This is a genomic window from Kitasatospora sp. NPDC096077 (assembly GCF_040303245.1).
Classification (GTDB): Bacteria; Actinomycetota; Actinomycetes; order Streptomycetales; family Streptomycetaceae; genus Kitasatospora.
Genome location: NZ_JBEOSV010000013.1, coordinates 56,339 through 113,281, shown reverse-complemented (window position 1 = coordinate 113,281; position 56,943 = coordinate 56,339). Strand labels below are relative to the sequence as shown.

Genomic DNA, 56,943 nt, shown 5'->3' with positions numbered 1-56,943 from the left:
CCTGGTGACGGGTGTCCATCGCGTGGATCAGCGCCTCGGCCATCGAGAGGGTGACGCCGTGGTCCCCCATCTCGTTGGCGGCCAGCGCGTACTCGGCCGCGGTGATCTTGCCGTCGCCGTTCCTGTCGATACGGTCGAACATCTCCTTGATGGCCTCGACGCTCTCCATCGTTCCCTCCTGGGTACTGCGGGGTCTTGCTCGGTTCGGACGGACGCACCCTACCCGGCCGTGGTGTTCGCCACGGTCGCCGGGAGTGGACGCCCGCCGGGGTGGGTGTCGTAGTCTGCGGATCTGATTGCTGACCCGGGCTCCTCCCGGGCGGTCGTTCGTCCAGGGAGGGAACCGTGCTCGACCTCGCCACCAAGCTGGTGCTGAAACCCGTGTCGCGCGGGATCTGGCGCCCGGTCATCGAGGGCATCGAGAACGTGCCGCGCAAGGGCGGGGTGATCCTGGCCAGCAACCACCTGTCGTTCATCGACAGCGTGGTGATCCCGCTCACCGCCCCGCGCCGGGTCCACTTCCTCGCCAAGGCCGAGTACTTCACCGGCACCGGGCTCAAGGGCCGGCTCTCCAAGGGCTTCTTCGAGGCGATCGGCGCGGTGCCGGTCGAGCGCGGCACCTACCGTTCCGCTCAGGCCTCGCTGGAGTCGGCGCTGGAGATCCTGGAGTCCGGCAAGGCCTTCGGCATCTACCCCGAGGGCACCCGCTCGCTGGACGGGCGGCTCTACCGGGGCAAGACGGGCGTCGCCTGGCTCGCGCTGACCGCGGGCGTCCCGGTGGTGCCGGTGGCCCTGGAGGGCCCGGAGCAGATCCTGCCGGTCGGCAAGCGCGTACCGCGGCTCAAGAAGGTGACCGTCCGCTTCGGCGAGCCGCTGCACTTCGACGAACTGCACGGGCAGGCCCGGGCGTTGAAGGCCCGCCGCCAGGTGACCGACGAGGTGATGGCGGCGATCCAGCGGCTCTCCGGCCAGGAGGTCGCGGAGAGCTACAACGAGGCACCGAAGGCGGCCTGACCGCCCGGCCGGGACGACGTCCGGTCACGCGTCGCAAGCATCACGCGTGGCCGAGGGCCGCGTTCGTCAGGGCCAGGGCCTCGGCAGCCTCCACGGCCTCCACCGCGTCCGGCGACTCCGGAGCCTCCCGGCGCAGCAGCGCCGCGTAGCGGCCGTCCAGCTCCACCAGTTCCTCGTGGGTGCCGAGTTCGACCACCCGTCCGTGGTCGAGCACGGCGATCTGGTCGGCGGACCGGACGGTGGAGAGCCGGTGCGCGATGGTGATGGTGGTCCGGCCCGCGGAAAGGGTGTCCACGGCCTGCTGGACGGCGCGTTCGGTGCGGTTGTCGAGCGCGCTGGTGGCCTCGTCCAGGATGAGCACCGGCGGGTTGCGCAGGATGGTGCGGGCGAGCGCGAGGCGCTGCTTCTCGCCGCCGGAGAAGCGGTAGCCGCGTTCGCCGACCATGGTGTCGTAGCCGTCCGGGAGGCCGGCGATGGTGTCGTGGATCTGCGCGGCCCGGGCGGCCTCGACCAGTTCGGCGTCGCTGGCGCCGGGCTTGGCGAAGCGCAGGTTCTCGGCGACCGAGGCGTGGAACAGGTAGGTCTCCTGGGAGACCACGCCGACCGCGCGGGCCAGCGTCCCGAAGGACAGCTCGCGCACGTCCACGCCGTCCAGGGCGACCCGGCCGCCGGTGACGTCGTACAGCCTCGGCACCAGGTAGCTGAGGGTGGTCTTGCCGGAGCCGGTCTCGCCGACCACCGCCAGTGAACTCCCGGCCGGGACCTTGAGTTCGACGCCGGCCAGGGTCGGGCGCTCCTGCTCGGGGTCGTAACGGAAGTCGACGGCCTCGAAGCGGACCTCGCCGCGGATGTCGTCCAGGACGACCGGGCGCGGCGGTTCGGAGATCTCCACCGGCAGGTCGAGGTACTCGAAGATGCGCTGGAACAGTGCCAGCGACGTCTGCACGTCCACGCCGGTGGAGAGCAGGCTGACGGTCGGACGGAACAGGCCCTGCTGCAGGGTGACGAAGGCGACCAGGGTGCCGACCGAGACGATCGGCGCACCGGCCGCGGAGGTCAGTCCGGCGGCCCAGTAGATCAACGCGGGCATCGCGGCCATCACGATCTGGATGGTGTTCATCCGCCAGCGCCCGGCCATGCTGGCCCGCACCTCCAGGTCGGCGAGCTGGTCGGACTGCTGGGTGAACTCCCGGGCGAGCGAGTCGGAGCGGCCCATGGTGCGGCCGAGCAGGATGCCGCTGACCGACAGCGACTCCTGGACCGCAGAACTCATCGCGGCCAGCTGCTTCTGCCGCTCGGTGGTGATCTTCTTGCGCTCCTGGCCGACCCGCCGACTGATCCAGACGAACAGCGGGAGCAGCAGCAGCGAGACGACGGTCAGGCGCCAGTCCAGGGCGATCATGGCGACGATCGAGGCGATCACCGCGGTCAGGTTGGAGACCAGGCTGGTCGCGGTGGAGGTCACCGTGGACTGCATGCCGCCGATGTCGTTGGCGATCCGGGACTGCACCTCACCGGTGCGGGTGCGGGTGAAGAAGGCCAGCGACTGCCGCTGCAGGTGGCCGTAGACGGAGGTGCGCAGGTCGTGCATGACGCGCTGGCCGACGGTGGTGGAGATCAGCGTCTGCAGCACGTTGAAGACGCTGTTCACCACGGCGGTGAGGATCATACCGAGCGCGAGCAGGCTGAGCAGCCCGGTGCGGCCCTGCGGGATGGCGGTGTCCAGCACGGCCTTGAGCAGGAACGGGGAGACCACCGACACCACGGCGGAGGCGGCGACCAGCAGGCCGACGGTGGTCAGGCGGCCCCGGTAGGGGCGGAACAGTGCGAGGATCCGGCGCCACTGGGCCGGCGGGCGCGGGTCGCCCTCGGCGCGTTCGGGCGGGGTCCAGTCGATGGCGGGCCTCAAGAACGGGCCTCCCTGGGTAGGACGGACGGGCGGATGTCATCAGCATAGCGAGGGTAGCTCATAGTTAGGCAAGCTAATAGTGAGGCTCACACTATTCCCGCTGCCGACGACGATCCGCCCGCCCGGCCCTACCGCCTCAGTTGGTCCGGTAGGTGCGCGCCGCCTTGTTGGAGAGGCCGCCGAGCTTGCCGGACGGCAGCACCCGGGCGACCGCCACCGCCAGCTTGTAGCGCTTGCCCGGCACGGACACCGTGCGACCGCGGGCGAGGTCACGCATCGCCTCGTTCACCACCCGCTCCGCCGAGAGCCAGGACCAGGACGGGATGTTGCCGGTGCCCATGCCCGCCCGCTCGTGGAACTCGGTCCGGGTGAAGCCCGGGCACAGCGCCATCATCCGCACGCCCGTCCCGCCCAGGTCACGCAGCACGCCCTGGGTGAAGCTCACCACCCACGCCTTGCTCGCCCCGTACGTCCCGCGCGGCAGGAAGGCGGCCACCGAGGCGACGTTCACGATCGCACCCCGGCCGCGCTCGCGCATCCCCGGCAGGGCGGCCGTGGTCAGCCGCAGGACGGCCTCGATGTGCACCTTCAGCATGTCCAGCTCGTCCTGGAGCGGGACCGTCCCGAAGGCGCCCTTGTTGCCGAAGCCGGCGTTGTTGATCAGGAGGTCCACCGGGCGCTCGGTGTCCGCGAGCCGGGCCTCGACGGCGGTGATGCCCTCCTCGGTGGCGAGGTCGGCGGTCAGCACCTCCGCCTCGATGCCGAACTTCGCGTGCAGGTCGGCGCTCGCGCGCTCCAGGCGCCCGGTGTCCCGGGCCACCAGCACGAGCTGGTAGCCGCTACGGGCGAGCCGGCGGGCGAACGCGGCTCCGATGCCGGCGGTCGCGCCGGTGATCAAGGCTGTGGTCATGCCCAGACCGTACCGACTCACCGCAGCCGTGCCCACACCCAGGGCGACGTCCCACGTACCCGCCGGAGGCCGGCGGCGGACTGCATCCACTCCGGCGGCACCCGGGGGTCCGCCTCCTGGTGCTGCGGGTCACCGCTCGCCGCTCCTGGGCGGCGACGGCCCTAGGCGGCGACTGCCCTAGGCGGCAACGACCTTGGCCCGGTCGGCAGCGATCCGCACGGCGAGGCCCGCCAGGACGGTGCCCATCGCGTAGCGCTGGATCCGCAGCCAGGCCGGGCGGCGGTTGAGGAACCCGGCGATGCCGCCCGCGCTCATCGCGATCAGGCCGTTCACGGCGAGCGCGACGAGGATCTGGACCAGGCCCAGCACCAGGCTCTGCAGGCCGACGTGGCCGCGCCCGGGCACCACGAACTGGGGGAGCAGCGAGATGTACATGATGGCGATCTTGGGGTTGAGCAGGCAGGTCAGGAAGCCCATCGCGAACAGTCGGCGGGGCGGGTCCGGGGGCAGTTGCCGCGGGGCGAAGACCGCCGTGCCGCCGGGCTCGACCGCCTTCCAGGCCAGCCAGAGCAGGTAGCCGGCGCCGACCAGCTTGATCGCGGTGTAGAGCGCGGGGACGACCGAGAAGACCGCCGCCACCCCGGCCGTGACCGCGACCAGGTAGACCAGGAAGCCGGCCGCCACGCCCAGCAGGGAGATCAGCCCGGCGCGGCGCCCCTGGGAGATCGAGCGTGAGACCAGGTAGATCATGTTCGGCCCCGGCGACAGCACCATGCCCAGGGCCACGGCGGCGACGCCGAGCACGGCGTGACCGTCCACCACGGACGTCACGGAAGTCACGGATGCCCCGGACACCCCGGACACCCCGGACGCCCCGGACATCATCGACGTCAACGCGTGCGAATCGCTCATGGGAGGAGGCTAGGGTCCGGCGCGAGGTCGATGCAATGATGACTTTGCGCTCGGTGCAATCATGGGGTTGCCGCAGAGGAGGGGTTGGCTCGCGATGGACGACTACCGGCTGATCGCGGACGGGATCGCCGCCGACATCGCCACCGGACGACTGCGACCCGGCGAGCAACTGCCCACCCAGCGCGCCTTCGCCCGCCGTCGGGGCATCGCCAACTCGACGGCGACCCGGGTCTACCGCGAGCTCGCCCGGCGCGGCCTGACCGTCGGGGAGGTCGGGCGGGGCACCTTCGTCCGGGCCGGACGGGACGGCGACGACGGACGGGTCGCACTCGCCGAACCGGCCGCCGCGCCGGTCGACCTGGAGCTCAACTACCCGACCGCGCCCGGGCAGGCCGACCTGCTGGCCGCCGGGCTGGCGCCGCTGCTGCGGGCCGACGCGCTGGGCGCGGCGCTGCGTCCGGTCGGCGCGGTCGGGACGGGCGCGGCGCGGCGGGCCTTCGCGGGACTGCTGTCGACGGACGCCTGGACCGTCGACCCGGAGCGGCTGCTGTTCGCGGGCAACGGACGGCAGGCCGTCGCGGGGGCACTGTCCGCGCTGGTGCCGCCGGGGCAGCGGCTGGGCGTGGAGGCGCTGACGTATCCGGTGGTCAGGGCGGTGGCGGAGCGGCTGGGCATCCGGCTGGTACCGCTACCGATGGACGGGGACGGGCTGCTCCCCGGGGCCGTGACGGCGGCGCACCGGACCGCGCCGCTGCGCGCGGTGTACCTGCAGCCGCGGCTGCAGAACCCGACCGGGGCGAGCCTGCCGCAGGAGCGGGCGGTCGCGCTGGCCGGGGAGCTGCGACGGCTGGACCTGCCGGTGGTGGAGGACGCGATCTGGTCCTTCCTGCGGCCCGCAGCGGCGCCGCTCGCCGCGCTGGCGCCGGAGCGGACGGTGCTGGTGGACAGCCTGTCCAAGCGGCTCGCGCCGGGGCTGACCACCGGGTTCGCGGTCCTCCCGGACGGGCTGCGCGACCGGGTGGCGGGTGCCCTGCGGGCGGGCGGCTGGGCGCCGGGCGGTTTCGCGCTGGAGGCGGCGGTGCGCTGGATCGGGGACGGCACCGTGGCGGCGGTCGAGGCGGCGAAGCGGACGGACGCGGCGGCCCGGCAGGCGCTGGCGCGGGAGGTGCTGGCGGGGCAACGGATGCGGGCGGACCCGTGCTCGTACTACCTGTGGTGGGAGCTGCCGGGGGCCTGGCGGGCGGAGACCTTCGTCGCGGCGGCGGCGCGGGCCGGGATCTCGGTGACGGCCGCGGCGGCGTTCGCCGTCGACCCGCGGAGCACGCCGTCGGCGGTCCGGGTCGGACTGGCCTCGCCGCCGCTGCCGGTGCTGGGGCGGGCGTTGGGGGTGTTGGCGGGGATCGCCACGGGCGGGGAAACGGGAACGGGAGTCGGCGAACAACTGACAACCGACAGATGACAGATGACGGCTGACAACCAACAGATAACAGCTGACAGATAACGAACTCTGTTATCTGTCAGCTGTTTGTTGTTCGCTGTTCGCTGTTCGCTGTTCAGCCGTCGGTCGTCAGCCGTCCGCCGTCAGTCCTCCGCCCCCGTCCGGTCCCCCCGCGCCGCCGCCGTGTCCGCGGCGCCACCGGCCCCGACCGCGCGCAGGCGGGAGGCGGCGGTGGCCGCGAGCTGCGGGGCGATCCTGGCCACGTCGCGGGAGCCGACCACCGCGATCAGGCTCGGCAGCAGCCAGCGCACCGGCTGCATCCCGCGCAGCCAGGCCTGGGCGTACACATGGGCGGACCGGCGGGCGATGCCCGCGACGATCCGGTCCACCGCCGGCTCCAACGGGTACGTCTTGTTGGCCGGCCACGGCAGCCGGCTGCGCATCTGCTTCAGCGCGGCGTCCTGGTCGGCGCCGCGCACCATGTCGGTGTCGGTCCAACTCAGGTAGCCCACACCGACCTTGACCCCCTGGTAGGCGACCTCGGCGCGGATCGAATGGGCGAAGGCCTCCACCCCGGACTTGCTGGCGCAGTACGCGCTCATCAACGGCGCGGGTGTCAGCGCGGCGAGCGAGGCGATCTGCAGCAGGTAGCCGCGGCTCTCGGTGAGCGCGGGCAGGAAGGCCCGCGCGGTGGCGACGCTGCCCAGCAGGTTGACCTCGATCACCCGGCTGAACGCCCGGTGGTCGCTGTCGGCCAGCGGTCCGCCGATCGCGATGCCGGCGTTGGCCACCACGGTGTCGATCCGCCCGTAGTGCTCCTTGATCCGTTCCGCGGTGTCGCTGAGTGCCGCCAGGTCGGTGACGTCCACCTCCCAGGCGGTGGCGGCCGCGCCGCACTGCGCCGCGACGGCCTTCAGCTCCTCCGGTTCCAGGCCGAGCAGCGCGACCTTGGCCCCGCGCCGGGCCAGCTTGCGGGCCAGCGAGGCGCCGACCCCACGGGCGGCCCCGGTGACCACCACGACCTGCGCGGACAACGGCGGGACGGCGTTCATGCGACGGTGGTCCTCTCGACAGCGACGGCGGAGCCGGGTTCGACGGCAGGAGCTACGGACGAGGCAGCACCGGAGGGAAGCGCGCCGGCCAGGTGGGCGGCGGCCATCCGGTGGATCTCGGCGGCCACCTCCTCCGGCCGCTCCAGCGGCGCCATGTGGCCGACTCCCGGCAGCAGCAACAGCCCCTGCGGGTCGGCGAGTTCGGCGACCATCCGGTGGGCGTGCACCGGCGGGGTCAGCCGGTCCGAGGTGCCCACCACCACGGCGGTGGGGGCCGTGATCCGGCCGAGTCCGGCGCGCACGTCCAGCCGTTCCAGCACCCCGGCCCAGTGGAAGCGGACGGCGGACGGGCAGGCGTGCACGATCCGGGCCGTCGCCTCGACCTGCCCGGCGGATGAACCAGGCCCCATGACCGCGTACTTGAGCGCGGCCCGGCTGACCCCGGAGACCGGCCCGAGCGGCATCCGGGAGCGCAGCAGCTGCCGGTGCAGGAAGCGCCGCAGCCCCGGGGCGCGCACGCCGTCCGGCATCACGGTGAGCTCGGCGACCAACTCGGCCGGGCCGGTGGAGATCAGGACGTTCGCGGCGGTGCGCTCGGCGACCTCGGGGCGGCCGCCGGCGGCCATGATGGTCATCCCGCCCATGCTGTGTCCGGCCAGCACGGCCCGCTCCCCCGCCGGGACGGTCCGCGCGAGCACGGCGGCCAGGTCGTCGGCGAGTGCCCGGGTGGAGTAGCGGGCCCGGCTGGGCGGGATCTCACTGTGCCCGTGGCCGCGCTGGTCGTAGGCCACCACCCGGTAGCGGTCGGCGAGTTGCCGGATCACCGGGGCCCAGAAGGCGGTTGAGCAGGTCCAGCCGTGGGAGAGCACCACGGTGGGCGCGCCGGGCTGGCCGTGCACCTCGACGTGCAGCCGGATGCCGTCCGCCGAGCGGACGCTCAACTCCTCGACGGGCGTGGGTGGTACGTAGTCGGCGGGCAGCTGGACGGCGGTCATGCGCTGGCCTCCTGGGCGGCGGTACGGGCGGCGGGGCGGGATCCGCCGGTCGGGGCGGTGCGCATGATCAGCTCGTACTCGCCGAGGTCGACCTTGCGGGTGGCACGGCGGAACGAGGTGGTGGAGCCGGGCCAGAGCACGGTGTTCCTGCCGCTCGGGTCCAGGTACCAGCTGAGGCAGCCGCCGGTGGTCCAGACGGTGCGGTCCATCCGGTGCTGCAGCTCCAGGTTCCACTGCCGCTGGGCGCGCGCGGTGGGCTGCATGGCGGTGGCGCCGACCGAGTCCAGCGTGGTCAACGCGTCGATCAGGTAGTTCAGTTGGGACTCGATCATGAGGATCATCGAGCTGTTGCCGAGGCCGGTGTTGGGGCCGATCACGAAGAAGAGGTTCGGGAAGCCGTGCACGGTCGAGCCGCGCAGCGCCTCCATACCGCCCTTCCACTCCTCGGCCAGGCTGGTCCCGTCCGCCCCGAACACCCGGGCGCCGATGGGCATGTCGGTGACGTGGAAGCCGGTGCCGAAGACGATGGCGTCCACCTCGTGCTCGCTGCCGTCGGCGGCGACCAGGGTGGAGCCGCGCAGTTCGCGCAGCCCGGAGGAGACGACCTCGGTGTTGGCGGCGGCGAGCGCCGGGTAGTAGGTGTTGCTGAGCAGGATGCGCTTGCACCCGATCCGGTAGTCCGGGGTCAGCCGGGCGCGCAGCGCCGGGTCGGAGACGCTCTGGGCGATGTGGCGTTCGGCGAGCTGCTGGACCACGCGCAGCAGTCCGGGGCGGCGCACGAAGGCGTCCACCTGGAGCTCGCGGAGGGCGAAGAGGGTGCCCCGCCGGATCTTGGCGGTGACCGGCAGGCGGCCGTGCAGCCACTTCTCCAGCTGGGTGATCTCGCGGTCGCGGCGCGGCAGGACCCAGGCGGGGGTGCGTTGGAAGACCGTCAGCTTGCCGACCCTCGGCTGGATCGACGGGATGATCTGGGCGGCGGAGGCACCGGTGCCGACCATCGCGACGCGCTTGCCGGCGAGGTCGAAGTCGTGGTCCCAGCGGGAGGAGTGGAACACCTTGCCGGGGAAGGAGCTCAGCCCGGGCAGGTCGGGGACCTGCGGGTCGGCGAGCGGTCCGGCGGCGGAGACGACGGCGTCGGCGGTCCACTGGCCGGCCGTGGTGGTGACCCGCCAGCGGGTCTGCTCGCTCTCCCAGCGCGCCTCCAGCACCTCGGCGTTGAAGCGCAGGTGGGGGCGGAGGCCGAAGACGGTGGCGACCTTCTCCAGGTAGGCGCGGATGTCCGGCTGGCCGGAGAAGCTGCGCGGCCAGTCGGGGTTGGGTGCGAAGGAGAAGGAGTAGAGGTGCGAGGGCACGTCGCAGGCGCAGCCGGGGTAGCTGTTGTCCCGCCAGGTGCCGCCGACCGAGTCCGCGCGCTCCAGGACGACGAAGTCGGTGATCCCGGCACGGCGCAGCCGGACGGCCGCGCCGAGGCCGCCGAAGCCGGAGCCGATCACCGCCACCCGCACGTGCGGTACGGGCTCCGCCGCAGCGCTGGTGTCGGTCGCGCCGGCGGTGCCGGAGCGGGGGCGCTTGCTGCTGGATGCCATGCGGCTCCTCCTGAGGGTGGGGCGGTGGTCTTCACGCTCTTCCGGGGATCGCGCTCCCCGAACCCTGCCAATTGCGCCAGTAAACACTGGCACGATTGGCAGGGTAGTCCTTGCCGACACCGGAGGGAAGGAGCACGACAGCCCGGATTCACCGGAAGTTCCCGAAGTCCCGGGAGGCTCCCGCGCCGACCCGACGGACCTATGCTGATCGCCGTGGACAAGGTCAGAGCTGCTGCGGACGACAGAAAACGCGAGTACCGGGTGGAGGAACTGGCCGAGGCGGCCGGGATCACCACCCGCACCCTGCGCTTCTACCGCGAGCGCAAACTGCTCCAGCCGCCCCGCAAGGAGGGCCGGATCGCCTGGTACGGCGAGGAGCACCTGGCCCGGCTGCGCATGATCGCCGAGCTGCTCGACCGCGGCCACACCCTGGGCGGGATCACCGAACTGATCGGCGCCGGCGAGAGCGGGCGGGACGTCGCCGAACTGATCGGGCTCGAAGCCGCGATCGTCGCCCCCTGGTCGGACGAGACCCCGGTCCGCCTCGACTGGGAGGAGCTGAAGACCGCCTTCGGGGACCAGCTCACCGAGGAGAACACCGCCGAGGCCATCGCCCAGGGCTACATCTCGATCGAGGACGACGGGATCACCCACATCAGCCGGCGGCTGATGGACGCCACCACCGAACTCGTCGCCGAGGGCGTACCGCTCGCGGCCGTGCTGGACGCCAGCCGGCGCACCCGGGAGTACGTCGACGCCATCGCCGAGATCTTCATCGAGGTGGTCAGCGACCACCTGCTCAACGCGCTCTCCGGCGAGACCCCGCTGGCGCCCGGCGAGGCGGCCCGGCTCACCGAGCGAATCCTGCGGGTGCGGCCGCTCGCCCGTACGGTGGCCGACGCCCAGTTCACCCTTGCGATGGACCGCCGGGTGCAGGCCGAGTACGCCGAACTGCTGCGCCAGCGACGGGAGTACGGCCCCGAGGCGTAGCGGGGCCACCGGGCGGGCAGGGATTCCCGGGCGCCGTCGGCCAGTTGGGGCGCCCGCCCGTTGACGGGGACGGTCCCATGGGCAGTCCCATGGGGGCGACCCGTTCGTTGGAGGAGCCGCCGATGCCCCGAACCCTCAGCCGCCGCAGCGCCCTCGGCCTCGTCGCCGGACTCGCCCCGGGCCTGGTCCTCGCCGCTTGCGGGTCCGACTCCCGTTCCGCCGACGGGAGTTCCTCCGCCTCCGGTGGCACCCGGACGGTCCAGCACGCGCGCGGGGAGAGCACCGTACCGGACCGGGCCGGCCGCGTCGTGGCACTGGACACCGACGCCCTGGACTCGGTGGTCACCTTCGGCCTGATCCCGGTCGGCGCCACCACGGTCGACGCGGGTGCGTCCTTCCCCGCCTACCTGCCCGCCGAGCGGCTGGCCGGGACGAAGCCGGTCGGCACGATCGGCCAACCCGACCTGGAGGCGATCGCGGCGCTGCGGCCGGACCTCATCCTGAGCAACCAGGTCCGCGACGACAAGCACTACGACCAGCTGTCCAGGATCGCGCCGACGGTGCTGTCGAAGACCACCGGGCCCGCCTGGAAGGAGAACGCCCGGCTGCACGCCGAGGCGATGGGCCGCCGCAGCGAGGCCGACGCGGCGGACACGGCGTACCGCGCCCGGCTGCGGGACGTGGTCACCGCGCTGGGCGGGCCCGCCAAGGCGGCGGCCACCCGGGTCGAGATGGCCCGGTTCCTGGCCGGCGCGCCCACCCGGCTCTACCTCGACGACACCTTCGTGGGCTCACTGTTCAAGGACCTCGGGCTGGGCCGCCCGGCCAATCAGGACAAGTCCGGGTTCTCCCTGGAGATCAGCCCCGAGCAGGTGGACCAGGCGGCGGCCGACGTCATCTTCTACTCGGTGTACGGGGACCCGGCGAAGTCCGACCGGAGCCGGATCACCGAGGGCGCGCTGTGGAAGAACCTGGACGCCGTCCGCAACGGCAAGGTGTTCCCGGTGGACGACAACCTGTGGATGCTCGGCATCGGCTACACCGGGGCCGGACTGATCCTGGACCAGATCCGCAAGGACCTGGGGTGACGCGGGACGGCATGCCACGCGCGGCGCACAATGGGCGACGGACAGAAGCCAGTTGACGTCGACAGCCGACGCACGCGACGGCGGGGGCGACGGTGGTCCGCACACCGTCGCCCCCGCCGTCAGGCCCGACCGTTCGGCACCCACAGTCCGGCCGGGCTCCGCTCGGACGCGCCCCGGGACGGGCCTGCCCAACTCAGGCCCGGTCCCGGTTCACGGCCGAGTCAGTTCACGTTGACCGCGGTCCAGGTGGCCGCGACCGCGTTGTACTCGGCGCTGTTCGCGCCGTACAGGTCCGTCGCCGCACTGAGGGTGGCCGCACGGGCACCCGCGTAGTCGGTCGTCGACGTGAAGTACGTGGTCAGCGCGCGGTACCAGATCTGCGCGGCCTTGTCGCGGCCGATGCCGGCCAGCGAGGAGCCGTCCGACGTCGGGCTGTTGTAGTTGAACCCGTTGATGGTCTTCGCGCCGCTGCCCTCGGACAGCAGGTAGAAGAAGTGGTTCGCCACACCGGACGAGTAGTGCACGTCCAGGTTGCCGACGTTGGCGTCCCAGTAGTCGGCCGAGGAGCCGTCCTTGCTGGGCTGGTCCATGTAGCGCAGCGGGCTGCCGTCGCCCCGCAGGTTGATCAGCTCGCCGATCCAGTAGTTCGGCGGGTTGGAGGGCAGGTTGGCGTACCACTCCACCATGGTGCCCATGATGTCCGAGGTGGCCTCGTTGAGGCCGCCGGACTCGCCCGAGTAGTTGAGCGCGGCCGTCGCGGCGGTGACGCCGTGGGTCATCTCGTGGCCGGCCACGTCGATCTCGGTGAGCGGCGCGCTGTTGTTGGCGCCGTCGCCGTACGACATGCAGAAGCAGTCGTCGCTCCAGAACGCGTTGACGTAGTTGGAGCCGTAGTGCACCCGGCTGAGCGCGCCGACGCCGTCGTTGCGGATGCCGTTGCGGTTGAAGGTGTTCTTGTAGAAGTCCCAGGTGGTCGCGGCGCCGAACTGGGCGTCCACGGCTGCGGATTCGCGGTTGTTGTTGGTGCCGTCACCGAAGCTGTTGCTGGTGTTGGCGAACAGCGACCCGCTGCCCGACTCGCTGTTGCTCATGTCCGTGGTGGACTGGCCGCCGCGGCTGGCGTCCTTGAGCTCGTACTGGGAACCGTTCTGGTTGGTGTTCAGGCCCACCTGGCCGACGAAGATGCCGGTGCCGGTGCCGGCCGCGGTCTCGATCTTCTCGTGGGTGGAGAGCACCTCGCCGCTGGCCGCGTCGGTGACCAGGATCTGGGCGCTCGGGGTGCCGTCGGCGCGCACGCCCTCGACGGTGGTCCGGTAGGCGAGCCGCGGGGTGCCGGTGGTGGCCCACACGACCAGCTGGGCCTTGCCGACCTGGTGGACGTCGGCCAGCGGGGACTCGTCCGCGTCGATGGTCTGGCCGATGGTGGCCTTGACCGTGCCGGAGGCCTGGTCGGCGGCCTTGTCGGCGGGGATCTTCGGGGTCAGGCTCGGCAGCGCGATCTGGGCGGAGACCGCCTTGTCGACCGACTTCACGGCGCCGTCGGCCTTCTGGTGGACGACCAGGTCGCCGCCGATCACCGGGAGGCCGGCGTAGGTGCGCTCGAAGCGCAGGTGACGGGTGCCGTCCTTGTCGACGATCGCGTCCTTGGCGACCAGCTTCTCCTGGCCACCGAGGCCGAGCGCCTTGGCGATCGGCGCGGACTGGCCGTTGGCCACCGCGAGCACGGCCTCGTGCTGCTGGGTGGCCTGCGCCTGCAGCGAGGGGGCCGCGGGGGTGGCCTGGGCGGTGGTGGCGACCTGGACGACACCGGTCAACAGGGCCGTGGCCGAGATGACGGCGACAGCTGCGAGCTTTCGCTTCACGTGCGAGTCCTTCCGGGAAACCGCGTGTGGGCGCGGTCGCACCACGTCCCGGGGGCCGGGGTCGACACCTGTGGGGCGGGACGGGCGCTGACGTGCTGGAACCCCGTGCGGTTCGAGCGGCTCGCCACCGAGGGGTGGGGGTGGGGGGCTACCGCTGGGGGGTGACCAGAAGCATGACAATCCAGCTGGTGAAATGACAGGTCTGCCTCAGGAATTGGCCAGGTCCCGCCAGTTGGTAAAGGGATTCAAATGGTGGTCAAATCGGGGCAATCCAGCGCGCCTTGCAGCGGGTTCCGATCCGGACCACGGCCGACCGCCTGGGGCGACAGGCGGACGGTCACCAACGGACCAACAGAGTGTCAAGAGCGATCGTCGGACGATCGACTTTTACATCCTTGTAGAACTTTCCATACATACCCTTGACAGAGGGGTGGCGAGGTCCCGCCACCGGCCGACCTTGTCCGCCGCACGACGGTCTGCTAATGGACGACCCGGACGACGGACAGCACAGAGCCGCCCGGACGCCGGTTCAACCGGTGGCACGGGCGGCTCGGGGCCACTGCGCGAGGGGTCGGCCAGGGGCCGGTCAGGGGTCGGTCAGGGGCCGATCAGGAAGCGGGCGATGCGTCGGACTGCCGTACGGCACGCAGGAGTTGACGGAGCGACGGATTCACCATCGGACGGCCGGCCACGGTGACGGTCGGTACCGTCTCGTTGCCGTCCGCGACCGAGCGGACGAAGGCCGCCGCGTCCGGGGACTTCCAGATGTTGACCCGGGTGAACCGGCGGCTGTACCGCAGGCGGGTGAAGAGCAGGCCGAACCGCAGCTGCAGGCAGAACGAGCAGAGGGGACGCCAGTAGAGCACCACGTCGCCGCCCGCGGCACGCTCCGCGCCGCTACTGCCCGCGCCGCTGCCGCCCGAACCGCTGCTGCCCGCACCGCTGTTCACGCGGTCGTGATCCATCACTGCAACCGCCATTCCTGGGCCGTGTTTCCGGGCGTGCACGTGACCATGGTGATCTCGTTGCCCGGTCCGTTGTCCGTCATGCAGGACTGGTTCTGGTAGTCGCCGAGCGTGAACGAGCCCGCGGTGCTGCCGCTGCGGACGCTCCATCTGGTGAGGAAGCTGAAACCGTTGCTCAGCACGACCTTGCCGTCCATGGTCTGGACCAGCTGCGGGCCGCCGTTGTTGCAGGCGTTGAACAGCGTCCAGGCGCCGGGGTCGGTGGAGCGCACCCAGCCGTACTGCGAGGCGCCGCCGAGGATGAGCGGGTTGTCCCCGTTCAGGTTGTCGTTGCGCATCCCGATCGGGCTGCCGTGCTTGACGCTGACGATGGTGCTCCAGCTGCTGCCCTCGCAGGAGGAGGGCCGGGCACCTCGGGACGACGTGCCACCGGCCGAGGACCCGCCCGAACTTCCGCCCTGGGAGGACGAGTTGCCGGAGCCGGCCGGCGGCTGTGCCGCACTGCCGCCCCCGCCGGCCGGCGGGTTGGCCTGGCCGCCCGAGGAGCCGCCGGGCGCCGCACCGCCACCCTGGCCGGTGCCCGCACCGGCCCCGTTGCCCCCGCCCCCGTTGCCCCCGCCCGCATTGCCCGCGCCGCCCCCGCTGCCACTGCCACCCCGCCCCGGTCCGCCGCCGTTCCCGCCCTGGGCCGGAACGGGCTGTTGCCCGCCTGGCGGCAGCTGCCCGCCGGCCGGTGGCTGGGCGGCGGCCGGAGCGGTCGACGGCGCGTCGGTCGGCTGCGGGGTGGCGGACGCGGAGCCGGTGGCCGGGGCCGTGGTGGCCTGGCCGGTGCCGGCGGCGGCCGCCGGAACGGTCACCACCACGGTCGGCTGGACGGTGGGCGTCCCGGCCGCCGCGTCGGAGCCGCCGGCACCGCGGTCGATCAGCAGCGCGGTGGCCGTGCCCATCGAGATGACGACCGGGATGACGATCGGGATCAGCAGGGTGCGGCGCGAACGGCGCTTGCCCGGCTCGGTGTCGGCCTGCGGGTCCACCTTCACGACCTGCTCCGGCGCGGCCGGGGCCGCTCCCCCGACCGCGGCGACCTCCGCGCCCGCCCCGGCTCCGGCCCGCAGGTCGATCGTCCCGGTGTTCGCCGCCCGCCGCGCCGTGCCCGGCAGGCCGATCGCCACCCGGGCCGCCGACGCCATCCCGGCGGCGCTCTCGAAACGGTCCTCGGGCCGCTTCGCCAGCGCGGTGGCGATCAGTGCCCGGACCGCCGCCGGGAAGGTCTCCGGCAGCTCCGGCACCGGCTGGTTGACGTGCTTGAGCGCGACCTGCAGCGGCCCCTCCCCCAGGTACGGCACCTGCCCGACCAGCAACTCGTAGCCGACCACGCCGATCGAGTAGAGGTCGGAGGCCGGGCCGGTGGTCTCCCCGGAGGCCTGCTCGGGGGACATGTAGGCGGCGGTGCCGATGATCGCGTACGGCGCGGTGAGCTTGGTGCTGGCCACGGCCCGGGCGATGCCGAAGTCGGTGATCACCACCCCGCCGTCCTCGCGCACCATCAGGTTGGAGGGCTTGAGGTCACGGTGCACGATCCCGCGCCGGTGGGCGGCGTGCAGCGCGTCCAGGGCGTCGGCGAGCAGGCCCAGGGCGCGCTCCGCGCTCATCGGGCCGTCCTCCTTGAGCACCTGGTTGAGCGGCCGGCCCTCGATCAGGTCCATCACGATGTAGGCGCAGTGGGTGTCGTCGCCGGAGGCGTCCGGATCGTCGGAGCCACCCGCGCCGCTCTCCCCGTAGTCGTGGACGCCCACGATGCCCGGGTGGTCGATCGCCGCGACCAACTGGGCCTCGCGGCGGAAGCGTTGGACGGAGGTGTCGTCCTCGAACAGGTCCGCCCGGAGGATCTTGACGGCGACCGGCCGGGCCAGCACCTGGTCCTCGGCGCGCCAGACCGCGCCCATCCCCCCGCCACCGACCTTCTCGACCAGCGTGTACCGCCCGCCGAGCACGGTTCCCGCGCTACTCATCTCCCCTGCCCCCCGGTGTCATGACCCTCCCCGCCGGGTCGTCGGCACACAGTGTGCCAGAGCGTGTCAGGGACTCAGCAGCCCTGGTAGGGACGGGAATCACCCCTCAGGATCCGGCCTTCCGGGCGTTTCGGGAGCGGCCGGACACCTCCCGGACGGCCGCGACGACGGCCCCCGGCACGTCCTGGTGGACGGCGTGCCCGGCGCCGGGCACCACGGCGTGGACGCCTCGGGCGGTACCGGCCGTGATCCGGGCCTGCGCGGCGGTGAAGCGGGCGCGCAGCACGCGCGGCAACCCTTCGGTCGCGCTCAGCACGGTCACCGGCACCTCGGGCAGCGGCCCGGCCGCCCGCAGCCGGCGCAACTGCGCGGTGGCGCGGTTCGACAGCCGGTTCTCGGCGAGCACGGCCCGCCGCTGGTGGGGGTGGGCGAGGACGGCCGCCTCGGCCCGGGCGAGCGCGTCACCCGGGGTCGGCCGGGCGGGTGCCAGCGCCGTCCGGAGCAGCCCGTACCGGGTCAGTGCCGTCTCGATCACACTGATCGCACGCGGCCGGAAGTCCTCGTGCGCCGGATCCACCAGGACCAGCCCGGCCACCAGCTCCGGCCGCCGCCGGAGCAGGAGTCGGGCCAGCTGACCGCCCCAGCTGTGGCCGACCAGAACGGCCGGACCGGCGTCCAGGTGCCGCACCAGCGCGGCCAGGTCCGCGACCTGCGCCGCCAGGGTCGGCGCCGGGACGCGATCCGGGTCGCTGGCCCCGAGCCCGGCCCGGTCGTACGCCACCACCCGCCCCGAACCGGCGAGTTCGGGCAGCAGCGGGGCCCAGGTGAGCGAGGAGGTGCCGCAGCCCGCGACCAGGACGATCGGCCTACCTCGGCCGGACCCGCCTCCAGCCAGCACAACACCCGTCCGCCCCGGTCGAGTTCACCGGGGCGCACCCCGCCGGGCGTGTGTTCGGCCAACACCTCGGCGATGTCCCGCTGAACGCCCTCCAGCGCCCGGCGGTCGGGTCGGGTGATCCGGCTACTCGGCCTGATCGGCATGTTCGACTCCCCCGTGGCTCGCGTCGACGGGGCCCACCGCTCCGGCGCGGCGCGACCCCGGCTCCCACGGTACGGCCGATGGATCGGGGGCCGACAGGGAGGAATCCGCCCGGAATCCGCCCGGGGTCGACCGGGCGGATTCCGAACCGGGTTGCACCGGTGGGTTTCCTCGTACGGTGCCGTGCCGTGCGTGCCGCGCCGTGCGTGCCGCGCCGTGCGTGCCGCGCCGTGCGTGCCGACGCACCGGGCGCTACGCCGGGAGGGCGCGCTTCAGCAGGTCGAGGAGCGCCGTCCAGTGCCGGGCGTCGCCGACCGCGTCGTAGCGGGAGGTGTCGGCCTGGGTGTAACCGTGGGTGGAGCCCTCGTACACCTCGGAGCGGAAGCGGACCCCGGCGGCGGTGAGGGCCTCGTCGAGCTCGGCGATCTGCTCGGACGTCATCGACGGGTCCTGGTCGGCGTGGCCGAAGTACAGCTCGGCGGTGATCCGGCCGGCCTCCAGGTGCGGGCTGTCCGGGCGGTCGCTGACGAGGCGGCCACCGTGGAAGCAGGCTGCGGCGGCGACCCGGTCCGGGTGGCCGATGGCGGTGCGCAGCGAGAGGTAGGCGCCGAGGCAGTAGCCGGTGACGCCGATCGGGCCGTCCGCGACCAGCGGGGAGTCGGCGAACCAGGCCAGGTAGGCCTCCGCGTCGCGGAGGACCACGTCCGGGACGGTGGCCGCGGCGAGCAGCGGGCCGAGCGTGGCGAAGATCTCGTCGCACTGCTCGATGTCGATCAGCTCGGGCAGTTCGATCAACGGCGCGCGGCCCGAGCGGTAGTACACGTTGGGAACCAGGACGGTGTACCCGGCCTCGGCGATCCGGTCGGCCATGGCCTTCAGGTAGGGGCGGACTCCGAAGCCGTCCTGGTAGAGCAGGACGCCGGGGTGGGGCCGGTCGTCGTCGGGGCGGGTGAGGTAGGCGTCGGCGGTGCCGTCCGCCGTCGGAAGGTCCACGAGGATTCCGTGCACGGTCATGGGTGAGAGCTCTCCTTAGGGTCCGCGGGCAGCCTAGCCGGTACATGACCGATGCCGGGAGCGCCGGTGCCTGGAACTCCGGCACGGGGAACACCGGTGCGGGGGAACCCCGTTGGACCGGGCATGGGACTTGTGGTGGGTGTGGCGTGCGCGGTCGCGGCGGTGCTCGGGCTGGTGGCCCTGGCCGGCTGGCAGGTCCGGGGCGAGTCCTCGCCGCGCCGTCGCGAGCGGGCGCCGGGCGTCGGGGTGGGCGGCGGCGGGGCGCTGGACGAACTGCAGGCGATGTTCAGCCCGGGCAAGCGGATCCAGGTCGAGCAGCAACGGGAGCAGGCCTCGCACCGGGACGACACCCAGGCCGGGGCGCCGCCGCACTTCGGGATCGACCTGGAGCGGGGCACCGCGGTACTGCGGCGGTCCGACCGTCCGGAGGGCGCCGCGGACGGTCGGTAGCGCCGGGTCGGAGTGCCGGCGGGTCGGAGCCTCGGCGCCGGGTCAGAGCGCCGGCGCCGGGTCAGAACCGGCGCAGCCGCTCCTCGTCGCAGGTGCGCGGGCAGGTCAGGCAGGCGAGGGCCTCGGGCTTGACGGCGTAGTAGAGGCAGCAGCCGAGCCGGGTGCGGGTGTGGTGCTCGCGGCCGTCCGGGGTGCGCAGCCGACGGAAGTCGGCGGCTCCGGGCAACGGAAGGGTGCCACCGGGCAGCAGGGCCCCGGCGGCCGCGACGGCGGCGTCCTCGCCGGCGGTTCCGGCGAGGTCCGTTGTTCCGGCGAGGTCCGTTGTTCCGGCGAGGTCCGCGGTTCCGGCAGCATCCGTCCCGGCGGCGTCGAGCATCCGGCCGAGGTACCAGACCGCGGAGGCGAGGTCGTCCGTCACCATGCCCCAGAGCGCGCGGTCGCGGCGTCGGGTCGGCCCGGTGAACGCGGCCAGCACCGGTTCCAGGTGGGCGACCACGGCGGCCCGCAGTTCGGCGCGCAGTTCGTCGTCGCCGGGGAGGGTGACGGACCCGCGCGGCCGCAGCGCGAGGGCGCCGGTGGGGGCGTGCAGCCAGAGGTCGACGGGGTCGATGCGGGGGACCCGCCGGGCGAGGTGCCAGGGCCCGGCGATGAGCAGGCAGACGGACCAGGCGTAGTGGTGGAGCAGCCGGGAGGCGGTGACGTGCGGGCGGGGCGCCCGGCCGTGCTCGGCTGCGATCCGGGCCTCTTCTCCGGCCAGGACCGCGGCCAGGGCCCGTTCTTCGGCGGCGAGTCGGGCGCCGGAGTACCAGCCGTCGGCGGCCGCCGGGTCGGGCTCGGCGGGGTCGAGCAGGTGCAGCCGGAGCACCGGGCAGAGCCGGCGCAGCCGTTCGTAGTCGCCGACCAGAGCAGCCGCCTGCCCCGCGATGCTGTGGGCCGACGCCACGGGCAGGGGTGCAACGGGCTCGGGCGGTGCACCGGACAGGGGTGTTCCGGAAAACATCGGCTCTCCCGTCATCGACTCCGATTGATCAATTAAGGCGAGCCTCACCTTATAACGATCAGGGGCACCCGAACCCCGGATGGCAGCCGTTCAACTGTTCGACTACTGACCATCCGCTTTCTCCAACACCCCACGGCCACAAGGCCGAAGAGGCCGCCCGGCCGCCCACCCGCGGTTGACGAGGTCAGGCAAACCTAACCTAAGATGTCCTCTCGTGCTGAGAACCGATCCGCCGGCCGCCACGGCCCCGGCGACGCCCCGTTCCTCGGCGGTCAAGCGGCCGTTGCTGCTGGCCGCCGGAGTGGGCGCGCTCGTGCTGTGCGCCGCCCTGAGCCTTGCGCTGGGCTCCCGATCCATCCCGCTGTCCACCGTCGTCGACGCCCTCACCGGCGCCGCGCACGGCGGGGACGCCGACGTGGTGACGGGCCTTCGGGTCCCGCGCACGCTCATCGGACTGGCCGTCGGGGCCGCGCTCGGCGTCGCCGGGGCGGTCGCCCAGGGCGTCACCCGCAACCCGCTGGCCTCCCCGGCCACCCTCGGCATCAACGCCGGTGCGAGCCTCGCCGTGGTCGCCGCGATCTACGCGCTGGGCCTCTCCCGCCCGTCCGAGTACGTCTGGTTCGCGTTCGCCGGGGCGGCCGTCGCGGCCGTCGCCGCGTACGCCATGTCACGGCGCGGCGGGGACCTCGACCCGGTCCGGCTCGCGCTCGGCGGCACCGTGCTCACCGTGGTGCTCACCTCCTGGACCTCCGCGCTGATGCTGGCCAGTCACCGCACCCTGGACGAGGCCCGGTTCTGGCTGGCCGGCTCGATCGCCGGACGCCACCTGGACACCCTCACCCCCGTCCTGCCGTTCCTGGTGCTCGGCCTGCTGGCCGCCCTCGCGATCTCCCCCGCGCTGAACGCCCTGGCCCTCGGTGACGAGACCGCCCAGGCGCTGGGCGTGCCGGTGGCCCGGATCCGGGTGGTCGGCGGACTGGCCGTGGTCCTGCTCGCGGGCAGCGCGGTCGCCGTCTCCGGACCGGTGGCGTTCATCGGACTGGCCGCGCCGCACCTGGTCCGCCCACTGCTCGGCAACGACCACCGCTGGCTGCTGCCCGGCTGCCTGATCGCCGGGCCCCTGCTGCTGCTCGCCGCCGACGTGCTCGGCCGGCTGGTGGTGCAGCCCTCCGAGATCGAGGTCGGCATCGTGACCGCCTTCCTCGGCGCGCCGCTGCTCGCGGTGCTGGCCCGGAGGGTGGCCAAGTGAGCGTGCCGACCGCCCCGAAGGGCGGCCACCAGCCCGCCCCGACCACCCCGACCACCCCGACCACCCCCGAGCGTGGCCGACCGAGCCCGCGCACCGCCCCGTTGAGCGCGATCGCGCGCCGCCGGGCCCGTACCGCCGCCTGGTCGCTGCTGGCCGTCGTCCTGCTGGTGGTGCTCACCGGTATCGCCCTCGGCACCGGCCAGGTGAGCATCTCCGCCTGGGACGCGCTGCGCGCCCTGTTCGGCCAGGGCTCGCCCGGCGACGTCCTGGTGGTGCAGCAGTTCCGGGCGCCGCGTGTGGTGTCCGCACTGATCGCGGGCGCCGGGCTGGCGATGGCCGGCTCGATGCTGCAGCGGCTGTTCCGCAACCCGCTGGCCGCCCCCGACACCATCGGCATCACCGGCGGCGCCTCCTTCGGCGCGGTGCTGATGCTCGCCACCGGCGCCTCGCAGCAGCTGATCCCGCTGGCCGCGGTCGGTGGCGGGTTGCTCGCCGCGCTGCTGCTCGGCGGCTTCGCGTGGCGCTCCAGGATGGCCGTCACCCGGCTGATCCTGGTCGGGCTGGCGGTCCAGCAGGGCCTGGCCGCCGCCGTGAACCTGATGATCGTACGGTTCCCGGCCGAGCTGGCCTCCTCCGCGATGCAGTGGACCACCGGCTCGCTGTACGGCCGCAACTGGACCGAGGTGTGGATCGGCGGCACCGCCATCGCGCTGACCGCCGGGGCCGTGGTGCTCTGCCAGCGGCGGGTCTCCGTGCTCGACCTCGGCGACGACTCGGCCGGCGCCCTCGGCCTGAACCCCGCCCGGGACCGGCTCTGGCTGCTGCTGCTCACCATCACCCTCGCCTCGCTGGCCGCCGCCCTGACCGGCCCGGTCGCCTTCGTCGCACTCGCCGTCCCGCACCTGGTCCGACTGCTCGCCGGACCGCCCACCCCCGGCACCCTCGGCCTCACCGCGCTCACCGGCGCCGTGCTGCTGCTCTCCGCCGACCTCCTCGTGCTGCACGTGATCCCCGTCCACGGCCTGCCGGTCGGTGCCGTCACCGCCACCCTCGGCGCGCCCTGGCTCCTGGTGCTGATGATCCGCCAGGGCCGGCTTTCCCAGAGGAGCAGCTGATGACCTCGCCCGCCACCGACCTCACCGCCGATCACGCCGCCGATCCCACCGCCGGTCGCGCCATCGATCCCACGGCCGGTCGCACCGCCGGGAACCGGCTCGCCGTCCACGGCCTCGGGCTGCGCTACGGCGACCGGACCATCGTCGAGGGGCTCGACCTCGAACTGCCCGGCGGCGCCGTCACCGCGATCGTCGGACCGAACGCCTGCGGCAAGTCGACCCTGCTGCGCGGGCTGGTCCGGCTGCTCGACCCGGCCGCCGGCACCGTCACCCTGGACGGCGCCGACATCCACCGGGTGCCCGCCCGGACGCTCGCCAAGCGGATGGGCCTGCTGCCCCAGCAACCGGTCACGCCCGAGGCGGTCACCGTCGAGGCGCTGGTCCGGCTCGGCCGCTACCCGCACCAGCGGATGCTCAGCCCGTGGTCCAAGGCCGACCAGGCGGCGGTCGAGGAGGCGCTGGAGCGCACCGGCACCGCCGAACTGCGCGACCGGCAGGTCGACCGGCTCTCCGGCGGGCAGCGCCAGCGGGTCTGGATCGCGCTCGCGCTCGCCCAGGAGACCGACCTGCTGCTGCTCGACGAGCCGACCACCTTCCTCGACCTGCGGCACCAGCTCGACGTGCTGGACCTGGTCGCCGACCTGCACGCCGAGGCCGGGCGCACCGTGGTCATGGTGCTGCACGACCTCGGACAGGCCGCCCGGTACGCCGACCACCTGGTGGTGCTCAAGGACGGACGGCTCGCCGCGGCCGGTCCGCCCGCCGAGGTGCTCACGGCCGAGCTGGTGGAGGCCGTGTTCGGCGTGCCGTGCCGAGTGGTGCCCGACCCGGAGACCGGTACGCCGCTGGTCGTGCCGCGGGCCCGGGTCCGCCGCTCCGCCCCCGCCCGGACTTCCTCCCCCTCCTGAACTTCCCCTGCCCGTCCCCCCGTCCTCCCCGTTCGACCCGATCCAAGGAACTCCGATGAACCGCCGACTCCCCGTCGCCGTCCTCGCCGTCACGCTCTCCGCCACGCTCCTCGCCGCCTGCGGCAGCAACGGGGACACCGGCAAGTCCGGCGGTGACTCCGCGTCCTCCGCCGCCTCGGCGGGCACCGCCGCCGGGTTCCCGCGCACCGTCAAGCACGCGGCCGGGACCGCCCAGATCAAGTCGCAGCCCAAGCGCGTCGTGGTGCTGGACAGCGGCGAGCTGGACGACGTCACGCTGCTCGGCATCACCCCGGTCGGCGCGGTGTCCCCGCACATGAAGACCGAGGGCGGGTTCCCGAACTACCTCAAGGACAAGATCAAGGACACCAAGGACGTCGGCCCGATGAACGAGCCGAACCTGGAGCTGATCGCCTCCCTCAAGCCCGACCTGATCCTCTCCTCCAAGGTCCGCCACGCCAAGGTGTACGACCAGCTGAACGCGATCGCGCCGACCGTGCTGGCCGAGACCACCGGCTTCCCGTGGAAGGACAACCTGGCGCTGTACGCCCAGGCGCTCGGCAAGGAGGACGAGGCGAAGAAGGCGCTGGCCGACTACGAGGAGCGGGCGCACAAGCTGGGCGAGGCGATCAAGGCGAAGTACAACGGGACGATGCCGACCGCCTCGGTGGTCCGCTTCGTCGCCGGGCCGACCCGCCTGTACGCCAAGGCCTCCTACAGCGGCGTGGTGCTCAAGGACGTCGGCCTGACCCGCCCGGCCTCGCAGGACGTGGACAAGAACATCATCGAGGTCAGCGCCGAGCAGATCAGCCAGGCCGACGCGGACCTGGTGTTCGTCACCACCGCCGACGACCCGTCCAAGACCAAGGAGAGCGAGGTCCAGCAGACCCCGGTCTGGCAGGGCCTGAACGCCGTCAAGAACAACAAGGTGTTCACCGTGCCGGACGAGACCTGGATGTCCGGCATCGGTGTCCAGGCGGCGGACGCGATGCTCGTCGACATCGCGAAGGCGGCGGGCGTGGACGCGCCGAAGTAGACCTCGCCGCACCGCGAACGGCCGACGGCAAACAGATTTCAGAGTTCAGCCGACAGACGACGGCGAACAGATAACAGATCACAGATAACGGATAACAGATTTCACCATCTGTCATCCGTTCGCCGTCGGCCGTTCGCCGCCCTTCGCCCGTCACCACGCTCCCCCGAGGACCCTCCCCATGCGGCTCTACCTGCTCGCCCTCAACCCCACCGACTCGGTCACCCGCGGCTTCCTGCCCGCCGCCGCCCGGCTCGGTCTCGACGTCACCGTCCTCACCGACCACGTCGAGGCCCACCAACGCGCCTACGCCGACGCGGACTTCGCGTGCGAGGTGGTGGAGTGCGACGTCCAGGACTTCCGCGAGGTCATCGGGCTGATATCCCAACACCACGCCCCCGACGCGGTGTTCAGCAACAGCGACCACCTGCAGACCCAGACCGCCCTGGTCGCCGACTACTTCGGCCTGGCGGGCAAGGACTGGAAGGCCGCGTACCGGGCGAAGAACAAGGGCGAACTGCGCCGCCACCTCACCGAGCAGGGGCTGGACCGGGTGTGGTCCGCCGAACTCGCGCCCGGCCAGGACCCGGCGGCCCTCACCCCGCCCTTCCCCTGCATCCTCAAGCCGCGCGAGGGCGTCGCCAGCGAGGACGTCACGCTGGTCGCCGACGCCGCCGAACTCGCCCGGCGGGTCGCGGAGATCCAGCAGCGCCGACCCGGCGCCACCCTGGTGGTCGAGGAGTTCCTGACCGGCGAGCTGTGCACCCTGGAGACCCTCGGCGACGCCCGGGCCCGGCACGTCCTGGGCGGCTTCCGCACCCGGCTCTCCCCGCCGCCGGACTTCATCGAGGAGGTGCTGACCTTCGAGCCGGCGCACCCCCGGGCCGTGGTCGACCAGGTGCTCGCCCAGCTCGACGCCCTCGGCGTCGGACTCGGCGCCTGCCACACCGAGTTCATCCTCCAGCCGGACGGCCGCGCCCGCCTGATCGAGGTCAACTACCGCGCCATCGGCGACCAGTGCGATCTGATGCTGGCCGAGATCCTCCGGGTCCCCTACTTCGAGCTGGTGCTGCGCGCCCACCTCGGCGAGGCACTGCCCGCCGACCTGGGCGCCCGCACCGACCACCGGGCCCGGCACGAGCGGGTCTGCGCGGACCGGCCCGGCACCCTGACCGTCGCGCCCGAGCCGCACTTCGAGCGGCGCACCGACGGCGTCACGCTCTCCTACCGCCCGGTGCGCGAACTCGGCGCCCGGCACGAGCTCTACGGCACCAACCGCGACTACCTGGGCATCGTCTGGGCGGTCGGCCCGGACCAGGACGCGGTGGACTCCGCCGTGGCCGGGTTCATCGCCGCCAACCGCTGGGAGATCGCCTCATGACCCCGGCCGACGCCGCGCCCTCCGGCAGCAGTACCGCCGGCAGCAGTACCGCCGGTCCGTCGGGCGCCGCCGAGCAGCTCACCCTGCGCGTGCTGTCCGCCCTGCTGCGCGAGGACGTCCTCGGCCTGCGCACCGACGGCGTCCTGGAACAGCGCCCCGACGGGCCCTGGCTCGACAACGGTACGCTCGCCCTGCCGGTCACCCCCGAGGGCTTCCAGGCCGACCACGCGGCCCGGCTGCCGGAACTGGAGCTGGACGGCGCCCGCCTCACCGACCTGGCCGCGATCCTGGCCCGGCTGGCGGAGCTCGCCGACCCGCTGGACCGCCCCGGGCACCTGGCCTTCGCCGAGGAGTGCCGGCAGACCCTGGCCACCATGGAGCTGCACGACCGGATCCGCCCCGAGGTGCTCGCCGAACTCGCCGAGCGCTACGGCAAGGACGTGGCCGACTGGACCGGCCCGTACGCCTCGCTCGGCTTCGAGGCCCTCGCCGCCTTCCTGGACCACCCGGTCTACCCGACCGCACGCGGCCGCTCCGGCCTGACCGAGCGGCAACTGCGCGAGCATGCACCGGAGTTCCACCCGACCTTCGCGCTGCGCTGGCTCGCCGTCCCGGCCGACCGGCTGACCGTGCACGGCACCGGCCCACTTCCCGCCTGGTGGCCGAGCGCCGAACAGCTGGGCGTGCCCGGCGAGTTCCGCACCGTACCGGTCCATCCGCTCACCGCCGACGAGGACTTCACCCGGATCGTGCCGGGCGCCGTGCTCGCCCCCGAGCCGTACCTCGACGTGCTGCCGACGCTGTCCATGCGCACCGTCGCCGTCGCCGCGGACCCGACCTGCCACCTCAAACTGCCGCTCGCCACCGCCACCCTGGGCCTGCGCAACCGGCGCACCATCAAGCCGGTCACGCTGGTCAACGGCGCGGTCGGACAGCGCCTGGTGGAGGCCGTGGCCGCCCACGAACCCCGCTTCGCCGGCCGGGTGCTGCACGCCGACGAGCAGTGCTACGCGCACGCCGAGGACGAGCTGCTGGCCGTCCTGCTGCGCCGCTACCCGGACGGCCCGGACGGGGCCGTCACCGTGCCGCTGGCCGCCCTGCTCGCCGAGGCGCCGGACGGGCGACTGGTGATCGACCAGCTCGCCGACCGCTTCCACCACGGTTCGGTACCCGCGCTGTACGAGGAGGTGCTGCGGCTCCTGGTCGACTGGCAGACCACCCTGTTCGGCCACGGCATCGCCCTGGAGTCGCACCAGCAGAACACCTCGCTCGTCCTCGACGGCACCGGCCTGCGACTGCTCTACAAGGACAACGACGGCCCGCGGCTCAGCACCGCCCGGGTCGCCACCTCCCCGATCCCCGAACTGGAGTCACTCTCAAGGGAGTTCCGCGACCCGCGGATCCTCGGCGACCAGGACCGCGCGCTCACCGACCTGTTCACCACGATCACCGGCCACCTGTGCACCGCCTCGCTCGCCTTCGGACTGGCCGCGCACGGCCGGGTGCCGCTGGAACGGAGCCTGGAGCTGCTGCGCACCGTCCTCACCGAGGCGGTCGACCGCCTCGGCCCGGCCGGGCACCCGCTGCGCACGGACCTGCTGGAGGCCGAACGGCTGCCGGTCAAGGCCATGGTGAGCGCCGGCACCCTGCTCAGCAAGGAGCGCAGCGGCGCCGCCGACATCAACAAGCACTACACCGACGGCCCCAACTACCTTCTTCCGAAGGAACGTTCATGAGGACCGCCGAGCGGCTGGCCCGGCCGGCCGAAGCCGTCGGACTGGACCGGCGCCAGGTGCACGCGGTGGCGGCCTGCTACTTCGTCGCCTCCTTCGCCGCCCTCGGCCTGCCGCCCTACCTCACCGAGATCCTGCCCGGCCTCGGCGACCACAGCGGACACTGGGCCGGTCTGCTCTACATCGTGCCGACCGTCTTCACCGCCCTCGGCGCACCGCTGTGGGGCCGACTGGCCGACCGCTTCGGCCAGAAACGGCTGCTGCTGCGTGCCCAACTCGGCCTCACCGTCTCGTTCCTGCTCGCCGGAGCCGCCGACAGCCTGCCCGCCTTCACCCTCGCGCTGGTGCTCCAGGGCTTCCTCGGGGGCACCTTCTCCGCCACCAACGGCTACCTCGCGGCAGCCCTGGACGGCTCCCAGCTGTCCAGGGCGCTGACCCTGATGCAGGGCAGCGCCCGGGCCGCGCTGGTCGCCGCGCCGATCCTGGTCGGTGCGCTGTCGCCGTGGATCGGCCCGCACCGGCAGTACCTGGTGATGGCGGTGCTGCCGCTGACCGCCGCGGTGCTGCTCAACTTCCTCCCGGAGCCCGACCGTCCGACCACTTCCCCGGCGGGCCGCAGTACCACCCAGACCGACCCGCCGGGCTCGCTCAGGCTGCTCTACACCTTCGAGTTCGCCTTCGTCTTCGCCACCATCATCTCGTTCCCGTACCTGATCACCCTGGTCCAGCAGCGGCTGCCGGGCGTCAACAGCACGGTCGCGGGCCTGCTGTTCGCGCTGCCGCACCTGGTCTACCTGATCGGCGCCGGACGGGTGCACAGTGCCGTCGAAGCGCGCCCCCGAACCGGACTGGCGCTGGGCTTCGCCCTGGTCGCCCTCGGCCTGGCCGGGCACGCCCCGGCCCACTCGCTGCTGACCTTCGCCCTCACCCGGGCGGTGCTCGGGCTCGGCATGACCTTCGGCCTGGTCTGCCTCGCCGTGCTGGCCGCCGACGCCGCCCGCGGCCGCGCGCCGGGCCGGATGTTCGGCACCCGCGAAACCGTCTCCAAGTGCGGTGCGGTGGCCGCCGGACTCGCCGCCGCGCTCGCCAACGGCAGCAGCGGACCGGCCGCCCCCGTCGTCACCGGCACCGTCGCCGCACTGGCCGCCGCCCTGCTCGCCCTCCTGACCCGTAGGAGTCCCCGATGACCGCCCGGCCCACCGTTCTCCCGGCCGCCCAGTCCACCCGGCGCGCCACCGAACCGCGCACCACCGAACCGAACGAGGCCGAACCGCGCACCACCGAACCGAACGAGGCCGAACTGCCCACCGCCGAGGACGCGGTGGCCCATACCCTGCTCAACTGCCTGCTGCGCGAGGTGTCCGCCCCCGAGCACCAGACCGCCGTCGACGACGGCCACCTGCTGCTGCGCCTGCCGCGCCGCGGCGCCCTGCTGCGGGTCGCCCTGCGCCGCACCTCACTGCTCGGCGCGCACCGCTTCACCGGCCCGGTGTCCGAGGAAACCCCGGACGGCTGGCGCGAGTTGGACTGGCGGGAGCTGGCCGGTCACGCCCAGGAGGAACTGGAGCTGCGGACCGGCACGGTGAACGAGGAGTTCCTCGACCAGGTCGCCTCCAGCCATCAGGGCGTCGGCGAGGGCCTGACCGGGCGCCCTGCCGCCGGGACGGACCGCTATCTGGAGTCCGAGCAGTCCCTGCTGTTCGGCCACCGCTTCCACCCGGCCCCCAAGTCCCGCTCCGCCGCCCGCGGCGACTGGCGCCACTACGTGCCGGAGTCCCGCGCGGCCTTCCCGCTGCGCCACCTGGCCGTCCGCACCGAGCTGCTGGCCGAGGAGTCCCTGGACCCGGGGGCGAGTGCCGTCCTGGACGGCCTCGGCGAGGTGCCGGAGGGCTACCGGCTGCTGCCCGCCCACCCCTGGCAGTACCAACTGATCGGCGACCACCCGCTGTTGCGCGCCGCCCTGGCCCGCGGCGACGTGCTGGACCTCGGCCCGCGCGGCGAGCGGTTCGCCGCCACCGCCTCGGTGCGCACGCTGTACGGCGCCGACGCCTTCCTCAAGTTCAGCCTCAACGTCCGCATCACCAACTGCCTGCGCAAGAACGCCGCTTACGAGCTCACCGGCGCCGTCCAGCTGACCCGGCTGCTCGCCCCCGCGCTCGGCGACCTCGCCCGGCGCTTCCCGGACGCGGCGATGCTGCGCGAGCCCGCCTTCCGCACCCTCGCCCTGCCCGGCGCCGACGGCCACCCCGACCGGGCGCTGTACGAGGGCTTCGGCCTGATCCTGCGCGAGGGCTTCGGCGACCTGCTGCGGCCCGGGGTCACCCCGCTGCTCGCCGCAGCCGTGGCCGACGAGCACCCGACCGGCTCGGCGCACATCTCCCGTCTGCTGGGCGACGGTTCGGACGGCGCCGCCGCCCTCGGCTGGTGGCGCGACTACCTGCGGCTGCTCCTCCCGCCGGTGCTGGCCGCCTACTTCGACCACGGCGTGGTGCTGGAGCCGCACCTGCAGAACGTGCTGATCGGCGTCGACGCCGACGGCCGCCCGGCGCAGGTGCTGTTCCGGGACCTGGAGGGCACCAAGCTGGTCCCCGAGCAGAACGCCGACATCCTGGCCGCCCTGCCGCCCGAGGTGGCCGGCCCGATGACCTACGACGCCGAGCGCGGCTGGGACCGGGTGGTCTACTGCCTGCTGGTCAACCACGTCGCCGAACTGCTCGCCGCCCTCGCCGACCGCCACCCCGAGCTGGAGGGCGCGCTCTGGCAGGCCGTCCGGGACGCCCTGGAGGAGTACGCCGCCGCGCACGGCCGCCCGCCCCGACTGCGGGCGCTGCTGGCCGGCGTCCCGCTGCCCGCCAAGGCCAACCTGCTGACCCGCTGGGAGCGCAAGGCCGACCGCGACGCCGGGTACGTCCGGCTGCCCTCCCCGCTGGCCGGCTCGGTGCTCGCCGAGGCCGCCCGCATGACCGCCCACCTTCCCGCCGGGAGCACCGTCCGATGAGCAACCCCGTCCACCGTCACGTCGCTGCCCTGGCACCCGACGAACTTCCCGCCTACGTCTACGACTTGGCCGCACTGCGCGAGCACGCCGCGGCCGTCCGGGCCGCCCTGCCCGACCGGGTCGAGCTGTACTACGCCGCCAAGGCCAACCCGGAGGCGCCGCTGCTGACCGCGCTGCGCGAGGCCGTCGACGGCTACGAGGTCTCCAGCGGCGGGGAGTTGGCGCACGTGCGGGCCGCCGTGCCGGACGCGCCGCTGGCCTTCGGCGGGCCGGGCAAGACCCCGGCCGAGATCGCGGCCGCGGTGGACGCCGGCGTGCACCGCTGGCACATCGAGAGCGAGCAGGAGCTGCACCGGCTCGCCGCCGTCCTGGCGGAGCGGCCGGCGGCGACCGTGGACGTGCTGCTGCGGGTCAACCTGCCGGTGGTCGCCGACGCCCTGGACGCGGTGCCGTTGGCGATGGGCGGGCGGCCGACCCCGTTCGGCCTCGATCCGGCGCAGGCCAAGGAGTGCGTCCGGCTGCTCACCGACGGCGGACCGCTCGGGCACCGACTGCGCCTGCGCGGGGTGCACGCCCACCTGGCCAGCGGCCTGGAGGCGGCGGACCAGCTGTCGGTCGCCGAGCAGATCGTCGCCTGGTCGGCCGAACTGGCCGAGCGGCACGGCTTCCCGCTCACCGAGGTCAACATCGGCGGCGGGATGGCGGTGGACTACGACGACCCGGCCCGGCGCTTCGACTGGACGGCCTTCGGCAGGGGCCTGGCCGGGCTCCTCGACGCCCACCCCGGGCTGACCCTGCGGATCGAGCCCGGGCGGGCGCTGACCGCCTACTGCGGCTGGTACGCGACCGAGGTGCTGGACGTGAAGCGCAGCCACGGCGAGGACTTCGCGGTGGTCCGGGGCGGCACCCACCACCTGCGCACCCCCGCCACCCGTGGGCACTCCCAGCCCTTCGCGGTGCTCCCGGTGGACGCCTGGCCGCACCCCTGGCCGCGCCCGGCCGTCACCGGCGGCCGCGCCACCCTGGCCGGGCAGCTGTGCACGCCCAAGGACGTACTGGCCCGGGCGGCGGACGGCGCGGCCGGCCTGCGGGCGGCGGACCGGGTGCTGTTCACGATGGCGGGCGCCTACGCCTGGAACATCTCGCACCACGAGTTCCTGATGCACCCCCGCCCGGGATTCCACTACCTGGGCGACTGACGGCCGCCGGCCGACATCACGGCCGACGGATCGCAGCCGGCGCATCACGGCGAACAGATCACAGCAAACGGACGACAGCGAACAGATCACAGCGAACAGATGACAGATAACGGATAACAGATTTCGACATCTGTCATCTGTTCGTCGCCCCCGTCCGCCGCCACCCCCACCACCCACTCGTGGGACAGTGGTAACCGGCGAAGGGAGCGCGAACGTGCTGATGGACAAGGTGGCGGAGATACTCGCCGAGGCATCGGCCGAGGCGGTGGAACCGCGCTTCCGCGCGCTGAGCGCCGGCGAGGTGATGGAGAAGGCGCCCGGCGAGATCGTGACGGTCGCCGACCGCGAGGCCGAGGCGATCATCGCCCGCCGCCTGCACGAGCTGCTGCCCGTCCCGGTGGTCGGCGAAGAGGCCGTGGCCGCCGATCCGGCGCTGGCCCGGGCCATCCACGACGAGCCCGCGGTCTGGCTGGTCGACCCGGTGGACGGCACCTCCAACTTCGTCGCGGGCCGCCCCGACTACGCCGTGATGTGCTCGCTGGTCCGCAACGGCCTGACCGTCGCCTCCTGGATCTGGCAGCCCGCCACCGCGACCGGCTACCGAGCGGAACTGGGCGCCGGCGCCTGGCGGGACGGCGAGCGCCTCACCCGCCCGCCCGCGCCCGCCGACGCCGGGAAGCTGACCGGCATCCTGAAGACCCGCTTCCTCGACCCGGCCGACCGTCACCGGATGGAGGCCAGCTGCGCGGCCTTCGGCGAGATCCACCCCGGCCGGAGCGCCGCCGGGATCGAGTACCCGGAGGTCGTCGAGGGCCGGGTCGACTTCATCTTCTACTGGCGCACCCTCCCCTGGGACCACGCCCCGGGTTCGCTCCTGCTCTCCGAGGCCGGTGGCGTCTCGGCCCGGATGGACGGCAGCCCGTACCGCCCGGAGGCGCCGGGTTGCGAGGACGGCCTCCTGGTCGCCGCCGACCCCGACACCTGGGAACTGACCCGCGGCATCCTGCTGAACGCCTGACCGGACCCGCGAGCCGTCCACCCCGCCGGGGGCGCTACCCCGCCCGGTCCCCGGCGACCCGGCGACCCGCGCCGACCACCTCCCGCAGCAGCGCCGCCACCTCCCCCACCGTCGTGTGCGGATTGAGCAGCGTGAGCTTCAACCGCACCCGCCCCGGCCCCTCCCCGGGCAGTTCGGTGCGCCCGATCACCGCCCGCCCGCCGCGCAGCAGCAGTCGGCGCAGCTGCCCGTTCAGCTCGTCCAGGGCCGCTTCGTCGGTCAGGCCCGGCGGCCGGTAGCGGAACAGCAGCACGGTGAGGACCGGCTCGGCGTGCAGTTCGAGCGAGGGGTCGGCCCGGACGGCGGCCGCGGCCGCCAGCGCCAGCTCGTGGCAGGCGTCGACGAGACGGCCGAGCCCTTCCCGGCCGAGGGTGCGCAGGGTGACGGCCAGTTTGAAGGCGTCGGCCCGCCGGGTGGTGCGCAGCGAGCGGCCGAGCAGGCTGGGGTAGCCGGCCTGCTCGTCGTCGACCGGGTTGAGGTACTCGGCGCGCCGGGCCAGCGAGACGTAGGTCTCCGCCCGGCGGACCAGGAACACCCCGGCCGCCGCGGGCTGCCAGCCGAGCTTGTGCCAGTCCAGGGAGACCGAGTCGGCGCGGGCGATGCCGTCGAGCAGTGGGGCGAGGCGGTCGGAGAGCAGCGCGCCGCCGCCGTACGCGGCGTCGACGTGCAGCCAGGCGCCGTAGCGTCCGGCCAGGTCGGCGGCGGCGTCCAGCGGGTCGACGGCGCCGGTGTCGGTGGTGCCGGCGGTGGCGACGACCGCGATCGGGGTCCGTCCGGCCCAGCTGGCCTCGGCCAGTGACCGTTCCAACTCCGCTGCGGGCATACGGAGTTGTCGATCGACGGGGACGGCGAGGACGGCCCGTTCGCCGAGGCCGAGCAGGGCGGCCGCGCGCTGGACGGAGAAGTGCGCGGCCTCGGAGGCGAGGATGCAGGGCCGGGCGCCGGCCGGGATGCCGTCCAACTCGACAATGCCGTCGAGCTTCTGGTCGCGGGCCAGCATCAGCCCCATCAGGTTGGACTCGGTGCCGCCGGAGGTGAACACCCCGGCGGCGCGCGCCGGGTCGAAGCCGACCAGCGCGGCGAGTTCGGCCAGCAGCGCGGTCTCCAGGGCCGTCGCCGCGGGGGCCTGGTCCCAGGAGTCCTGCGAGGGGTTGAGCGCGCTGACCGCGAGGTCGGCGGCGGCCGCGACGGCGAGCGGCGGACAGTGCAGGTGGGCGGCGCAGGCCGGGTCGGCCGGGTCGGCGGCGCCGTAGGCGAGCAGTTCGGTCAGCCGGGCCAGGGCGCCGCGCCCGCCGGCGCCGGACAGCCCGTCCGCGACCAGCGCCGCGATCTCGGCCGGGCTGCCGGCGGGCAGCGGTCCGGAGCGCAGTGCGGTGCCGGTGTCGAGCGCGTCGAGGACGGTGGCCAGCAGCGGGCCGAGCGCCCCCGGCCCGCCCGCGCCACCGGCCAGGGCGTCCAACGCACCTTCCCCGCCCGGAAGTCCGGGCTCGGAACCGGATCGGCCGGGACCGGATCGGTCGGTCACGCCCCACCCCGGGCATCCGACGCCGACGGAACGGCAGTCGAGCCGGACGGAACGGCGGCCGAGCCGGACGAAACCGCGACCGAGCCGGACGGCACCGCCGCCGAAGCCGCCGCGATCGCCTCCGCCAGCCGCTCCAGCACCGCCGCGATCTGCTCGTCGGTGATGGTGAGCGGCGGCAGCAGCCGCAGCACCGCGTCGTGCCGCCCGCCGAGTTCGACGATCAGCCCGCGCGCCAGGCAGGCCTCCCGGACCCGTACGGCCAGCGCCGGATCGGCGGGGCGGGCGCCGCAGGCGTCGGGTCCGGCGGTCGGGTCGACCAGCTCGACACCGATCATCAGCCCGCGCCCGCGCACGTCGCCGATCGCCGGGAGCTCGGCGGCGAGTTCCCGCAGGCGGGCGGTGATCCGCGCGCCGGCCGTGGCCGCGCGCTCGGCCAGCCCGTGCGCGGCGACGTACCGCAGGGTGGCGGCGCCGGCGGCCATGGCGAGGGTGTTGCCGCGGAAGGTGCCGGTGTGGGCGCCGGGCCGCCAGCCGTCGTAGTCCTCGCGGTAGACCACCACGGCGAGCGGCAGGCTGCCGCCGATCGCCTTGGAGAGCACCATCGCGTCGGGGACGATGCCGCTGTGCTCGACGGCCCACATGGCGCCGGTGCGCCCGACCCCGGTCTGCACCTCGTCCACGATCAGCGGGATGCCGCGCTCGGCGGTGATCCGGCGCATCTCGCGCAGCCAGCCGTCGGGCGCGGGGACGACCCCGCCCTCGCCCTGGACGGCCTCCAGGATCATCGCGGCGGGCGGCACCACCCCACCCGAGGGGTCGTCCAACAGCCGCTCCACGTAGGTCACGCCGAGTTCGGCGCCCGCCTCGCCGCCGACCCCGAACGGGCAGCGGTAGTCGTACGGGTAGGGCAGCCGGACCACCTCGCCGCCGCCGGGCAGCGGCTCCTTGACGGCGACGTTGCCGGTGAGCGCGAGGGCGCCGGCCGTCATGCCGTGGTAGGCGCCGGTGAAGGCGAGCGCGCCGGAGCGCCCGGTGGCGGTCTGCATCAGCTTGAGCGCGGCCTCGACGGCGTCCGTCCCGGCCGGTCCGCAGAAGTGCACCCGGGCGCGGGCGGCGAACTCGGCGGGCAGGCTGTCGAACAGGGTGCTGGTGAAGTCGTCCTTCTCGGCGGTGGCGAGGTCGAGCAGGTGCAGTGGGGCGCCGCTGTCGAGGGTGCGGCGGATCGCCTCCAGCACGACGGGGTGGTTGTGTCCGAGCGCGAGCGTTCCGGCGCCGGAGAGGCAGTCCAGGTAGCGCCGCCCGTCGGCGCCCTCGACGGTCATGCCGTGGGCCCGGACCGGGACGATCGGGAAGGACCGGGCGTACGTCCGGGCGGCGGACTCGCGGACCCGCTGGCGGCGGAGGACGGCCTCGCCCGGGGACGGGGCCCCGGCGGTGCCGGCCTCGGCGGTGGCCCTGGAGGCAGTGGACCCGGACGCAGTGGACCCGGAGGCGGTGGCCCCGGCGGCGGCGGCCTGGGCGGGTACGGCGGCGAGCGACAAGGCGAACCCCCAGAAGAAGTTAGGTAAGCCTAACTTTACCGCCCGTGACCTGGTGGAACGCCTAGAGGTCCCCCAGAACCACCCGAGCGGGTGAACCTCCCCGTCACCTCCCCCGGACGGCCCAACGAGCGGCGCGCCGGAAAGTCACGGGCGGACCCGCCGCACGTTCGGGGGCCGCCTCCCCGACGAACCGGCGGGAGGCGTCACCGCCCCTTCCACCGGTAGCAGAGCTCCGGGCGCCCGACGCTCCCGTACTGCGGCTCGCGCATCGCCCGCCCGGTGTCCACCAGGTGCTCCAGGTAACGCCGCGCGGTGATCCGGGACACCCCGGCGGCGGCGCCGGCGGCCGCCGCCGACAACCCGGTGGCCGCCTCCCGCAGCACCGAGGCGACGGAGTCCAGGGTGGGCGCACTCAGCCCCTTGGGCAGCGAACTGCGCTCGGGCGTGCGGAGCAGCGCGAACGCCTGGTCGACCTCGTCCTGGCCGGTGGCCTCGCCGGTGCGCCCCAGGCTGTCGCGGTAGCGGGCGTAGCGCTCCAGCCGGTCGTGCAGGGCGGCCGCGCTGAACGGTTTCAGCAGGTACTGCACCACGCCCGCCGAGACCGCCTGCCGCACCATGGCGAGGTCGCGGGCCGAGGTGACCGCGATGACGTCCGTCCCGTGCCCGGCGGCGCGCAGCGTGCGGCACAGCTGGAGGCCGTGGCCGTCCGGCAGGTAGAGGTCGAGCAGGGTGAGGTCGACGGGCGCACCGGCGGCGCGCGCCCGCTCCAGGAAGCGCAGCGCGTCGCCGCAGCTGTGCACGGTGCCGACGGCGCGGAAGCCGGGCTCGCGCTCCACATACAGGGTGTGCGCGGCGGCGGCCACCGGGTCGTCCTCCACGACCAGCACCGAGATCCCGTCCCGGCCCCCTTCGCCCGCCGTCACGCCGGGACCCCCGCCCGCTCCCGGGCCGCCCGACCGGCCAGCGGCAGCCGTACGGTGAGCACCGCGCCGCGCTCGCGACCGACCTCGACGGTGCCGCCGTTGCGGCGGGCGGCCTGGGCGACCAGGGCCAGGCCGAGGCCGTGCCCGCGGCCGTCCTGCTTGGTGCTCCAGCCGCGTCGGAACACGTCCTCGACGGCGGCCGGGTCGATGCCCGCACCGGTGTCGGCGACCCGCAGCACCAGACAGGGGCCGTCGACTCCCGCCTCGGATCCCTCGCCGACCCTCGCCGTGAATCCCGCACCGGCCCCGTCGTCGACCCGCGCGGTGACGGTGACCTCCGGCGGGCCCGGGTGCTGCGCGGCCCCGGCGATCGCGGCGTCCACCGCGTTGTCGATCAGGTTGCCGAGGACGGTGATCAGGTCCCGGGCGGAGAGCCCGGGCGGCAGCACCCCGTCGTCGATCCGGCTGTCCTCGGTGAGGGTCAACTCCACTCCCCGCTCGGCCGCCTGGGCCGCCTTGCCGAGCAGCAGCGCGGCCAGCACCGGTTCGCCGACCGCCGCGACCACCCGGTCGGTGAGCTGCTGGGCGAGTGCGAGTTCGGCGGTGGCGAACTCCACCGCCTGTTCGTGGCGGCCGAGTTCGATCAGCGAGACGACCGCGTGCAGCCGGTTGGCGGCCTCGTGGGCCTGCGCCCCGAGCGCCTCGGTGAAGCCGCGCACCGAGTCCAACTCGCCACTGAGCGACTGTAGTTCGGTGTGGTCCCGGAGGGTCACCACCCGGCCGAGGCCGGTGCCGATGGTGGAGGTGTTGAGCACCACGACCCGCTCGGCGGTCAGGTGCACCTCGTCCCGCACCGGCTCCTCGCCGAGCACGGCCGCCACCAGAGCCTCCGGCAGGCCCAGCTCCGCCACCGGTTGCCCGTCCAACTCTCCCTCCAGCCCGAGCAGTTCGCGGGCCGCGTCATTGCAGAGCACCACCCGGTGGGCGCGGTCGAGCAGGATCAGCCCCTCGCGCACCGAGCGCAGGGTCGCCTGGTGGTACTCGTAGAGGTGGCTGAGCTCGGCCGGTCCCATCCCGTGGGTGTGCCGCCGCAGCCGGGAGTTGGCGAGGTAGGTGCCCGCCCCGCCGAGCGCGAGCGCGGCCACCGCGACCCCGACCAGGGCCAGCAGCGGTCCGCTCAGCTGCGCGGAGATCGACTCCAGCGTCAGCCCCACGCTGACCAGCGCGATCACCTGGTGCCGGTCGTCCCACACCGGGGTGACCACCCGCACGGACGGGCCGAGCGTGCCGGTGTAGGTCTCGCTGCGGGTCCGGCCCGCCAACGCCCAGTCGATGTGCCCGAGGTAGCGCTTGCCGATCTGCTCGGGCAGCGGATGGGTCCAGCGCACCCCGTCGGTGTCCATCACGGTGATGAAGGAGACCCCGGTCTCCTGGCGCACCTGCTCGACGTACGGCTGGAGCGCCGCGGTCGGGTCCGGCCCGGCGACGGCGGACCGTACGGACGGCGCGTCGGCGACGGCGTGGGCGACCGAGGTGACCTCGCGACGGGCCGCGTCCTCGGTGCGTTCGGCGGTGAACAGGTACGCGAGCACCGCGCCGCCCGCGACCACGGCGGCGACGATGACCACCTGGACGACGAACAGCTGCCCGGCCAGACTGCGGACCAGCCGGCGGGACAGGGGGGACCAGCGGCGACGCGAGCGGGTGGGGGCGGTGCTCACGGACATGCCTGCCAGTGTGCACCACGGTTCCCGGCGGCCCCCAGCGGTCGGACCGAACCCGATGAGGGCCCGCCGAGGGACTGCCGAGGGCCCGCCAAGGGACTCGGCACCCGGCGCCGTTCCCGTCCGACCGTGAACTCTATGAACGCAAACGTGTCCTCCGTCACTCCCGACCCCCATAGTCGGAGCGGCCCACCACCCGGGGCCACCAGGACTGCAGGGCGAAGGAGCCGCAGATGTCGATCACCGAGACCGCCACGGCGGGGGGACCCAGACGCAAGGACCGGACCCACTACCTCTACCTCGCCGTGATCGCCGCGGTGCTGGCGGGCGTGGTGGTCGGACTGGCCGCACCCGGCTTCGCCGTGGAGCTGAAGCCGGTCGGCACCGGGTTCGTCAACCTGATCAAGATGATGATCAGCCCGGTGATCTTCTGCACCATCGTGCTGGGCATCGGCTCGGTCACCAAGGCCGCGAAGGTCGGCAAGGTCGGCGGCCTCGCCATCGGCTACTTCCTCGCCATGTCGACCGTCGCGCTGGCCATCGGCATGGTGGTCGGCAACCTGCTGGAGCCCGGCGACGGCCTGCACCTGACCTCCGCCCTCGCCAAGGCCGGCCACGCCCAGGCCGCCGCCGGCGGCGCCCAGTCGACCACCGACTTCCTGCTCGGGATGATCCCGGACACCCTGTTCTCCGCCCTCACCCAGGGCAAGGTGCTGCAGACCCTGCTGATCGCCCTGCTGGCCGGCTTCGCCCTCCAGGCGATGGGGACGGCCGGCGCCCCGGTGCTGCGCGGGATCGAGCACCTGCAGAAGCTGGTCTTCCGGATCATGTCGATGATCATGTGGGTCGCACCGATCGGCGCCTTCGGGGCGATGGCCGCCGTGGTCGGGGCGACCGGCGTCGACGCCCTGAAGAGCCTCGGCGTGATCATGATCGGCTTCTACCTGACCTGCGCGCTGTTCGTCGTCGTGGTGCTCGGCGCGCTGCTCCGCCTGGTCGCCGGGATCAACGTGTTCGCGCTGCTCAAGTACCTCGGGCGCGAGTTCCTGCTGATCCTCTCGACCTCCTCCTCCGAGAGCGCGCTGCCCCGGCTGATCGCCAAGATGGAGCACCTGGGCGTCAGCCGCCCGGTCGTCGGCATCACCGTGCCGACCGGCTACAGCTTCAACCTCGACGGCACCGCGATCTACCTCACCATGTCCTCGATCTTCATCTCCGAGGCGATGGACAAGCCGATGTCGATCGGCGAGCAGCTCTCGCTGCTGGTGTTCATGGTGATCGCGAGCAAGGGCGCGGCCGGGGTCACCGGCGCCGGCCTGGCCACCCTCGCGGGCGGCCTCCAGTCGCACAAGCCCGCGCTGGTGGACGGGGTCGGCCTGATCGTCGGCATCGACCGGTTCATGTCGGAGGCCCGGGCGCTCACCAACTTCGCGGGCAACGCCGTGGCGACCGTGCTGATCGGCCAGTGGACCGGCGAGCTGGACGCCGAGCGCGCCCGCCGGGTGCTGGACGGCGAGCTGCCGTTCGACGAGCTGACGCTGGTCGACAGCCACGGCTCCGACAGCCACGACACCGACACCCCCGCACCGGAGGCCCTCCCAGCCTCGACTCCCGCGGTCGCCTGAGCGACCCGTCCTGCTCCCCCGGCCCGGCGCCTCGTATCCATCCCCCGGGAGGCGCCGGGCCGGGGGTTCCCGCGTTCAGAACTCCTGCGAGCCGCTGACCGCCCAGGCCACCCCGCTGGCCGGATCCTCCAGCGCGACGTGCAGATGACGCAGCCCGGCGGCCGGCTCCTGCCAGGTGAAGCAGCGCATCCGGGCCACCAGGGCGTCCACCTCGGAGCGCTCCGGCCCGTTGGCGCCGGCCAGCGCGCCCAGCGCCCGCCACAGCCGCAGCCGCCCGTGCGCGCCGCCGTGCGTCCGGCCCACCGCGGCGGCCTGCACCAGCGCCGGGTAGACCAGCGCGAACGGCAGGAAACCGCCGACCACCCGCCGGCCCCGGGCCAGCACGGCGGCCGCCAGCGGAGCCGGACCGCGGACGCAGACCACCTCCGCCCAGGGCACCAGCGCGGCCAGTTCGGCCAGCCCCCGGGTGACCCGCTGCCCGCCCGGCCGGGCCCCGGACTGCGGCAGCTCGACCTCGCCCAGTCCCTCCCGGCTGGCCGGCAGCGTCAGCACCGCACTGCGCGCGCCCCCGCCGGGCAGGTACTCCCGCACCCGGGAGGCCTCGTCCCAGCCCGCCTTCTCCCACGGCTCCAGCCGCAGCGGCACGCCCTCCGGGTCGGGCTCGGCCCCGTAGGAGAGGTCCTCGCCGAGCAGCACCCGGGTGTGCGCGACCAGCCGGCGCACCGGGGCCGGACCGAGCAACGGGGCCAGCCGCAGCCAGGAGTGGCGGGTCGCCAGCACCTCCCAGAGCGGACCGGCGTCATGGTCGGCCACCCCGGCGACCGTGCCGGCACCGCCGTCCGCGTCGAACAGCCGGACGGCCAGCTCGGGCGGCGCCGCATAGGCGATCAGGTGGCCGAGCGGCGCGGTCAGCGCCACCGCGGCCTGCTCCCCGGCCTGCAGGACGGCGGCCGCCCGGCCCTGCCGGTAGGCGGCGAGCAGCTCGGGCCAGCGACCGTCCTCGGCCAGGGCGCGGACGCTGTCGTCCTCGTACGTGATCACGATTTTCAGCGTACGGGCCGGGGTGGCGCATCAGCCGACTTGCCGTCGGCTCGGTGCGTCGGGCGCGCACGCCCCGGATCGCGCCGGACGGCCGCGCAACACCCCGCACCCGCCATGACCCCGCACCCGCCATGACCGCGCGCCACGCCCGGGGCGCCACGCCCGGGTGCCGCTCCCGAGGTGCCGCTCCGGGCGCGGCCCGGCGCGCCTCGTCAGGGGTCGCGTCGGCGCTCCTGCTCCAGCACGGCGCGCAGCCGGCCGTGGGCGCGGCGGCGGGTGACGGCCAGGGTGCTGCGGTGCAGACCGAGCAGTTCGGCGGCCTCGTCGACCGAGTAGCCGTCGAGATCCACCAGGACCACGGCCCGGGCCTGCTTGGCGGTCAGGAAGCCGAGCAGGCGCACCACCTCCCAGCGGGCCTGGAGTTCGGCCGTCCCGCCGGGCGGCGGGTCGAGGGCGGAGCGCGCGTACTCCACCGCCTCGGCCAGCTCCGGCACCTCGGGCAGCGGCACCCGGCGGCGCTCCCGGCGCCACTGGTCGCGCAGGATGTTGGCCATGGTGGTGAACGCGTAGGCGTACGGCTGCGGATGACTGAGGAAACGCTCCGGGCGACGGGCGATCCGCAGGTACGCGTCGTGGACGATGTCACCGGCGGCGAGCGGGCTCCCGGTGAGCATCGTGGCCGCGTGCTGGAGTCTGGGCAGGAGGTCGGTGAACACCTGGTTGAAGTCCTCGGACCGGCGCTCCGGCGGCTCCGGACCGAAGTCCTTCCGCCGTCCGCCCGGCTGCCGTCCGCTGCATTCCGCCATGCCGCTCTCCCCGGAAATCGGCATCCCGAGTGCCCGGCCGGGACCGACTCCAGCCCCACCGAGCACCTTGTGACACAGGTCACATCATAAGTCGTCCTCTCACCCTGCGCAGTCATTCGTGTGCAGTTCGTCATCGGCCGGACGGGAAGCGGGAGTTCAGCTCCGTCAGCACCGCGCCGACCGGGGCACTCCGCCCGATGGAACCGTGGAGCGAGGAGAACCGCCATGCGAGGCTGCATCGCCAGGAAGATCGCCACGTTCGGGATGGCCGTCACGGCCGCCCTGGGCGTGCTCGGGACCGCCACCCTGCCGGCCGCCGCGGCGCCGGCCGCCGACCCGACCATCACCCCCGACATCGTCGCGGCCTCGCCGCACATCGACGCCACCGGCTACCACTGCGTCATCACCGCCAACTACGGCTGGCGCTGGGAGGGGTACTGCAACGTCTACTCCGGCCAGCTCCGCACCATCACCTACTGCGCCAACGGCACCTCCTCCGTCGGCCTGTGGATCGGCGCCCGCCCGGAGGCCTGGGACGTCTGGGGCAACTGTCCGGGGTCGACCTGGACCAAGGTCGTGTTCCAGTGGCACAGCTGAGCGGTAGCTGACGCGGGAGGGGGAACAGATGACAACTGACGGATGACAGATTTCAACATCTGTCATCCGTTGGTTGTCATCTGTTTTCCGTCATCCGTCTTCTGACATCTGTTCGCCGTCCGGCATCCGCCGACCCGTCCGCCGCCCGGTCCGCCGATTTCCACCGGCCGTTCACGGCACCGGCGAGACCTCCGCGAGCAGCCGGGCGGCGTGCACCCGGCCGGCGTGCTCGACCAGGGTGATCAACACCTCCTTGCCGGAGGAGCGCTGCCGGGCATCGCAGAGCACCACCGGCGTACCGGAGTCGAGGTCCAACGCGCGGGCGACCTCCTCCGGGCCGTACCCACGAGTCCCGGCGAACCGGTTCACCGCGATGACGAACGGGATGCCGCGGTGCTCGAAGAAGTCGACGGCCGGAAAGCAGTCGGTCAGCCGACGGGTGTCGGCGAGCACCACCGCGCCGAGCGCCCCCTGCGCCAACTCGTCCCAGAGGAACCAGAACCGGTCCTGGCCCGGGGTGCCGAACAGGTAGACGGCCAGCCCCTCCCGGATGGTGATCCGGCCGAAGTCCATCGCCACCGTGGTGGTGGACTTGCGCTCCACCCCGTCCAGGTCGTCCACCCCGCGCCCGGCCTCGGTGAGCCGCTCCTCGGTGCGCAGCGGGCGGATCTCGCTGACCGCGCCGACCAGCGTCGTCTTGCCGACCCCGAAGCCCCCCGCCACCAGGATCTTGAGCGCGAGCACGCTGTCGGCCGGATCCAGCACGTCGAGCGGATCGTGCGGATCCAGCGGATCCAGCGGATCCAGCGACGTGTGCAGGCCGGACGGGTGACCGGACGGCCCACGGTAGGACGGGTGGTCAGAGTGCGCGGAGCCCATGGAGGACCTCCTGGAGGATGCGCTCGTCGGGGAGCAGGGCGGGCGGGACGGGGCGGCTGACCCGGATGAGCCCGGCCGCCAGCAGGTCGCCGAGCAGCACCCGCACGACTCCCACCGGCAGGTCGAGGTCGGCGGCGAGTTCGGCCACGGACAGCGGCGTCCCCCGGCACAGCCCGAGGATGCGCGCCTGTTCCGGGCCGACCGGCGGCTCGGGCAGGTCCGGAGCGAGCCCCGGGTCGGGCAGCTCTGAGACCACCACCGCGATCAGGTCGAACTGCTGCTCACCGGCCCCGGTCCGGCCCCTGGTCATGGCGTACGGGCGGACCAGCGGTCCGGCCTCGTCGTCGTACCAACGGGCCCGGTGCGCGGCGGCGAGCGGGTTGCGGGGCGGCCGGCCGGGCTCGGCCGGCGGATGCTCCGGATGTCGCTGGTGGTACGGATGGAAGGCGGGCGCCCCCTGGTACGGGCGGTCCGGGTGGGCCACCGCACTCACCCGCCGTGCACCGCACGGGGCGGGGCGCTCAGGTGCTCGCCGACCCGGCGGACCAGCCGGGCCATCTCGTAGGCGACCAGCCCGAGATCGGCCCGGGCGGTGGCGAACACGGCCAGGCAGGTGCCCTCCCCGGCCGCCGCGACCAGCAGGTAGCCGCCCTCCAACTCAACCATGGTCTGCCGGACTTCACCCGCACCGAAGTGCCGACCGGCCCCCTTGGCGAGGCTGTGGAAGCCGGAGGCGACGGCGGCCAGGTGATCACCGTCCTCGCGGGGCAGGCCGGCCGAGGTGCCCATCGCCAGACCGTCGGCGGAGAGCATCACGGTGAACCTGACCTCGGGGGCTCGCTGGACCAACTCGTCGAGGAGCCAGTTCAGTTCCCCCGTGCGGTGGGTGGTGCCGATCACGGCCGGTCTCCTTCGGGTCGGGTGGCGGGTCGCTCTTCGGGGCAGGGTACGGACGGGTGGCGGCGCGGCGGGCGGGCCCGGGCCGGGTCACTGCCCAGGCCGGTGCCGCCACCAATGCCGGTGCCGCCACCAGTGCCGATGCCGGCGTCTGTGCCGACACCCGCCCCGCCCGGCGGTTCGTCCGGCCGCCGGTCGTACCGCAGGCCACGGGCCCAGCCGCTCTGGAAGGCGGACATCGCCGCCCGCGCCTCCTCCGGACTGCGGGTCGCGGGCTCCGCGCCGACCCCGGCTGGCCTGCCGCGACGGGCCCCCGGAGCGACCCCGCTCGGCGTCTCCCGCAGCTGCGGGACGAGGCTGGCCTGGCGCACCCGGCGCGGCAACTCGTCGTCACCCGAAGCAGGTTGACGCCCTTCCGGTAGCGGCGCGGCCGCCGGACGGTACGGCTGCGGCGAACCGGGCTGCGGACGGGAGGCCGCACCCGGGCCCCCATCCGCAGCCGGTCCGGCCGTCCGGGCACCGGTGGCCCGGAAGGGGGTGCTGCGCGCCGGTCCGGGCTCGTCGCCCCGGACCCCGAAGGGCAGCAGCGCCCCACCCTCCGGCAGCGGCCCACCCGCCGCCGGAAGCTCGATCCCCGCCGTCCCGTCGCCCAACCCGACGCTCGGGAAGGCCGGTTCGGGTGCGGGCCGGTCCGGCGCCGCGGCGGCCTGCGGCCACATCGTGCCCGCTGCCGCGGGGGCCGTGACCGGAACAGCGGCCGCCGCAGGACTCGGGACGGCGGCGGGAACCGGGTCCGGGGCCGGGCCTCGGCTTCCGGACCGCACCTCCGGCACCGGAACGAGGTCCAACTCCGGTACCTCGTAGAGGTCTTGACCGTGCCCTGCGCGCCCGTCGGCCAACAGCCCGGTGGGCAGCAGCACCACCGCCGTCGTGCCGCCGTACGCCGAGGTCACCAGCGAGACCCGCACGCCGTGCCGCCGGGCGAGCCGGCTGACCACGAACAGGCCGAGCCGGTCACTGTCGAACAGGTCGGTCTGTTCGACGGCGGCGATCCGCCGGTTGGCGGCGACCAGCGCGGTCGGACCCATCCCGAGCCCGCGATCCTCGATCTCCACCGCATAGCCGTTGCCGACCCGTTCACCGCGGATGTGCACCCGGGTGTGCGGCGGGGAGAACCCGGTGGCGTTCTCGACCAGTTCGGCCACCAGATGGGTGAGGTCGGCGACGGCATGGCCCACGACCGCGGCGCGCGGCAGCGGGTGCACCTCGACCCGGGCGTACTCCTCGACCTCCGAGACGGCCGCCCGCACCACGTCGACCAGTGGGACGGGCCGCCGCCAGGCCCGGCCGGGGGCGGCTCCGGAGAGGATGATCAGGCCCTCGGCGTGGCGGCGCATCCGGGTGGTGAGGTGGTCCAGCCGGAACAGGTCGGCCAGCTCGGACGGGTCCTCGGTGCGCCGCTCCATGGCGTCCAGCAGGGTGAGTTGGCGGTGCACCAGGACCTGGCTGCGACGCGCCAGGTTGACGAACACCCCCGACACCCCGGACAGCACCTCGGCCCGTTCCACCGCCGCCGTGACGGCCGCCCGTTGCACCGTGCCGAGTGCCCGGTGCACCTGGCCGATCTCGTCGTCGCGGCCGGCCGGCCGGGGCGCCTCGGTGTCGACGTCCACCTCCTCACCCGCGCGCAACTTCCGGATCGTGGCCGGGAGTTTGCGGCCGGCCAGGTCAAGTGCCGAATTCCGCAGACCGGTCAGCTCGGTGACCAGGCCGCGGCCGATCTGCACCGAGATCACCAGCGAGGCGATCACCCCGAGCAGACCGAGCAGCACGGCGCTCCCGGCCGGGGTGAACAGGCCCAGTGCGTAGGGGTTCTGGCGTTCCTCGGCGATCCGCCCGGCCCGGTCGGCGACGCCGCGCAGCCCGTCGGCGACGTTCCCGGCCACCACCGCCCACCGGTCCGCGGGCACCACCGCGACGGCGGCCCGGCCGTCGACGGCGGTACGGACCTTCTCCTCGTAGCCGACCAGCTCCCGGTGGTCCGCCCCACCGGTGACGGCGAGCAGCGCGTCCCGGTCGGCGGGGCGCAGGTCGGCGGCCGCTCCCTGCTCGAACTCGCGCCGGGCGAAGGCCGTGCCGGAGAACTCGCGCAGCTGGTCGTCGCCCAGCCCGCCGGTGAGCTCGGCGGAGCGCAGCAACGCGTCCTCGCGGGAGAGGAGTTCACGGGCGCGGTCCAGGTCCGACCGCATCCGGGCGTCGGCACCCGACCGGGCGTCCTGCGGCGGGGCGACGGCCCCGGACACCGCCAGCGCCTGGTCCACGGCCGCACCGTACGCGGCGTACGTCTCGGGCCAACCCACGCTCCGGGTCAGCACCTTGTCGCGCAGCCCGGGCAGCGCGGCGAGGGAGCCGCCGAGGGCGTCCAGCCGGGCGGCGGCGTCGGCGCCGAGGCCCTGGGCGTCGGCGCGGTTGTAACCCTGGCCCGGGTGGCGGGGATCCGGGAAGAGCGGGGCGATCGCCCGGTCGGTGGCGGCGGCGGCCGTCCGCAGGGCGCTCTCCCGGGCGGCGGCGGGCACCGTCCCCGGGACGAGCCCCGGACCGGCCAGCAACTGGCCGGCGGCGGCGCGTTCGGCCTGCAGCCCGGCGACCGTGTCGGCGACGGGGGTGAGCAGGGTGCGCTGGGCGTCGCGCAGCCGCAGCAGGTCCCAGACGCCCTGGGCGGTGGTGACGGTCGCGAAGCCCCAGAGGGCGATGACGGAGACGACCGGGACCATCAGCAGGGCGATGATCCGCGCGCGGACGGTCCGGGGACGCAGCCCGCGCAGCCAGGGTCCGGGGCGCGGCGGCCGGGCGGGCGGCCCGGCGTGGGCACCCCGGCGGGCGCCGGGGGCGGTACCGCGGTCTTCGCGCATGGGTGTGGGGCCTTTCGGGCGGCAGGTCGGCGGAGTCGGCAGGGGCGGGGGCGGCAGGGGGCGGGGGCGGCAGGGGGCGGGGGCGGCAGGAGGTAGGCGGGGTCCGGTGCGCGGCGCTTCAGGCCGCACGGCCGTGACCGTAGGGCTCACTGCCGTGGCGGCCGCCCTCCGGATCCGTACGGATCCGCGCCCAACGGATCGGCGCCGTACGGGCCGTGGCCGGACTGCTCCGGGAGCGCCGGGCCGGTCGGCGCGAACTCCGCCTGCGCGGCCGGGCCGGGGAACTCCTCCACGCCCAGCTCCCCCGCCGCCAGGTACCCGGCCCGCTCCTGGGCGGTCGGGGAGAGCGCGACGAAGGCGGAGGCGAGGAACAGGAACGAGCCGAGGCCGACGGCGAGCGGGAAGACGAACTCCATCGGGCTGGCCCCGCCCAGACCCGTGCGGGCGGGCTCCAGTTGGACGTGGACGGCGGCCATGCCGATGTAGTGCATGCAGCTGACGGCGAGGCCCATGCCCAGCGAGGCGGCGGCCGCCGCGTACACGTTGCGGATGGTGACGGCGGCCCAGAGCGCGGCGGTGGCGGCACCGACCGCGACCAGCACGGACAGCGCGACCGTCCCGGCGTCGTAGCGCAGCCCGCCGTGCATCCGGACGGCGGCCATGCCGAGGTAGTGCATCGCGGCGACGCCGACGCCGGTGGTGCAGCCGCCGCCCAGCAGGGCGAGGCCGCGGTGCCGGCCGTAGCAGACCACCGTCAGGCCGAGGCCGGTGACCAGCACCGCGACCAGCAGACTGAGCACGGTCAGCGGGACGTTGTACCGCAGTTCGGTGCCGTCGACGGCGAAGCCGAACATGGCGACGAAGTGCATGGTCCAGATGCCGGAGCCGATCGCGGCGGCGGCGGTGAGCAGCCAGTTCCGGCGGGTGGCGCCCGTGGCGGCCAGGCCGCGCAGGGTGCAGCGCAGCCCGAGGGCGGCGCCGACGCAGGCCATCGCGTACGACAGGACGGGCGTCAGCCAGCCGAAGCTGAAGTGGTTGAGGGTGCCCATGGGACCTCCGGTCGACCGGTCGGGCCCGGGGCGGGAAGCGGTGCCTCCGGGCACCCCCGGCCGGGCGGACTGCACGCGCAGGACATATGCCAGACGCATGTGCGCTTTCGGCCCGGGGTGCGTGGGACGCTATCGACCGGCCGGAATCGGCCACACGAAGATCTGAAAAGCTGCACGCACGGCGGGAGCGATGTGTTCGAATGCTCCGGTCCTGTGCCCAGCGGCCGGTGATCGGCGGCCGAAGATCGGCACCCGATGCCCGACGCCCGACGGCAGCGAACAACAAACAGTGAACAACAAACAGAAAACGGATAACAGATGTTGAAATCTGTTATCCGTTCGCTGAAATCTGTCAGCTGAAATCCGTCAGCTGTCCGCTGTCAGCCGTCAGTCGACCGCCGTCACCCGCACCCGCATCGCGCTCGCCGCCCGGAGCGTGATGCCCTGCGCCAGCGCCACCCGCCGGTCCACCACCTCGACGTCGAAGTCCCGCAGCAGCACCCCGAGGGTCAGCACCGACTCCAGCATCGAGAAGTGCTGCCCGATGCACGCCCGCGGCCCGCCTCCGAACGGGAACCAGGCGTACCGGTGCCGGGCCTTCTCCTCCTCCGGCAGGAACCGGTCCGGGTCGAAGCGCTCCGGGTCCGGCCAGTGCCCCGGGTGCCGCTGGGTGACCAGCGGCGCGACCACGAGCTGCGCCCCCGCCGGAATGACGTGCCCGTCGATGACGGTCTCCTCGACCGCCCGCCGCCCGATCAGCGCCGCCGCCGGGAAGAGCCGCATCGCCTCCTTGAGCACCCGGGTGAGGTACGGCAGCCGCTCCAGGTCCGCCGCCGTGGGCGCCCGCCCGGCCAGGACGGTCCGCGCCTCCTCCTGGGCGAGCTTGCGCTGCTCCGGGTGCTTGGCCAGCAGGTGCAGCGCGAAGGCCAGCGAGGTGGCCGTGGTCTCGTGCCCGGCGAGCAGGAACACCAGGACCTGGTCCCGGAGTTCGTCCGCGTCCAGCTGCTCGCCGTCGTCGCCGCGGGCCCGTCCGAGCAGGGTCAGCAGGTCGTCCGCGTCCTCGTCGCCACCGCCCCTCATGGCCCGCTCGGCGATGATCCGGTCGCAGATCCCGTACAGCGCCCGCTGGGCCTCGGCGCCGCGCCGGTTGCCCGGCGTCGGCCAGGTGCGCGGCAGCCGGACCGGTGCGAAGCCGCGTTCCATGATGTACTCGCCGATCACCGGGAAGCTGCGGTTGATCACCTCCACCGCCTCGTCCACATCGGCCCCGAAGAGGATCCGGGCGACCGCGCGCAGCGCGAACCGGGACATCTCCTCCGACGCGTCCACCACCCCGCCCGGCACCGCCCGCCAGCGCTCGGCGAGCGCCTGCGCCTCCTGCGCCAGCGCGTCCGCGTACCCGTCCACCCGGCGCCGGGTGAACAGCGGCTGGATCAGTCTGCGCTGACGCTGGTAGTCGGTGTCCTGGCTGGTCAGCAGCCCGTTGCCGACGCTGCTCCGCAGTTCGTCGTAGAAGTTGTTCTCCTTGCGGAAGTTCGCCGCCTCGCTGCCCAGCACCTGGTGGGCGCCCTCGGGCGAGAACACCCCGTAGAACTCCATCCGCAGCCCGGGCGGCCCGACCACGAAGCGCACCACGTCCCCGTGGTCGCGCCGGGCCGCGAGGTAGGTGCGCAGCGGCCGGCGGGTGAGCTCGAAGAGCGAACCGACCAGGGGGTTCCCGGCCGGTCCGGGTATGACGGCGGTGGTGGCGGCCATCGGCACTCCTTCCGGACGTCCTCGGCGCTGGCTGCGCTTGGTGACCCCTCAACCTTACTGACGGGTATTCAGCCGAGGAAGCGTCGGGAGGCCGCGCACCCGGGAAAGCGCGCGCCCATGAGGGCGCGCGCCGGGGAGAGCCACGCGCCCGCGGCGGACTCACTCGTACTCGGTGCCGCCCTTGCGGGTCAGGTACGCGTCGCCGACTACCTTGGCGATCGCCCGCCCGCCCAGCAGCGGGCTCCAGCGCTCGACCACCGGCCGGACCACCACCCCCTCGCGCAGGTGGAGTTCGCGCCCGGAGTGGGCCTCCTTCCCCTGCGCGTGGGCCAGCACCGTCGCGGTGTCGAACGGCCCGCGCCACAGCTCGGTCACCAACGGCAGTTCGCCGTCCAGCAGTTCGGCGGCCGACAGCCAGTGCAGCTGTCCGGCCACCACGGCCGAGACGTCGAAGGCCGCGTAGCCGGGGCGTTCGGTGCGCGCGGAGGCGCCGTACGTGAGGTCCTGCACGCCCTCGCCGAACACCTCGCCGAAGATGCCGACCCGCTCGGCGCCCAACCGTTCGGCCAACCGGGCCGCCACCGCCGGGATGTCGTACGCGTGCACCGCCCGCCAGTACAGGTTGCGCTCGTCCTCGACCAGCGCCAGTCCCTGCGCACCGATCCCCTTGGACGAGACCTGCAGCTCGCCGGTGGCGGCGGTGTAGGTGACCAGGCAGCAACTGCCGTGCAGCTTCTCGGTCAGCACCACGGGCTCGCCGGGCTCGAAGACGTCGGGGTGGCGCTTGAGGTTCTCGATGTCCACCCAGGGCAGCAGGTCCGGTGCGCTGACCACGTCCCCGCTCATCGACGTCGGCACCGGCGGCTGCCACTTGACGATCCCGAGCAGCTCGGCGAAGTCCTCGTCGCGCCCGGCGGCCGCGGCCAAGTCGGTGTCGGTCAGCGCGCCGGGCCGGCAGACGATGCCCTGCGACAGTTCCCCACGCAGCCGGACCGCCTTCACCCGGTTCGCCCGGGAGCCGGCCAGCTTGCCGGTCAGGCCGAGCTCACCGATCAACTCCTCGGGGAGGACGGCCTGTTCGGGGATGTAGACGGCGTGGTCGCCGGTCCGGTACATCCCCTTCGCGACCACCGCCCGGTAGAGGCCGACCTGCGCCAGCTCCAGGGCGTCGGCGTTCGGGTGCTCCAGGATGACCAGTCGCTCGGCGGTGACGCGCAGCGTGGACATGGGCGGACTCCTCCCCGTGGATCCGTTCGGATCGACCAGTGGGCCCGGGCGGCCGACACCCGGCCGCACCTACGGGCTGCGCCCACTCTGACCTCTCGACCGGCCGGAACGCGACGGGTTTTCCACCGGCTCCGCCCGCACAGCCCGCGCCAGCCCGCGCCAACCCCGCGAACCCCGCGAACCCCGCGAACCCCGCCAACCCCGCGAACGCCGCCAACCCCCGGACGATCCGTGCACGTTTGAGCCTTCGCACAGCGGCCGCGAGCCCCCTGCCCCACCTCCGCTGTGCGATGCGACAGAGGATTTATCGCTCGCATCTGCGGCACTATGATCGCCGTAATGGCCGCACCTGCAACCACACCCCCGCGCCGCTCCCGGCGCGAACCCTGGAGGGCAAGCCCGATGAGCACCCGCACCACCGCCTCCCGCCGACTCGCCGCGGCCACCGCCGCGGTCCTCGTCCTCGGCCTCGGTGCCACCGCCTGCAACAGCGACGACGGCAAGTCCTCCGGCTCCGCCGCCTCGGCCGCCACCACCGGCGCGACCTCCGCCGCCGACGGCTCGGGCGCCGTCCCCAAGGCCAAGGGCGGCATCACCGTGTTCGCCGCCGCCTCGCTCAAGGAGACGTTCACCGAGCTCGGCAAGAAGTTCGAGGCCGCCAACCCGGGCACCAAGGTCACGTTCAACTTCGGCGGCAGCTCCGCCCTCGCCACCAGCATCAACTCCGGTGCCCCGGCGGACGTCTTCGCCGCCGCCAGCCCGGCCACCATGAAGACGGTCACCGACGCGGGCGGCGCCACCGGCCAGCCGACCACCTTCGTCCGGAACACCCTCACCATCGCGGTGCCCAAGGGCAACCCCAAGCACATCGCGGGCCTGAAGGACCTCACCGGCTCCGGCGTCAAGGTCGCGCTGTGCGCGAAGGAGGTGCCGTGCGGGGCGGCCGCCCTGACCGCGCTGAAGGCCGCCGACCTCAACCTCACCCCGGTCACCCTGGAGCAGGACGTCAAGGGCGCGCTCACCAAGGTCGAACTCGGCGAGGTCGACGCCTCGCTGGTGTACAAGACCGATGTGCAGTCCGATGCTGCGAAGATCGACGGCGTGGACTTCCCCGAGGCCGCCAAGGCCGTGAACGACTACCCGATCGCCGCGCTCGCCAAGGCGCCGAACAAGGACGGCGCGGCCGCCTTCGTGGCGTACGTCCGGTCGCCCGAGGCCAAGCAGGTGCTGACCGCGGCGGGCTTCCAGGCACCGTGAACGACGGCACCACTGGCCGCGCCCCGGACCCCGGCACCGGGCCGGACCAGCACCAGGACCACGGCCACGGCCACGGCCACGGCCGGGACCACCGCACCGACCCGGCGCCGGCCGGACCCGCGAAGCCCCTGCCGCGCCGCCGGAACACGCGGCCCCGGAACACGCGGCGCCGCCCGGGATCGCAGCGGGTCCCGGTCGCGCTGCTGCTCCCGGCGCTGCTCGGCCTGGCGTTCCTGATCCTCCCGCTGGTCGGACTGCTGGTCCGGGCGCCCTGGAGCGGCCTGTCCGAGCAACTCACCAGCACCGCCGTCTGGGACGCCCTGCGGCTGTCGCTGGTCTGCGCGACGGCCGCCACCGCGGTCTCGCTGGTCCTCGGCGTCCCGCTGGCCTGGCTGCTCGCGCGCACCGAGCTGCCCGGCCGGCGGGTGATCCGGGCGCTGGTCACCCTGCCGCTGGTGCTGCCGCCGGTGGTGGGCGGGGTGGCGCTGCTGCTGGTGCTGGGACGGCGCGGGATCGTCGGCTCCTGGCTGGACTCGGCCTTCGGCATCACCCTGCCCTTCACCACCACCGGCGTGGTGATCGCCGAGGCCTTCGTGGCGATGCCCTTCCTGGTGATCAGCGTCGAGGGCGCGCTGCGGGCGGCCGACCCCCGGTACGAGGAGGCGGCCGCGACCCTGGGCGCCTCCCGGCTGACCGCGTTCCGCCGGGTCACCCTGCCGATGATCGCCCCGGGGATCGCCGCCGGCGCCGTGCTGGCCTGGGCGCGGGCGCTGGGCGAGTTCGGTGCGACGATCACCTTCGCGGGCAACTTCCCGGGCCGCACCCAGACCATGCCGCTGGCCGTCTACCTGGCCATGGAGTCCGACCCGGAGGCCGCGATCGCGCTGTCGCTGGTACTGCTGGTGGTCTCCGTCGCCGTGCTGGTCGGGCTGCGCGACCGCTGGATGTCGACCCCGTGACCGAGGACGCCGAACCGATGAAGCCACCGACCGCCACCGGCGCCCCCACCGGCACCGGCACCGGCACCGCCCTCGACGCCCGCCTGCGGGTCGACCGCGCGGCCTTCGCCCTCGACCTGGCGCTCACCGCAGCCCCCGGCGAGGTGGTCGCACTGCTCGGCCCGAACGGCGCGGGCAAGTCCACCGCCCTGCGCGCCCTGGCCGGCCTGCTCCCGCTCACCGGCGGCCACCTGCGCCTGGACGGCCGCGTCCTGGAGGACCCGGCCCGACGCCTGCACACCCCCGCCGAACAGCGGCCGGTCGGCGTGGTGTTCCAGGACTACCTGCTGTTCCCGCACCTCAGCGCGCTCGACAACGTCGCCTTCGGCCCGCGCTGTCAGGGCCGCCCCAAGCGCGAGGCCCGGGCCGAGGCGGCGGCCTGGCTGGAGCGGATGGGCCTGGCCGGGCACGCCTCGGTGCGCCCCGGCCGGCTCTCCGGCGGCCAGGCCCAGCGGGTGGCGCTCGCCCGGGCCCTGGCCGTCCGCCCCCGACTGCTGCTGCTGGACGAACCGCTGGCCGCCCTGGACGCCCGCACCCGGCTCGACGTACGGTCCCAACTGCGGCGCCATCTGGCCGAGTTCGAGGCCGTCGCGGTGCTGGTGACGCACGATCCGCTGGACGCGATGGTGCTGGCCGACCGGCTGGTGGTGATCGAGGACGGTCGGGAGGTGCAGTCCGGCAGCCCGGCCGAGGTCGCCCGTCGGCCGCGCACCGACTACATCGCCCGCCTGGTCGGCCTGAACCTCTACCAGGGCCGGGCCGAGGGCACCCTGGTCACGCTCCCGGACGGCACCGTCCTGACCACCGCCGAGGAGCTGTCCGGCCCGGCCTTCGTGGCCTTCCCGCCCTCGGCCGTCACCCTGTACCGGGAGCGGCCGCAGTCCAGCGCCCGCAACCTGTGGCGGGCCGAGATCGCCGGGCTGGACCTGCACGGCGACCAGGTCCGCGCCGAACTCACCGGCACCCTGCCGATGGCCGCCGACCTCACCCCCGCCGCCGTCGCCGAACTGGGACTGGCCCCGGGCGCGACGGTCTGGGCCTCGGTCAAGGCCACCCAGACCCACGCCTACCCGGCCTGACCCGGCCCGCTCCTGCCCCTGCCTTCCGAGGCGGCCCCGGAACGGCTCGCTACTCCGCCGGCTCGACGAACCCCGACTCGTACGCGGCGATCACCGCCTGGGTGCGGTCCCGCGCGCCGAGCTTCGCCAGCACACTGCTGACGTGCGTCTTCACCGTCTGCACCCCGAGCACCAGTCGCTCGGCGATCTCCCCGTTGCTGAGCCCGCGCGCCATCAGCCGCAGCACCTCGGCCTCGCGCCCGGTCAGCGCCGCCCGGTCCATCGCCGCGCGGGCGGCCGGGTTGCCGTGGGTGGCGGCCAGCCGGCGGATCGCGGCCGGGAACAGCAGCGACTCGCCGGCCGCCGCCAGCCGTACCGCGTGGACGATCTCGGCCGGCCGGGAGCGCTTCAGCAGGAAGCCGTCGGCGCCCGCGCGCAGCGCCTGGTAGACGTAGTCGTCGTTCTCGAAGGTGGTGATGACCAGGATCTTCGGCGGCCGCTCCCCGGCCGCGCCGGGGCGCAGCAGTTCGCGGGTGGCCGCCAGACCGTCCAGGACGGGCATCCGGACGTCCATCAGCACCACGTGCGGCCGCAGCGCGCGGGCCAGGGCGAGCGCCTGCGCCCCGTCGGCCGCCTCGCCGACCACCCGCAGGTCGCCCTGGGCCTCCAGCACGGCCCGCAGCCCGGCCCGGACCAGTTCCTCGTCGTCGGCGAGCAGGATCTCGATCACGCCCGGCACGCCCCCCGTCCGACCGCCGCCCGCAAGATCATTCGTCACGAGCCCAAGCGTAGGGGCAGCCGCACCTGGAGCACCCACTCCGCACCGTCCCCGGCCTGCGGACCACCGACCGCACCGGCGGCCGAACCGCCGGCCGAACCGGCACCCGCACCCGGGACCGACCCGGACGGTCCCGCCACGGCCTCGCCGCCGAGCAGCACGGCCCGCTCCCGGATCCCGCGCAGGCCCTTGCCACCCTTGCGCGCACCACCGGTCCGCCCCGGCACCGCCACCAGCCGGTTGGCGCAGCGCAGCTCCAACTGCCCGTCCCGGACGGCGATCCGGACCCCGACCGGTTCGCCGGGCGCGTACTTGAGCGCGTTGGTGACGCCCTCCTGGACGATCCGGTAGGACTCGCGCGAGAGCACCCCGGGCACGGCCCCGGCCGACACCTCGATCCGTGCCTCGACCGGGCTGCCCGCCGCCCGGGCGGTGTCGAACAGTGCGGGCAGCTGGTCGATCCCGGGCTGCTCGGTGGCCGTCCCGGCACCCCCCGTCCCGGCCCCCGCCGTCCCACCGCCCATCGCGCCGATGCCCGCCGCACCCCCACCCGCACCCGCACCCGCACCCGCCGGGTCGGCCGGTCCGCCGCCCGGCCGGGTCTCGCGCAGCAGGACCAGGGTGCGTTCGAGGTCCTCCATGGCCTGCCGCCCGGTCTCCTCGATGACTTCGAGCGCCCTGGCGACGAAGGCCGGATCCCCGACCTCGCGCGCCGCGCCCGCCTGGAGGACCGTCACCGTCAGGGCGTGGCCGATGGAGTCGTGCAGCTCGCGGGCCAACCGGTTGCGCTCCAGCAGTCGTTCGGCCCGCAGTTCGGCCTCGGCCAGCCGATCCGCCGGAGAAGGCCCCAACAGCCGCTCGGCCATGGCGAGTTGGAGGCGACCGGCGCCGACCACCAGCCAGCCGTAGCCGAACAGCAGCACCGGGGCGAGCACCAGGTAGCGGGCAGCGTCCGGCCCGGTCAGCCGGTCGAAGAAGCCGGACAGGATCCCGAAGGTCGTCACGAAGCCGATCGCCGAGCCGAGCACCGTCCGCCCGATCAGCCAGCCCGCCGTGCGCCGCCGGTCGGCCCAGGTACGGGAGGGCTCGACGCCGATGTCCTCCTCCCGGTCGGGCACCAGCAGCAGTCGCGCCTGCACCCCCTCGGCCCGCCGCGCCGCCGGGATCAGCGCGACCAGCGCGAGCAGCACGACGTCCAGCACGACGGCCTTCACCACGATCTCGCCGAGGCTCCGGTGGTACGTCCCCGGGTAGATCAACAGGATCACGCCCGCGAAGATCCACCCGACCACCAGGTGCAGCAGTCGGGCATAGGTGGCACCGGCCAGCAATGGGGCGAACAGCCCGGTCGCTCCGCTGCGGATCCGGGAGGCGGTGATTCTCGGCACCGCTCCATCCTGCCAGTCCACCGGCCGTTCCCGGCT

48 protein-coding genes (1 of these 48 running past the window's edge) are annotated in these 56,943 nt (G+C 73.9%); 20 read left to right on the top strand and 28 right to left on the bottom strand.

What is annotated here, in order from left to right:
• Positions 1-169, bottom strand: partial view of an EF-hand domain-containing protein gene (locus tag ABTZ03_RS15240; RefSeq protein ID WP_350513408.1) — the 5' portion only. 44 nt of this gene lie to the left of the window's left edge; the window shows 169 of its 213 coding nt (coding positions 1-169); the start codon lies at positions 167-169; the stop codon falls past the left edge of the window.
• A gap of 176 nt (positions 170-345) precedes the next feature.
• Here ABTZ03_RS15240 and ABTZ03_RS15235 point away from each other — a divergent pair, with 176 nt between their 5' ends.
• Entirely contained in the window at positions 346-1,014 is a 669-nt protein-coding gene (locus ABTZ03_RS15235; protein WP_350513407.1) for a lysophospholipid acyltransferase family protein, read from the top strand.
• 40 nt (positions 1,015-1,054) lie between these two features.
• Here ABTZ03_RS15235 and ABTZ03_RS15230 read toward each other — a convergent pair whose 3' ends face one another.
• From ABTZ03_RS15230 to ABTZ03_RS15220, 3 genes are all read right to left on the bottom strand, one after another.
• Positions 1,055-2,923 carry an ABC transporter ATP-binding protein gene (locus ABTZ03_RS15230; protein WP_350513406.1) on the bottom strand — a complete coding sequence of 623 codons (1,869 nt, stop codon included), beginning with the start codon at positions 2,921-2,923 and terminating at the stop codon, positions 1,055-1,057.
• 136 nt (positions 2,924-3,059) lie between these two features.
• Entirely contained in the window at positions 3,060-3,833 is a 774-nt protein-coding gene (locus ABTZ03_RS15225) for an SDR family NAD(P)-dependent oxidoreductase (protein WP_350513405.1), read from the bottom strand.
• A 177-nt stretch (positions 3,834-4,010) separates the two neighbouring features.
• The gene (locus ABTZ03_RS15220; RefSeq protein ID WP_350513404.1) at positions 4,011-4,655 is read right to left on the bottom strand and encodes a LysE family translocator; all 645 of its coding nucleotides are present in this window, start codon (positions 4,653-4,655) and stop codon (positions 4,011-4,013) included.
• Positions 4,656-4,839: 184 nt separating this feature from the next.
• Here ABTZ03_RS15220 and ABTZ03_RS15215 point away from each other — a divergent pair, with 184 nt between their 5' ends.
• Complete coding sequence (locus ABTZ03_RS15215) at positions 4,840-6,204, top strand: aminotransferase-like domain-containing protein (RefSeq protein WP_350513403.1); 1,365 nt, start codon at positions 4,840-4,842, stop codon at positions 6,202-6,204.
• 122 nt (positions 6,205-6,326) lie between these two features.
• Here ABTZ03_RS15215 and ABTZ03_RS15210 read toward each other — a convergent pair whose 3' ends face one another.
• From ABTZ03_RS15210 to ABTZ03_RS15200, 3 genes are read right to left on the bottom strand one after another with little or no spacing between them, the layout of a single operon-like run.
• On the bottom strand, positions 6,327-7,235 hold the full coding sequence (locus ABTZ03_RS15210) for an SDR family oxidoreductase (protein ID WP_350513402.1): 909 nt from the start codon (positions 7,233-7,235) through the stop codon (positions 6,327-6,329).
• Positions 7,232-8,230, bottom strand: coding sequence for an alpha/beta fold hydrolase (locus tag ABTZ03_RS15205; protein ID WP_350513401.1), 999 nt, complete (start codon positions 8,228-8,230; stop codon positions 7,232-7,234). The genes ABTZ03_RS15210 and ABTZ03_RS15205 overlap by 4 nt, the downstream gene beginning before the upstream one ends.
• A complete protein-coding gene (locus ABTZ03_RS15200; protein WP_350513400.1) occupies positions 8,227-9,816 on the bottom strand; it encodes a flavin-containing monooxygenase in 1,590 nt (529 codons plus the stop codon). The genes ABTZ03_RS15205 and ABTZ03_RS15200 overlap by 4 nt, the downstream gene beginning before the upstream one ends.
• 213 nt (positions 9,817-10,029) lie before the next feature.
• On the opposite strand from ABTZ03_RS15200, the gene ABTZ03_RS15195 reads away from it, so the two are divergent.
• Together ABTZ03_RS15195 and ABTZ03_RS15190 are read left to right on the top strand one after the other, a co-directional pair.
• Entirely contained in the window at positions 10,030-10,806 is a 777-nt protein-coding gene (locus tag ABTZ03_RS15195; RefSeq protein WP_350513399.1) for a MerR family transcriptional regulator, read from the top strand.
• A 122-nt stretch (positions 10,807-10,928) separates the two neighbouring features.
• The gene (locus ABTZ03_RS15190) at positions 10,929-11,894 is read left to right on the top strand and encodes an ABC transporter substrate-binding protein (protein ID WP_350513398.1); all 966 of its coding nucleotides are present in this window, start codon (positions 10,929-10,931) and stop codon (positions 11,892-11,894) included.
• A gap of 221 nt (positions 11,895-12,115) precedes the next feature.
• Here the strand turns inward: ABTZ03_RS15190 and ABTZ03_RS15185 are convergent, their stop codons facing one another.
• The 5 genes from ABTZ03_RS15185 to ABTZ03_RS15165 form a co-directional block, all read right to left on the bottom strand.
• Complete coding sequence (locus tag ABTZ03_RS15185; RefSeq protein WP_350513397.1) at positions 12,116-13,756, bottom strand: M4 family metallopeptidase; 1,641 nt, start codon at positions 13,754-13,756, stop codon at positions 12,116-12,118.
• 608 nt (positions 13,757-14,364) lie between these two features.
• Positions 14,365-14,721: a glutaredoxin domain-containing protein gene (locus tag ABTZ03_RS15180; protein ID WP_350513396.1), complete on the bottom strand. Its 357-nt coding sequence runs from the start codon at positions 14,719-14,721 to the stop codon at positions 14,365-14,367.
• Positions 14,721-16,733 carry a protein kinase domain-containing protein gene (locus ABTZ03_RS15175; protein WP_350513395.1) on the bottom strand — a complete coding sequence of 671 codons (2,013 nt, stop codon included), beginning with the start codon at positions 16,731-16,733 and terminating at the stop codon, positions 14,721-14,723. The genes ABTZ03_RS15180 and ABTZ03_RS15175 overlap by 1 nt, the downstream gene beginning before the upstream one ends.
• A 106-nt stretch (positions 16,734-16,839) precedes the next feature.
• Positions 16,840-17,631 carry an alpha/beta fold hydrolase gene (locus tag ABTZ03_RS15170; RefSeq protein WP_350513394.1) on the bottom strand — a complete coding sequence of 264 codons (792 nt, stop codon included), beginning with the start codon at positions 17,629-17,631 and terminating at the stop codon, positions 16,840-16,842.
• A gap of 393 nt (positions 17,632-18,024) precedes the next feature.
• Complete coding sequence (locus ABTZ03_RS15165) at positions 18,025-18,786, bottom strand: dienelactone hydrolase family protein (protein ID WP_350513393.1); 762 nt, start codon at positions 18,784-18,786, stop codon at positions 18,025-18,027.
• Positions 18,787-18,909: 123 nt separating this feature from the next.
• Between ABTZ03_RS15165 and ABTZ03_RS15160 the strand changes: the two genes are divergently transcribed.
• Positions 18,910-19,236 carry a DUF6191 domain-containing protein gene (locus tag ABTZ03_RS15160; protein ID WP_350513392.1) on the top strand — a complete coding sequence of 109 codons (327 nt, stop codon included), beginning with the start codon at positions 18,910-18,912 and terminating at the stop codon, positions 19,234-19,236.
• Positions 19,237-19,297: 61 nt separating this feature from the next.
• On the opposite strand, the gene ABTZ03_RS15155 is transcribed toward ABTZ03_RS15160, so the two are convergent.
• Positions 19,298-20,185, bottom strand: a complete 888-nt coding sequence (locus ABTZ03_RS15155) for an iron-sulfur protein (protein ID WP_502894476.1) — start codon at positions 20,183-20,185, stop codon at positions 19,298-19,300.
• 334 nt (positions 20,186-20,519) lie between these two features.
• Between ABTZ03_RS15155 and ABTZ03_RS15150 the strand changes: the two genes are divergently transcribed.
• The 10 genes from ABTZ03_RS15150 to ABTZ03_RS15105 all read left to right on the top strand — a co-directional run bounded on the left by ABTZ03_RS15150 (position 20,520) and on the right by ABTZ03_RS15105 (position 32,888).
• The gene (locus tag ABTZ03_RS15150) at positions 20,520-21,485 is read left to right on the top strand and encodes a FecCD family ABC transporter permease (RefSeq protein WP_350513455.1); all 966 of its coding nucleotides are present in this window, start codon (positions 20,520-20,522) and stop codon (positions 21,483-21,485) included.
• Complete coding sequence (locus tag ABTZ03_RS15145; RefSeq protein WP_502894474.1) at positions 21,482-22,600, top strand: FecCD family ABC transporter permease; 1,119 nt, start codon at positions 21,482-21,484, stop codon at positions 22,598-22,600. Before ABTZ03_RS15150 ends, ABTZ03_RS15145 begins: the two co-directional genes overlap by 4 nt.
• Entirely contained in the window at positions 22,600-23,508 is a 909-nt protein-coding gene (locus ABTZ03_RS15140; protein WP_350513390.1) for an ABC transporter ATP-binding protein, read from the top strand. Before ABTZ03_RS15145 ends, ABTZ03_RS15140 begins: the two co-directional genes overlap by 1 nt.
• Before the next feature lie 55 nt (positions 23,509-23,563).
• Positions 23,564-24,562 (top strand): ABC transporter substrate-binding protein, encoded by a 999-nt coding sequence (locus tag ABTZ03_RS15135; RefSeq protein ID WP_350513389.1) that lies wholly within the window; start codon positions 23,564-23,566, stop codon positions 24,560-24,562.
• A gap of 178 nt (positions 24,563-24,740) precedes the next feature.
• Positions 24,741-25,940: an ATP-grasp domain-containing protein gene (locus ABTZ03_RS15130; protein ID WP_350513388.1), complete on the top strand. Its 1,200-nt coding sequence runs from the start codon at positions 24,741-24,743 to the stop codon at positions 25,938-25,940.
• Positions 25,937-27,676, top strand: coding sequence for an IucA/IucC family protein (locus ABTZ03_RS15125; protein WP_350513387.1), 1,740 nt, complete (start codon positions 25,937-25,939; stop codon positions 27,674-27,676). The genes ABTZ03_RS15130 and ABTZ03_RS15125 overlap by 4 nt, the downstream gene beginning before the upstream one ends.
• Positions 27,673-28,860 (top strand): MFS transporter, encoded by a 1,188-nt coding sequence (locus tag ABTZ03_RS15120; protein WP_350513386.1) that lies wholly within the window; start codon positions 27,673-27,675, stop codon positions 28,858-28,860. Before ABTZ03_RS15125 ends, ABTZ03_RS15120 begins: the two co-directional genes overlap by 4 nt.
• Complete coding sequence (locus tag ABTZ03_RS15115) at positions 28,857-30,671, top strand: IucA/IucC family protein (protein WP_350513385.1); 1,815 nt, start codon at positions 28,857-28,859, stop codon at positions 30,669-30,671. Before ABTZ03_RS15120 ends, ABTZ03_RS15115 begins: the two co-directional genes overlap by 4 nt.
• Entirely contained in the window at positions 30,668-31,870 is a 1,203-nt protein-coding gene (locus ABTZ03_RS15110) for a type III PLP-dependent enzyme (protein ID WP_350513384.1), read from the top strand. Before ABTZ03_RS15115 ends, ABTZ03_RS15110 begins: the two co-directional genes overlap by 4 nt.
• Before the next feature lie 220 nt (positions 31,871-32,090).
• Positions 32,091-32,888, top strand: coding sequence for an inositol monophosphatase family protein (locus ABTZ03_RS15105; protein ID WP_350513453.1), 798 nt, complete (start codon positions 32,091-32,093; stop codon positions 32,886-32,888).
• 34 nt (positions 32,889-32,922) lie between these two features.
• Here the strand turns inward: ABTZ03_RS15105 and ABTZ03_RS15100 are convergent, their stop codons facing one another.
• From ABTZ03_RS15100 to ABTZ03_RS15085, 4 genes are all read right to left on the bottom strand, one after another.
• Positions 32,923-34,386, bottom strand: coding sequence for a pyridoxal phosphate-dependent decarboxylase family protein (locus ABTZ03_RS15100; protein WP_350513383.1), 1,464 nt, complete (start codon positions 34,384-34,386; stop codon positions 32,923-32,925).
• 62 nt (positions 34,387-34,448) lie between these two features.
• The gene (locus ABTZ03_RS15095) at positions 34,449-35,993 is read right to left on the bottom strand and encodes a diaminobutyrate--2-oxoglutarate transaminase (protein ID WP_350513382.1); all 1,545 of its coding nucleotides are present in this window, start codon (positions 35,991-35,993) and stop codon (positions 34,449-34,451) included.
• Positions 35,994-36,196: 203 nt separating this feature from the next.
• Positions 36,197-36,916 (bottom strand): response regulator, encoded by a 720-nt coding sequence (locus tag ABTZ03_RS15090; RefSeq protein ID WP_350513381.1) that lies wholly within the window; start codon positions 36,914-36,916, stop codon positions 36,197-36,199.
• Entirely contained in the window at positions 36,913-38,643 is a 1,731-nt protein-coding gene (locus tag ABTZ03_RS15085; RefSeq protein WP_350513380.1) for a sensor histidine kinase, read from the bottom strand. The genes ABTZ03_RS15090 and ABTZ03_RS15085 overlap by 4 nt, the downstream gene beginning before the upstream one ends.
• A gap of 230 nt (positions 38,644-38,873) precedes the next feature.
• Between ABTZ03_RS15085 and ABTZ03_RS15080 the strand changes: the two genes are divergently transcribed.
• Positions 38,874-40,265, top strand: coding sequence for a cation:dicarboxylate symporter family transporter (locus ABTZ03_RS15080; protein WP_350513379.1), 1,392 nt, complete (start codon positions 38,874-38,876; stop codon positions 40,263-40,265).
• A gap of 75 nt (positions 40,266-40,340) precedes the next feature.
• Here ABTZ03_RS15080 and ABTZ03_RS15075 read toward each other — a convergent pair whose 3' ends face one another.
• Together ABTZ03_RS15075 and ABTZ03_RS15070 are read right to left on the bottom strand one after the other, a co-directional pair.
• Entirely contained in the window at positions 40,341-41,306 is a 966-nt protein-coding gene (locus ABTZ03_RS15075; protein WP_350513378.1) for a hypothetical protein, read from the bottom strand.
• A 212-nt stretch (positions 41,307-41,518) separates the two neighbouring features.
• Complete coding sequence (locus ABTZ03_RS15070; RefSeq protein ID WP_350513377.1) at positions 41,519-42,112, bottom strand: RNA polymerase sigma factor; 594 nt, start codon at positions 42,110-42,112, stop codon at positions 41,519-41,521.
• Positions 42,113-42,337: 225 nt separating this feature from the next.
• On the opposite strand from ABTZ03_RS15070, the gene ABTZ03_RS15065 reads away from it, so the two are divergent.
• Positions 42,338-42,709: a hypothetical protein gene (locus ABTZ03_RS15065; RefSeq protein ID WP_350513376.1), complete on the top strand. Its 372-nt coding sequence runs from the start codon at positions 42,338-42,340 to the stop codon at positions 42,707-42,709.
• Positions 42,710-42,880: 171 nt separating this feature from the next.
• Here ABTZ03_RS15065 and ABTZ03_RS15060 read toward each other — a convergent pair whose 3' ends face one another.
• The 7 genes from ABTZ03_RS15060 to ABTZ03_RS15030 all read right to left on the bottom strand — a co-directional run bounded on the left by ABTZ03_RS15060 (position 42,881) and on the right by ABTZ03_RS15030 (position 51,428).
• A complete protein-coding gene (locus ABTZ03_RS15060; RefSeq protein ID WP_350513375.1) occupies positions 42,881-43,588 on the bottom strand; it encodes a GTP-binding protein in 708 nt (235 codons plus the stop codon).
• A complete protein-coding gene (locus ABTZ03_RS15055; protein WP_350513452.1) occupies positions 43,569-43,916 on the bottom strand; it encodes a DUF742 domain-containing protein in 348 nt (115 codons plus the stop codon). Before ABTZ03_RS15055 ends, ABTZ03_RS15060 begins: the two co-directional genes overlap by 20 nt.
• Before the next feature lie 161 nt (positions 43,917-44,077).
• Positions 44,078-44,488, bottom strand: a complete 411-nt coding sequence (locus ABTZ03_RS15050; RefSeq protein WP_350513374.1) for a roadblock/LC7 domain-containing protein — start codon at positions 44,486-44,488, stop codon at positions 44,078-44,080.
• The gene (locus ABTZ03_RS15045) at positions 44,485-47,397 is read right to left on the bottom strand and encodes a sensor histidine kinase (protein WP_350513373.1); all 2,913 of its coding nucleotides are present in this window, start codon (positions 47,395-47,397) and stop codon (positions 44,485-44,487) included. Before ABTZ03_RS15045 ends, ABTZ03_RS15050 begins: the two co-directional genes overlap by 4 nt.
• A 146-nt stretch (positions 47,398-47,543) precedes the next feature.
• On the bottom strand, positions 47,544-48,446 hold the full coding sequence (locus tag ABTZ03_RS15040) for an MHYT domain-containing protein (RefSeq protein WP_350513372.1): 903 nt from the start codon (positions 48,444-48,446) through the stop codon (positions 47,544-47,546).
• Positions 48,447-48,833: 387 nt separating this feature from the next.
• Positions 48,834-50,201, bottom strand: a complete 1,368-nt coding sequence (locus ABTZ03_RS15035) for a cytochrome P450 (protein ID WP_350513371.1) — start codon at positions 50,199-50,201, stop codon at positions 48,834-48,836.
• A gap of 159 nt (positions 50,202-50,360) precedes the next feature.
• Positions 50,361-51,428 carry an RNA ligase (ATP) gene (locus ABTZ03_RS15030; protein WP_350513370.1) on the bottom strand — a complete coding sequence of 356 codons (1,068 nt, stop codon included), beginning with the start codon at positions 51,426-51,428 and terminating at the stop codon, positions 50,361-50,363.
• 402 nt (positions 51,429-51,830) lie between these two features.
• Between ABTZ03_RS15030 and modA the strand changes: the two genes are divergently transcribed.
• From modA to ABTZ03_RS15015, 3 genes are all read left to right on the top strand, one after another.
• Positions 51,831-52,685 (top strand): molybdate ABC transporter substrate-binding protein, encoded by an 855-nt coding sequence (gene modA / locus ABTZ03_RS15025; RefSeq protein ID WP_350513369.1) that lies wholly within the window; start codon positions 51,831-51,833, stop codon positions 52,683-52,685.
• Between the two features lie 128 nt (positions 52,686-52,813).
• A complete protein-coding gene (locus tag ABTZ03_RS15020; protein WP_350513451.1) occupies positions 52,814-53,644 on the top strand; it encodes an ABC transporter permease in 831 nt (276 codons plus the stop codon).
• A gap of 17 nt (positions 53,645-53,661) precedes the next feature.
• Positions 53,662-54,762, top strand: a complete 1,101-nt coding sequence (locus ABTZ03_RS15015) for an ABC transporter ATP-binding protein (protein WP_350513368.1) — start codon at positions 53,662-53,664, stop codon at positions 54,760-54,762.
• A 49-nt stretch (positions 54,763-54,811) separates the two neighbouring features.
• Here the strand turns inward: ABTZ03_RS15015 and ABTZ03_RS15010 are convergent, their stop codons facing one another.
• Together ABTZ03_RS15010 and ABTZ03_RS15005 are read right to left on the bottom strand one after the other, a co-directional pair.
• Complete coding sequence (locus ABTZ03_RS15010) at positions 54,812-55,519, bottom strand: response regulator transcription factor (protein WP_502894473.1); 708 nt, start codon at positions 55,517-55,519, stop codon at positions 54,812-54,814.
• On the bottom strand, positions 55,516-56,907 hold the full coding sequence (locus ABTZ03_RS15005) for a sensor histidine kinase (protein WP_350513367.1): 1,392 nt from the start codon (positions 56,905-56,907) through the stop codon (positions 55,516-55,518). The genes ABTZ03_RS15010 and ABTZ03_RS15005 overlap by 4 nt, the downstream gene beginning before the upstream one ends.
• Positions 56,908-56,943 lie beyond the last annotated feature (36 nt).

Coding starts and splice junctions, on each gene's coding strand:
- ABTZ03_RS15115 (WP_350513385.1), top strand. CDS start 28,857: ATGACCGCCCGGCCCACCGTTCTCCCGGCCGCCCAGTCCACCCGGCGC.
- ABTZ03_RS15080 (WP_350513379.1), top strand. CDS start 38,874: ATGTCGATCACCGAGACCGCCACGGCGGGGGGACCCAGACGCAAGGAC.
- ABTZ03_RS15105 (WP_350513453.1), top strand. CDS start 32,091: ATGGACAAGGTGGCGGAGATACTCGCCGAGGCATCGGCCGAGGCGGTG.
- ABTZ03_RS15180 (WP_350513396.1), bottom strand. CDS start 14,721: ATGGATCACGACCGCGTGAACAGCGGTGCGGGCAGCAGCGGTTCGGGC.
- ABTZ03_RS15125 (WP_350513387.1), top strand. CDS start 25,937: ATGACCCCGGCCGACGCCGCGCCCTCCGGCAGCAGTACCGCCGGCAGC.
- ABTZ03_RS15130 (WP_350513388.1), top strand. CDS start 24,741: ATGCGGCTCTACCTGCTCGCCCTCAACCCCACCGACTCGGTCACCCGC.
- ABTZ03_RS15060 (WP_350513375.1), bottom strand. CDS start 43,588: ATGGGCTCCGCGCACTCTGACCACCCGTCCTACCGTGGGCCGTCCGGT.
- modA (WP_350513369.1), top strand. CDS start 51,831: ATGAGCACCCGCACCACCGCCTCCCGCCGACTCGCCGCGGCCACCGCC.
- ABTZ03_RS15175 (WP_350513395.1), bottom strand. CDS start 16,733: ATGAGTAGCGCGGGAACCGTGCTCGGCGGGCGGTACACGCTGGTCGAG.
- ABTZ03_RS15210 (WP_350513402.1), bottom strand. CDS start 7,235: ATGAACGCCGTCCCGCCGTTGTCCGCGCAGGTCGTGGTGGTCACCGGG.
- ABTZ03_RS15035 (WP_350513371.1), bottom strand. CDS start 50,201: ATGGCCGCCACCACCGCCGTCATACCCGGACCGGCCGGGAACCCCCTG.
- ABTZ03_RS15225 (WP_350513405.1), bottom strand. CDS start 3,833: ATGACCACAGCCTTGATCACCGGCGCGACCGCCGGCATCGGAGCCGCG.
- ABTZ03_RS15085 (WP_350513380.1), bottom strand. CDS start 38,643: ATGTCCGTGAGCACCGCCCCCACCCGCTCGCGTCGCCGCTGGTCCCCC.
- ABTZ03_RS15065 (WP_350513376.1), top strand. CDS start 42,338: ATGCGAGGCTGCATCGCCAGGAAGATCGCCACGTTCGGGATGGCCGTC.
- ABTZ03_RS15160 (WP_350513392.1), top strand. CDS start 18,910: ATGGGACTTGTGGTGGGTGTGGCGTGCGCGGTCGCGGCGGTGCTCGGG.
- ABTZ03_RS15190 (WP_350513398.1), top strand. CDS start 10,929: ATGCCCCGAACCCTCAGCCGCCGCAGCGCCCTCGGCCTCGTCGCCGGA.
- ABTZ03_RS15070 (WP_350513377.1), bottom strand. CDS start 42,112: ATGGCGGAATGCAGCGGACGGCAGCCGGGCGGACGGCGGAAGGACTTC.
- ABTZ03_RS15165 (WP_350513393.1), bottom strand. CDS start 18,786: ATGACCGTGCACGGAATCCTCGTGGACCTTCCGACGGCGGACGGCACC.
- ABTZ03_RS15215 (WP_350513403.1), top strand. CDS start 4,840: ATGGACGACTACCGGCTGATCGCGGACGGGATCGCCGCCGACATCGCC.
- ABTZ03_RS15030 (WP_350513370.1), bottom strand. CDS start 51,428: ATGTCCACGCTGCGCGTCACCGCCGAGCGACTGGTCATCCTGGAGCAC.
- ABTZ03_RS15040 (WP_350513372.1), bottom strand. CDS start 48,446: ATGGGCACCCTCAACCACTTCAGCTTCGGCTGGCTGACGCCCGTCCTG.
- ABTZ03_RS15140 (WP_350513390.1), top strand. CDS start 22,600: ATGACCTCGCCCGCCACCGACCTCACCGCCGATCACGCCGCCGATCCC.
- ABTZ03_RS15015 (WP_350513368.1), top strand. CDS start 53,662: ATGAAGCCACCGACCGCCACCGGCGCCCCCACCGGCACCGGCACCGGC.
- ABTZ03_RS15110 (WP_350513384.1), top strand. CDS start 30,668: ATGAGCAACCCCGTCCACCGTCACGTCGCTGCCCTGGCACCCGACGAA.
- ABTZ03_RS15205 (WP_350513401.1), bottom strand. CDS start 8,230: ATGACCGCCGTCCAGCTGCCCGCCGACTACGTACCACCCACGCCCGTC.
- ABTZ03_RS15200 (WP_350513400.1), bottom strand. CDS start 9,816: ATGGCATCCAGCAGCAAGCGCCCCCGCTCCGGCACCGCCGGCGCGACC.
- ABTZ03_RS15120 (WP_350513386.1), top strand. CDS start 27,673: ATGAGGACCGCCGAGCGGCTGGCCCGGCCGGCCGAAGCCGTCGGACTG.
- ABTZ03_RS15135 (WP_350513389.1), top strand. CDS start 23,564: ATGAACCGCCGACTCCCCGTCGCCGTCCTCGCCGTCACGCTCTCCGCC.
- ABTZ03_RS15045 (WP_350513373.1), bottom strand. CDS start 47,397: ATGCGCGAAGACCGCGGTACCGCCCCCGGCGCCCGCCGGGGTGCCCAC.